This window comes from Brachybacterium timonense (assembly GCF_900258505.1).
GTDB classification, from domain to species: Bacteria; Actinomycetota; Actinomycetes; order Actinomycetales; family Dermabacteraceae; genus Brachybacterium; species Brachybacterium timonense.
In genome coordinates, this window is sequence record NZ_LT984895.1 from 1,430,904 (window position 1) to 1,488,574 (window position 57,671).

The following is a 57,671-nucleotide window of genomic DNA, read 5'->3' on the forward strand; positions in this document are numbered from 1 at the left end:
CCGACCGCTTCGCCCGCCGATGGAAGGGCGTGCCGCGTGGAGGGCGCTTGGAGCTGGTGCCCGTGCCGCTCTCCCGCCAACGCGCCGCGCTCGACGACGGTGAGGTCGACATGTGCTTTGTACGGCTCCCTGTGGACGAGAGCGGGCTGCACGTCGTTGCTCTGTGGGAGGAGCGCGCGTCGATTGTCGTCGGCTCGGAGAACATTCTCAGCCTGCACGAGGAACTGACCGAGGACCTCCTCGCCGACGAGACCGAGATCCGCTCCACGGAGCCCGACGATGCTGCTCAGCGCGTGGCGGTGGTTGCGACCGGCGTGGGATACACGCGGATGCCGCTGTCCGTTGCACGCACCTACCACCGCCGCGATGCGGTCGTGCGCCCGGCCCCGGATCGGGAGCCGACGCGGATCGCCCTGGTCTGGCCACGGGAACATGACGACGCGCTGCGGCAGACATTCATGGGTGTGGTACGTGGTCGCACCCCGCGCTCGTCACGCTGATCCCGGCACTACCTCGACACCCTGCGCTGCCTCGACACCCGGCACTACCTCGACACCCTGCGCTACCTCGACATCCCGGCCCTGCCTCCACGCCTCAGATCTGATCCGCTGCGCTGTTTCCGCTCACCGGCCAGGGCTCGCACCAGCACCCCGGCTCTGCGCCAACGGCCGGCCGATGCGCAATGATGGAGCCGACGCCGACAACCCCTGGAGGATCCATGACTGAGCAGCCCCGTATGAATGTGGAGAGCTTCAACCTCGACCACCGTGCCGTGCGTGCACCGTATGTGCGGATCGCCGACCGCAAGCCGCTTCCCGGCGGTGACGTGCTGACGAAGTTCGACGTGCGCTTCACCCAGCCGAACCACGAGCACCTCGACACCGAGGCTATCCACTCGCTCGAGCACATGGTCGCCGAACACATGCGTAATCACACCGACGCGCTCATCGATTTCTCCCCGATGGGATGCCGTACCGGCTTCTACGCGCTCATGCTGGGCGACATGCAGGTCGCGGACTTCCTGCCCGTCCTCGAAGTGACACTTGCCGACGTGGTGAACGCGTCAGAGGTGCCCGCAGCCAACGAGATCCAGTGCGGCTGGGGTGCCCACCACTCGCGCGAGGGTGCACAGACCGCTGCGAAGGCGTTCCTGGATCGTCGAGAGGAATGGGAACAGGTCGAGGCCTGAGCGGCCTGGACTGGTGCCTGGGCCTCCCGCAGCCCTAAAACGCCGTTCCGGCTTTCCTCGCTCTCGCCCTGCAGCATCGTTCCGCCTTCCCTCGCCCTCGCCCTCGACCTGCAGCGTCGCCCGGACCTCCCTCGTCCTAGCCCTGCAGCGCCGCGCGCAGTGCGTCGAGCAGACGCGTCGTGCGGGCGTTGGTTGCGATGTCGTCGATCGTGACCACGCGCCCGTGCCCGTCGGCCAACGGAATCCGCCAGTTCTCATACTCTTCGTCGGTGCCTGGCTGGTTCTGAATCCGGTGCTCGCCCACGCAATCCACGAGGGAGACACCCAACAGCAGTGACGGCGTGCGCGCAAGGTGCAGATGCAGCGCGATGATCATGTCCTCGATCGAGGCGTGATCGGCGAGCAGCCCTTCGGCGCGTAGCAGATCGAGCACCTCCTCGCGGCCGGCCTCATCTGTGGCGAGCTCCTCCTCGAGCGGACGCTCCAGCAGACCCAGGCGGTGGCGCAGCGCCACGTGTTCCCCGGCGAGATAGCCCGCAGTGGGCGGCAGGTCATGCGTGTTCACGGACGCCAGGCACAGGTGGCGGTACGCCTCGGCTGCCAGTGGGTGACCGGCGTCGTCGTACTCGAACCACAGGATCGAGGTGCCCATCACGCCGCGGTCGCTCAGGTAGTCACGCACCCACGGCTCGAAGGTGCCCAGATCCTCACCGATCACCAGCGTGCCGGAGCGCTCAGCTTCCAGGGCGAGGATGCCGATCATCGCATCGTGGTCATAGAACACATAGGTGCCGTCGGCTGCCTCATTGCCTTCGGGGATCCACCACAGGCGGAACAGGCCCAGCACGTGATCGATCCGCAGGGCACCGGCGTGCCGCATGAGCGAACGCAGCATGTCCCGCCAGGGGCGATAAGACGCGTCGCGCAGCCGAGACGGATGCCACGGCGGCTGATGCCAGTTCTGGCCCTGCTGGTTGTACTGGTCCGCTGGGGCGCCGACGGTCACACCCTCGGCGAGCACCTCGCGCAGGCTCCAGGCGTCAGAGCCGATCTGCTCCACGCCCACAGCGAGGTCATGCATGATCCCGATGCGCATACCGGCCTCACGTGCAGCGTTCTGCGCGGCGGCCATCTGCTCGTCCAGCAGCCACTGCACCCAGATGTGGAACTCGATGCGGTCGGCGAGCTCGGTGCGGGCTTGGGTCACGAGCGCGTCATCCAGGTCGGCCAGAGCCTCGTCCTCCGTGCCGCGCATTCTCTCGGCGATTGCTGACCATAGAGCGAAGTCTTCGAGCCCCTGTCCCTCGCGCTGTCGGAAGGCGTCCAGCAGAGCGCGGCGTCCCGCGGTGAGCGGCACGGCGTGCAGCTCCTCGAGCGCGGCGAGCTTCGCCGTGAGCACGTCGTCACGCTCGATGCGGTCGGCTCGATCGTTCCAGGTGCGCACCCCGGAGGCGAGGAGCTCGATGCGTTGACGAGCGATGTCGGTCAGCTCCCGGTATTCGGGAACATCGTCGATGCGCAGATACAGAGGCGCCGTGAAGCGACGCGTCACCGGCAGATATGGCGATGGCTCCACAGGCGGTGTCGGGTAGGAGGCGTGCAGCGGGTTCACCAGCAGGAAGTCGGCGCCATGACGCTGTGCGCTGATGGCGGCGAGATCACGCATATCGCCCAGGTCGCCGACGCCCCACGAGCGCTCCGAGCGCACCGAGTAGAGCTGCGCCTGCAGGCCGTAGGCGCGGTGCGAGCCCAGGCGCTCATGCACAGTGAGACGGGCGGGTGTCACCACGAGGTCCGCTTCGACGGGTCCGTGGGAGGTCTCGGCGATCAGGCGATGCCAGCCGAGCGGCAGGCCAGCCGGCAGATGAAAGCGAGCGCGGCCGCGCAGCGTGCCGTCGAGATCGAATGGGGGAGTGAAGTCTTCGGTCTGGTCCAGATGACGCTCGCCCCCAGCCTCGAAGGCGATGCGGACCGTCACAGCGGTGCCGTGGTCGACGTGCACCGGCAGGGAGGAGTCCCGGTCGCAGCGCATGACGGTGATCGGAGGCAGGGTCTGCTCCCAGGGGGCGCGGTCGTGGCGCGCGCGAGCAGCGGCAATGTCGTCGTCGGTCTCGATCCGGTGGCCCAGGGCCTGTAGGGCGGCGATCAGCGTGGAGTCCGCGACGGCGCGGAGGGTTCCGTCCCACCCCCAATACTCGATGCCGATGCCGAGATCGCGGGCGAGAGACCGCAGAGCAGTGGAGTCCAGAGCCATGCCGTCATCGTAGCGATACATCGCCCGCCCGGCGCAGGGACCAGATGGTGCAGCCCATGGCCCAGTTGCCGGAGTCTGGCATTGCCCGCCCGGCGCAGGGACCAGATGGTGCTGGAGCATGCGCAATGACCGGAATGAAGCCGTCGGAACTGCTGGAACTGCTGTAACCAGATTGCAGTGACCGGGGCGCAGTCTCGAGCCAGCGCAGCGGCACCCGTCACGGTCACATGTCCAGGGATCCGAGCGGGCGCACCGTCAGATCCAGGTCGGCAGCCAGATCCGCCACTGCCACTGCCCCGTCGGAATCACCTGGCCGGACCAGATCGGCCAGAAGTAGGCGGAGATGAGCACGATGAGCGTCAGTATTGACGCGGCGAATAGGCCTCCCGCCAGTCGCCGTTCCCGATCCGCGCCGGGAGGGCCGATCGCTAGGCCTAGCACGTAGGCGAGGCACAGCACCAGGAACGGCTCGAAGGCGACGGCGTAGAACGTGAAGATCGTGCGATCCGAGTACAGCAGCACCCAGGGCAGATAGCCTCCTGCGAGCCCCATCAGTGCAGGCCAGGCCCGGCTATCGCGTCTCAGTAGCACCAGAGCGATCGTGACCATCACGGCGAGGGTGCCAAGCCACCAGATCAACGGGTTTCCGACGGCGAGGATTTGCGCTGAGCATTTCTCCACCAGGCAGCCGTTCTCGCCGTACGGGTGATTGCGGTAATAGAAGCTCGTGGGGCGCAACATCAGCGGCCAGGACAGCGGGCTGGCCATATACGGGTGTTCCGAGTCGAGGCCGACGTGGAACGTGTACGCCTCCACGTGGTAGTGCCACAGCGAACGCAGAGCATCCAGGGCGCCGATCCCGGTGCTGTGGCCGTTCTCCTCCGCCCAGTGGCGCAGGTACCCCTTCGCGGAGACGAACCAGCCCGTCCAGGACGCCACGTACACCACAAGCGCCGAGCCGACCATGGCGAAGAATGCGGGGATCGCATCACGCACCAGGCCGCGCCGTGCCCAGTGGCGCTCACGCACGGCGCGTCGGGCCCACCAGTCCCACAGGACTGTCATGATTCCGAAGGCTGCCAGGAAGTACAGTCCCGACCACTTCACCGAGCACGCCATTCCCAGCAGCACGCCAGCGGCTAGTCGCCAGGGCCGCCATCCCGCCTGCAGCGGGCCGATTCTCGATGCGGCAGCGGCATGGCCGTTGGCGCCGCCATCGTCTGGGGGAGAGCTGAGCGCTTCGGTGGCCGCCACGGCAAGGCGTGCCCGGAACCGGTCGCGATCCAGCACGAGCGCGGCGAAGGCGGCGAGCACGAAGAACGCCAGTGGCAGGTCGAGCAGGCTTGTGCGTGAGTGCACGATGTGCAGGCCGTCGACCGCCAGCAGCAGCCCGGCGATGAGGCCGACGGTGGTTGAACGCATCAACCGACGCCCGGCGAACACGATCAGTGGCACGGTCAGTGAGCCGAGGATCGCGTTGGTGAGGCGCCACGTCCACGCGGAATCGGGGCCCAGCAGCAGCATGGGGAGGCCGATCAGCCACTTGCCCAGACTGGGGTGGACCACGTAGGCGCCGCGGTCCTCGTAGATGTGTACGTCACCGGATTCGAAGGCCGGGTCGATGTCTTTGGGCCAGGACATTTCGACACCGTGGTGGACGATCGTCCAACCGTCTTTGACGTAGTAGGTTTCGTCGAAGATCAGCTCATGGATGGAGCCCAGCTGCCATAGCCGCAGTGTGAGCGCGAGGGCGAACAGCACAAGGGCGCCGATCCACGCCCGGCGGTGGTCCGTGAGGTCGAATATGCCCAGGCGACGCCGGATCTCGGGGTCAGCCCCGACGGGGGTGGAGGGCCTGGTGTGCACCCGGACATGCTAGGACATCGGGTGTGCGGCTGTGCCTAGATGGTGCGGTGTGTGGCGTTGGGGTCGGTGGGGCCTTCGTTCTCGGGTGTGCGGGCGGGGATCTCGGGGGTGTGCTTGTCGTTAGTGGGGGTGGTGGGTTTGTGGGGGTTGGTCAGGCGGCTGGTGAGGCTTGCGGAGTAGAGGGCGACGGGGTCGCTGGTGATGGTGATGGTGCCGTCGATGTCTTGCCAGGGCCCGCCGTCAACGGAGAACTGGCCAGCGAACGTGGTGGTCAGCGTGATGTCGTACCAGCCCTCGTACCGGTAGGTGGAGGTGACCTCCTCGGACGGGAACGGCTTACCCGGTTTGGTGGTGGTGATGGTGTTCCCATCCCCGAGGTCCCAGTGGTATTCGATGGGGATCGCCCGGATCTGCACCGGCGTACCCAGCAGTGTCGTTGCGAGGGTTTGCTCGGCCGGGTTGGTGTGTAGGACGTTGACCATGTTTACCGGCAGCCAGCCTCCCGGAGGACCTGCAGTGGCCTCCAGCGGCTTGACGGGGAGGGTGGCGAAGTCTTCGCGGGTGACGGTGATGACCACCGGTGGCGCCCCCGGGATGGCTGCGGTACCGGGGCTGCCGAGGGTGATGCAGCGGTGGCCGAGGTCTGTTCTGGTGCCGTCTGCGAGGGTGATCCGGGTGCCGCGTTGGGTGATCTTGTTCGGGTCGGCTGTGCCGCGTTGCGAGGGCTGGTTGATCAGCAGGCCGTCCTCGCCCTGCCCGTGCAGGGGCGGGACGTACGCGGCTTCGCAGGAGTTCTTCGGGACCGTGCATGACCACTGGCCGGCGCCCGGTGCCCCGCACTCGTACCGGACCCCGCCCTCGGGCCGCTGCCAGATCGTCCGCACCGTCGGAGCTGATCTCCGGGTACTGCTTGATCCGCTCGACGGTTTCGAGTCAGCAGGTTTGGGCGGAGACTCTTGGTGTTCGGTTTCAGAGTCGCCTACTTCCACGTTTCTGCCATCTATTCCTCCGGAGGCGCCTCCGGCCCCATGCGATGCGGGAAGACAAAAGAAAAGGGCGAAAATGCTGGTAACCAGTGCAGTGACGATGATGTGTGTAGCCCGGATCCTAGCCGTATTGAGCGAATGCATCAGGCCCCCACTTCATTGCTAGGTCAGCTACGGCCCAATGGTGGCCAGTCCAGTTCAATCCGCCGCGTGAAACATACTCCACTGATGGTACGGGAGCTGATGTCGAAGAGTCCTTGGCGGGCTCAGTGTGTTCGCCAAGTATGAATAGATACGACACTTCCGCGTCATAGTTGTCCGAGTTTTCGTGAGATACTTGATGCTCATCCAGTGTTGCTTCGGACCAGAAGGTTTCGTGAGCTTTGAGGTCCTCGACCTGTTCGAGAAGGGTTGCGCATGACTCGCAGTTTTCGCTGTAAAGAGTCGACAGGAGATCGGTGTCCCCGCTCTGGTGCGCCCACATGAGGACGGCGATGTAGTACTTGAAGGCTTGTTCGGCGCCTTCGGGGGTGTTTTGGTCCATGCCGGGATAGTCAGCGGGATCGGGTGCGGGGATGCTGGCGGCCAGGTCATCGCTACCACTGTCGCCGCCGGCGTTGCTTGCTGCTGTGTTGTCGGTCCCGCCGTTGTCGCTGGCGCCGCCGTTGTCGCTGCTGGTGCTGAGATCGGGGACCGTGCCGTCCAGGCCGTTGTCGGGCGGCTCGTCTCCGCCGCAGGCAGACAGGGCGAGCATGAGTGCGGCGGATGCGGCGAGCACGCGTGCGCCGCGGCGCTGCCTCCCTGAGCGGGCAGGTGTTGCGCCAGGCACCAGGCCAGTCGAGGCGTTGGGCATGGCGCCAGGCGGCGCACCGGCAGGGCCAGCCAGCATCGCCTCAGGCGAGAGAGCAGCGTGATCGCTGTGCTTGGCGTGACGGGGCGTGGCGGGGACAGTGCGGCGCTGCATGCGGGGACCTCGACTCATCCGGGCTCGGGGACACCAGCACGGTAGGCAGACCCCACCAGCCCACGCCACGGGACCGCCGTGGATGTGGATAACCCACCCACCAGGAGGAATCGTGACGCTCGATCCTGCCCGCTGCGCTGAACAGCGGCCGCCGCGCCGCGAGCGCAACCCGCAAGCCCGCTGTCCAGGTCAAGGCGTGTAGCGCCTAGCATGACAGCATGCCTGCTCACCCCGTGGCCGACGATCCGGGCGCCGTCCCCGCTGCCGCTGTTCCTGCTGATTCCATCGGCGATGGTCTCCCCGTGTCGGCCCCTGCTGTATCTGCCGCCAGCCCCCACGCTGCTAGCCGCCCTGTGCTTGAAGCGGGCGTGCTGACCCTCGCCGCCACCCCGATCGGCAATCCTCTGGACGCATCGGTCCGTCTGCGGCTCGCACTCGCGCAAGCCGAGCTCATCGCCGCCGAGGACACGCGTCGCCTGGCCCGCCTTGCCTCCGACCTGCAGGTAAAGATGACCGGGACCGTGCTCTCGTACCACGAGCACAACGAGGCTGAGCGGACGGGTCGGTTGCTGGAGGCGCTTGCAGCGGGAGATCGGGTTCTCCAGGTCACGGACGCTGGCATGCCGGTGGTCTCTGACCCCGGGTTCCGCGCGGTGCAAGCGGCCGTCGACGCCGGGTTCCCTGTCACCGTGCTGCCGGGGCCGTCGGCTGTTCTCACTGCTCTGGCTGCCTCGGGGTTGCCTAGCGACCGCTTCGCCTTCGAAGGCTTCCCGCCGCGGCGGGACGGCCGACGGGCCGCCGCATTCGCACCGCTTGTTCAGGAAGAACGCACCCTGGTGTTCTTCGAGTCGCCCCGCCGCACTGCCGCGACCCTTGAGGCAATGGTCGAAGCATTCGGCCCTGAACGCCGGGCAGCCGTCTGCCGAGAGCTGACGAAGACCCACGAGGAGAGCATTCGCGGCACGCTCGAAGAGCTCGCCCGGTGGGCGCAGGGCACCGAGGTGCTTGGTGAGATCGTGATCGTCATCGCCGGGGCTCAGCCCGTTGCCGCCGACCCGGCAGATCTGGTGCCTGAGGTGCTTGAGCGTGCACAGGCGGGGGAACGTCTCAAAGATGCAGCGAAGGTGGTCGCTGCGGCAGCTCGTGGCGTGACGTCACGCGAGCTGTACCAGCTGGCTCTGCGCTGCCGTGAAGAACGGCAGAGCTGAGTCGGCCGCCCGGCTGTCGACGGGACCGCGCGGCCGCAGTGCGTGCGCGCCCCGCGAGTGCGTGCGCCCCGTGCGCTGTCGCGAGACGCAAACCCATCCGTGGGGCAGGAGTGAACTCTCCGAGACACGAACGAGCCCCCGACCGTAGTGGCCAGGGGCTCGAACTGGAGGGGGAGGGACTGCTCAGACGCGATCAGTCGTCAATCTGCAGCAGACCACGCTGGTACGCCTTCGCGAGGCGACGCGGCACCTGAGCGGTGCGGCCACGCACCGAGACCTGCACGAGGTCAGTGCCAGTAGCCTTCCACTGGGCGCGGCGGGACCGGGTGCGAGCCCGGGACATCTTGAACTTGGGCACTGCCATGGGACGCTCCTTGACGGTCCGGAGAATGGTTCAGGATGGCGCGCTGTTATGCGACGGCCCCGGCGACCGCGGTCGCCGGGGCGCGCAAAAGCACGCGCAACGACCGACTATTGTGCCACAGCTTGCCCGCAAGCGCCCCCGTGGGCGGCGTGAGGTGCACCACCGGCGGTTGTTCATCTGGCGGTGCCGCGCCCGTCATCGGCTCCCCACTCCTACCATGGGGCCCATGCCCGATCCCGCCCGCCCTGTTCGTTCCCGTGAGGACATCGATCCGCAACGGTCCTCCCGTGACCGTTCTTGGCCGCCTGCACCCGAGGCGCTGCCGTATCCGGTGATCGACAACCATTGCCATCTCGACTTCGCCGACGGCGACGCCGAACTGACCGTTCACGACCACGCCCGTCGGGCGGCTCAGGTTGGTGTCGAGGGGCAGATCACGATCGGCTCCGATATTGACGCGGTGCACTGGACCGCGACTCTGCTCGCCTCGGAGGACTGCCCCTCCTCGCTGCGCGGCGGCGTCGCGATCCACCCCAACGAAGCCCCACTGCATCGGCGCGGTCATGACCATGAGGGGCGGGAGATGATCTCCCTGGATGATGCGCTCGCGGTCGTTGATCGCCTGGTGCGCGGTTCCGGCATGGTGACGGTGGGGGAGACGGGACTGGACTGGTTCCGCACCTCACGCAAGGACGAGGCGGCCCGTGCCGCCCAGATCGACGCCTTCCGTGCTCATATCGCGCTCGCCAAGGAGACTGGGCTGCCGATGCAGATCCACGACCGCGACGCGCACCGGGACGTTCTTGAGGTGCTCGACGCCGATGGCGCCCCGGAGCGCACTGTTCTGCACTGCTTCTCCGGTGATGCTGAGTTCGCCCGTGCCTGCGTGGAGCGGGGCTTCTACCTGTCTTTCGCCGGCACCGTGACCTTCAAGAACGCGCAGAACCTGCGCGACGCACTGGCCGAGGTCGGCATCGAGCGGGTGATGGTGGAGACCGACGCCCCGTTCCTCACCCCTGTGCCCTACCGCGGACGCCCGAACTCCTCCTACCTCGTTCCGCTGACCATGGCGCAGATCGCCGAGTCAGCCGGCGTGGACTTGGAGCAGGCATGCCGGCGCGTGGCTGCGACCACCCGCGAGGTCTACGACTGGCCCACCGCATGAGCGAACTGCTGTCCGCCCGGAACGTGCGTCAACTCGCCGCCGCCGCCCGGATCCATCCCTCCAAGCAGCGCGGCCAGAACTTCGTGGTCGACCCCAATACTGTGCGGGCGATCGTTGACCGTGCAGGTGTGACGCGCGGCGACGCAGTGCTCGAAATCGGTCCCGGTCTCGGATCCCTCACGCTCGGGCTGCTCGAGGCCGGCGCCGACGTCGCCGCGATCGAGATCGACAGCGGGCTTGCCCGGCTACTGCCGCAGACCCTCACCGCCCGCGGTATCGACCCTGAACGTTTCCGGCTCGTGCACGCCGACGCACTCGCTGTGCACGAACTGCCGGTTCTGCCGCGAACCGGGCCGCCGCGAACACTGGTGGCGAACCTGCCATACAACGTGGCCACCCCGATCCTGCTCACGCACCTGGAGCGTTTCGAGCAGATCGACCGTGCTGTCGTGATGGTGCAGTCCGAGGTGGTGGATCGGCTCTGCGCCGGCCCCGCATCCAAGGTGTATGGAGCACCGAGCGTGAAAGCTGCCTGGTATGGCCGCGCCGAGCATGCCGGGCGGATCTCCCGGCAGGTGTTCTGGCCCGTGCCGAATGTCGACTCCGCTCTTGTCGCACTCACGCGGCGTGAGACGCCACTGGGCAGCGCGGACGAGCGTGAACGGACCTTCGCGCTCATCGACGCCGCCTTCGCGCAGCGCCGCAAGACACTGCGCGCTGCCCTCGCGAGCATGTTCGGATCTGGTGCCCAGGCTGAGGTAGTGCTCGAGGCTGCCGGAATCGACCCCACGCGTCGCGGTGAAACCCTCACCGTGGACGACTTCCTGGCGATCACCCGCGCCACCAGCGCCACGGATCGTGTGGGTGACGAGGCCGGCACCGCTGCACGCAAGGGCGCAGCCTCGATGGGGGAGAGGCGACAGGATGATGCAGGCCGCCCTGAAAACGGAGCGGGCGCATGACCGGCCCGCAGCGCATCGTCGCGACCGCGCCTGGGAAGATCAATCTCTCGCTGCGCGTCGGCGCCGCTGATGAGCGTGGCTATCACGCCCTCGCCACTGTGTTCCAGGCAGTTGATCTGCTGGAGACCGTCACGGCCGAAGCTGCTGAGCAGATGTCGTTGCGCATCGACTCACGTGTTGGCGGGCATGTCCCCGCTGACGGCTCCAACCTCGCGTTACGCGCCGCTGAACTGTTGCGCCGCGCCTACGGGACAGATAAGGCCGCCGCGCTTCACATCGACAAGCGCGTTCCCGTCGCCGGTGGCATGGGCGGTGGGTCAGCCGACGCCGCAGCGACTCTCGTTGCTCTGAACCAGCTGTGGGGACTCGGCGCCACAACGGAGGAGCTGTGCCAGCTGGGCGCCGAACTCGGCGCTGACGTCCCCTTCGCGGTGCTCGGCGGTACCGCACTCGGGGAAGGCACCGGAACTGAGCTCACGCCTGTGCCATGCCGGGGTGCATGGCATTGGGTGCTCGCCGTACCGGGCGGATTCCTCTCCACCCCGGACGTGTACCGCCGCTTCGATGCCCTCGCGCAGGGTGTTCCGACGCGACCCCAACCGGATCACGACCAACTGGCAGCGCTTGCCGCTGGTGATGTGGACGCCGCCGCTGCAACCATCGCCAATGATCTGCAAGCCGCCGCCTGTGATCTGCGGCCCGATCTCGCCGACGCATTGGCTGCCTGCATCGAAGCAGGTGCTCTCGCTGCCGTCGTCTCCGGCTCCGGGCCGACCCTCATGCTGCTGGCCCGAGACGCGGATCATGCGGAGCGGCTCGCGCAGGAGCTCCCGCAGCGAGGCGTGGTGCAGCGTGCGTATGCAACTGTTGGGCACGTGCCGGGGGCGCGGATCGTGGGATCGTGAGCCGCTGTTTCAGTCCAGCTCGATCGACAGCTCCAACCACCGTTCCTCGAGCGCATCGGCCTCGGCTTCCGTTGCACGGACTTTCTCCATCCGGGCCGACAATTCCATGTAGTCAGCGGGATCGACGTCGGCCATCGCCGTTCGGGCGCTATCGGCGTGGGCACGCAGCTTGGAGATTTTTCGCTCAAGCGCACCCATCTCCTTTTCGGCTGCACGACGCTCTGCACCCGTGAAGCCTTTCTGCCCCGCAGCTGAGCTCGATGCATCCTGGGATGCGCTCTCAACGCTTCCGGTGTAGTCAGCGCGCGAACGCAGCTCGAGATACTGCTCGACACCTCCCGGCAGGTGACGCACCTGTCCGTCGAGCACCGCGTACTGCAGGTCCGTCACCCGCTCGAGCAGATAGCGGTCATGGGAGACCACCAATAGCGGCCCCGGCCAGGTATCCAGCAGGTCCTCCATCGCGGCGAGCATGTCGGTGTCCATGTCGTTCGTCGGCTCATCCAGCACCAACACGTTCGGCTCATCAAGCAGCGTCAGCAGCAGGTCCAGGCGACGCTGCTGCCCACCGGACAGCTCCCCGATACGGGCCTTCAGATGCGCTGCGCTGAACCCCAGGCGCTCGAGCAGCTGACCGGGGGAGACGTCGTCCTTCCCCGCCCGGTAGCTGCTGCGGTATCGGCCCACCACGTCACAGACCCGTTCGTCCAGATGCTCCCCCAGCCCCTCGAGACGCTGGGACACCTGCCGCACTGTCACTGTCTTCCCGCGCTTCACCCGCCCCGCGAGCGGTGCGAGGTCACCTGTCACCAGGGCGAGCAGCGTGGACTTCCCAGCGCCGTTCGGCCCCAGAATGCCGATCCGGTCGGCCGGACCGACGTGCAGCGTCACGTCGGAGAGCACCGGCTGTCCGTCGTATCCAGCATCGACATCCAGCAGATCGATCACGTCACGGCCGAGCCGAGAGGTGGCCAGCTGGGTGAGCTCCACGGTGTCGCGTACCGGTGGCTCACCGGCGATCAGCGCATTCGCGGCATCGATGCGGAACTTCGGTTTCGAGGTGCGCGCCGGGGCGCCGCGCCTCAGCCACGCGAGCTCCTTACGCATGAGGTTCTGCCGTCGCGCCTCGATCGCTGCAGCCTGCCGATCACGTTCCACACGCTGCAGAACATAGGCGGCGTATCCGCCCTCGAAAGGATCGACGACTCCGTCGTGCACCTCCCACATGCGGGTGCAGACAGCATCGAGGAACCAGCGGTCATGGGTGACCACCACCAAGCCGCCGGTGCCCGCAGACCAGCGGGTGCGCAGATGGTCCGCGAGCCACGCGATGCCCTCGACATCGAGGTGGTTCGTCGGCTCATCCAGCAGCAGCACGTCCCAGTCGCCCACCAGCAGTGCGGCCAGATGCACACGCCGCACCTGGCCGCCAGAGAGCTGAGCGAGGTCGGCCTCCAGATCGATCCCGCCGAGCAGACCGCGCAGCACGTCGCGGATCCGCGGATTCGAGGCCCACTCATGCTCGGGACGGTCACCCACCACGCGCGTGCGCACACTCACCCCGGCAGAGGCATCATCGAGCTGATCGAGCACTCCTACGCGCACGCCGCCGCGCACCGTCACACGACCCTCGTCCGGCTCGCGCGTGCCCGCAAGCAGACTGAGCAGGGTGGACTTGCCGTCCCCGTTGCGGCCCACGACGCCGACGCGATCGCCGTCCTCGATCCCCACGGTGATGGAGTCCAGTAGGACGCGATCGGGCAGGGCGACGTGCATGCTGTGCCCGCCAAGCAGATGTGCCATGGAATGCCTCGGTGAGTCGGTGAGTCGGTGAGTCAGTGGGGCAGAGAGCAGGTCTAGCGGTGGACAGTGAACGCTCCAGACCGTTCGCTCGAACCTGCTCCGGATCGACGGCGGTGATGAACACGGAGCGAGCGCCGTGCGTCCTTCTCGCCCTCAGCCCGTCGGCGGGTGCTCAAAGGCGAGCAGAAGCAGACGGAGCTGCTGCGCGAGCGTCTGTTGCTCGGCCTCGTCCAACGGCGCCAGCAGCGTCGCCTCAGCTGCGACGAGGGCAGTGATCGCGTCATCCACCCGAGTGATGCCGTCGGCCTCGAGATGCACCCGCACACCACGCCCGTCATCCGGATTGCGCTCGCGGCGCACCAGACCGCGTGAGACGAGCTTGTCCACCCGCGCTGTGACAGTGCCGCTGGTGACCATCGTTTGCGCACCAAGGGCACCGGGGGAGAGAGCGCCATCGGGGCTGCGGCGCAGCGCGGCGAGCATGTCGAACTCCCAGCCTTCGATGCCCGCCTGGACGAAGGCCCGACGTCGCGCGGCATCCAGATACCGCGCAAGACGTGTGAGCCGAGAGAGCACAGCCATCGGCTGGGTGTCGAGCTCCGGGAGAGCCTGGGCCCACCCGCTGATGATCCGGTCGACCTCGTCCTGCTCAGGCTCCGGGCCGGTGCTCTCCTGCGGCGACATGCCCGAGAGTCTACGGGGCGGCCCCGAAACCACCGTGCTCCGTCCAGCAGCATCTCTCGCGCTGGCCGTCGGTGACAGAAGAATGCGCAGGACTGGAGGCCGCGTCTCTCAGCGTTCCGTGAGCTCCGGGGCGCGCTCGAGACCGGCGAGGCCACGCCAGGCCAGATTCACCATCCGCGCGGCGAGCTGCTCCTTGGGCGGTGAACGGTGCTCGAGCCACCACTGACCGGTGAACGCCACCATGCCCACGAGCATCTGTGCATACAGCGCAGCGTCATGCACCCGGTATTTCCGCGTCCGGAAATGCAGGGCAAGAATCGACTCCGCCGTCGTAGCCACATCGCCGAGCAGGGAGGAGAAGGTGCCGGATCCGCGCTCGACGGGGGAGTCGCGCACCAGGATCCGGAACCCGTCCTCGTTCTCCTCGATATATGTCAGGAAGGCGAGCGCTGCCCGCTCGACCAGAACACGCGGATGCGCCGAGGCGTCCTCCAGCGCGGTCTCCAGCTCACTGAGGAGAGTCTGTGTCTCGCGGTCCACCACCACCGCATACAGCCCCTCCTTCCCGCCGAAATGCTCGTACACGATTGGCTTGGACACCTTGGCGCGAGCAGCGATCTCCTCGACGCTTGTGGCGTCATACCCCTTCTCCGCGAACAGACGACGGCCCACGGCGAGCAGCTGCTCGCGTCGCTCGCGACCCGTCATACGCACAGCACGCGGGCGCGCGGAATGCTTCTCGGCCATGCCCGCAGTCTCCCACGGCGACAGGTTGCTCCGCGCGGACGGTACGATGACCAGGCGCCCGGGATGGTGACCCGCCCGTGGTCCGCCATGGTGTAATCGGCAACACCTCAGATTTTGGTTCTGAAGTTTCAGGTTCGAGTCCTGATGGCGGAACGACGACTGCCGCGTGGCGGCCGTTAGACGTTCGATCCCAACCCGAGGAGACCACCGTGGTCTGTCCCGCCCCTGCCGCTGTCATCGTGCTCGCCGCAGGAGCGGGCACACGGATGAAATCTCGCACCCCCAAGGTTCTGCACCCGATCGCCGGACGCAGCCTCCTGATGCACGCCGTCACCGCTGCGCGCGGTGCCGAGCCGAAGGAGCTCGTCGTCGTGGTGCGGCACGAACGCGACCAGGTGGCGGAGCACCTCGAGGCATCGGATGCCGCCGTGCTCGTGGCCGACCAGGACGAGGTGCCTGGCACCGGCCGCGCCGTGCAGTGCGGGCTGGAGAAGGTGACGGCGAGCGAAGGCACCGTGCTCGTCACCTACGGCGACGTCCCACTGCTGGACGCGCCCACACTGCGTGAGCTGACCGAAGTCCACGAGGACAGCGGCGCCGCCGTCACAGTGCTCACCGCGCATGTCGACGACCCCACCGGCTATGGCCGCATCCTGCGCAGCGACGACGGCAGCGAGGTGCTCGGCATCGTCGAGCACAAGGACGCTGACGAGACCCAACGCGCCATCCACGAGATCAACTCCGGCATCTACGCCTTCGACCTTGCCGTGCTGCGTCGCGCTCTCGACGAGGTCACCACTGACAATGCCCAGGGCGAAATGTATCTGACCGACGTGCTCGCTATCGCCCGCGCCCACGGTGGCGCGGTGCGTGCGCTGGTCACTGGTGATGCCATGCTGGTCGAGGGCGCGAATAACCGCGTGCAACTCGCCCAGCTCGGCAAGGAGCTCAACCGTCGCATCCTCGAGCGGCACATGCGAGCGGGCGTGACAATCATCGACCCCGACACCACCTGGATCGACGCCGACGTGCAGATCGGACAGGACACCACCATTCGCCCCGGCGTGCAGCTGCACGGTGCGACCGTGATCGGGCAGGACGCGCAGGTCGGTCCCGATTCCACGCTGATCGACACCCGTGTGGACGACGGCGCCCAGGTAGTGCGCACCGAGTCGCACGGTGCAGTGATCGGTGCCGGTGCGACCGTCGGCCCCTTCACCTACCTGCGGCCCGGCACGGTGCTGGGGGAGAGCGGGAAGATCGGCGGCTTCTGCGAGACGAAGAACGCCGTGATCGGGCCGAAGGCGAAGGTGCCCCACCTGAGCTATGTGGGCGACGCTGAGATCGGGGAGGGCACCAACATCGGGGCGGCCACGATCTTCGCCAACTATGACGGCGTCAACAAACACCGCACGACTGTCGGCAAGCATGTACGAGTCGGCTCAGACAACGTGCTGGTAGCCCCTGTGGCGATCGGAGACGGAGCCGCGACCGGCGCCGGCACCACAGTGCGCAAGGATATTCCGCCGGGCGCTCTGGCCGTCAATGCGGTCAGCCAGCGGAACGTGGAAGGATGGACTATGCGTCGACGTGCGGGCACCGCCGCCGAACAGGCCGCTCGGGCAGCGCTCGACGCGGCCGGACAGACCCCCGGATCGGGCCAGGACGACAAGGAGCGGGAACAGCGATGAGCGGGATCGTCACCACCGGAGAGAAACGACTGGTCCTCGCGACGGGGCGTGCGCACCCCGTGCTCGCGCAGGAAGTGTCCGAGGAGCTCGGGGTCGAGGTCCTCCCGATGGATGCGTGGGACTTCGCCAACGGTGAGATCTACGTGCGCTATGGCGAATCCGTGCGCGGCACCGACGCGTTCGTGCTGCAGTCCCATCCGGCTCCCATCAACACGTGGCTGATGGAGCACCTGATCATGATCGATGCCCTCAAGCGGGCGTCGGCCAAGCGCATCACCGCGATCGCACCGTCGTTCCCCTACGCCCGCCAGGATAAGAAGCATCGTGGCCGCGAGCCGATCTCCGCTCGTCTGGTGGCGGACCTGTACGAGACCGCGGGCGTGGACCGGATGATCTCCGTTGATCTGCACGCTCCGCAGGTCCAGGGGTATTTCGCGAAGCCCGTCGACCATCTGATGGCGCTGCCGATCCTCGCGGACTACGTCCAGGGCAAGTACGGCGACGAGGATCTGGCGGTTGTCTCCCCGGATGCTGGACGCATCCGCGTGGCTGAACAGTGGGCCAAGCGCCTGGGCGGGGTGGGACTGGCGTTCATCCACAAATCGCGTGACCCCAAGCGCCCCAACCAAGCTGTGGCCAAGCGCGTCATCGGCGACGTTGCGGGCAAGACCTGCATCCTGGTCGACGACATGGTGGACACCGCCGGCACGATTGTGCAGGCCGTCGAGGCACTGGTGAAGCACGACGCCTCCTCTGTGGTGGTCGCCACGACGCATCCGATCTTCTCCGACCCGGCCACGGATCGCCTGCGCAGCTGTGGCGCCCGCGAAGTGGTGTGCACCAACACGTTGCCGATCCCGCCGGAGAAGCAGTTCGAGCAGCTCACCCAGCTGTCGATCGCGCCGCTCATCGCCCGTGCGATCCGCGCGGTCTTCGACGACGGGTCGGTGACGAGCTTGTTCGACGGCGAAGTCTGATTCGCATCGGTGCGATCGGGCGGTCGACTGGCTCGATACAGCCGGTCAGTCCCTGAGAGCTGACGCACGCCGTCGTGAGCGGCATGCCGTGCATCACTCCTTGGTGCCGTCCCGGCTCCTGAATCCGCATGTCGTGGTAACCTCCTGCGGTCACTTCGGCGAGGGAGCGGCTTGCCCGACTCCGTGATCGACGCGGTGCGCAGCGAAGGGCCCTGCCCACGCCTGCTCCCGATCGAGCCTCGCCGCCGAGAGCCATCACGAGGAGCACACCATGGCTGAGAAGCTGAACGTCGAGCTGCGCGAAAACTTCGGCAAGGGCGCTGCCCGCCGCATCCGCGCCGAGCACAAGGTCCCCGCCGTCCTGTACGGCCACGGCACCGACCCGGTCCACCTGGTCCTGCCCGGCCACGAGACCGCGCTCGCCGCCCGCAACCCCAACGCTCTGCTTGAGCTCGTGCTGCCCGACGGCACCAGCCACATGGGCCTGATGAAGGACATCCAGCGCCACCCGCTCAAGCGCACGCTGACCCACCTGGACCTGATCATCGTCCGTCGCGGCGAGAAGGTGGAGGTCGATATCCCCGTCACCATCACCGGCGAGCCCGTGTCCCCGGCCATCGCGGTGGTGGAGGAGCAGACCCTCACCATCTCGGTGGATGCCCTCAAGGTGCCTGAGAGCATCGAGATCACCGTCGAGGAGAAGGAAGACGGCTACCAGGTCTTCGCCGGTGACGTCATCCTTCCCGAGGGCGCAGAGCTTGTCTCCGACGCTGAGCTGCTCGTCGTCGGCGTGCAGATCCCGAAGGTCGAGGAAGAGCCGGAGGATGAGGAGACCGAGGGCGCTGAGGACGACGCGCCTGAAGGCGCCGAGGGCGAGAGCTCCGAGGAGTCCTCCGAGCAGGAGTGACCCGAGGGGCGTCCAACGCCCACCGCCCGCGGGAGCGTGTCCCGTCTACCACGTCACCGGGGCGTCGCGTTTGTCGCGGCGCCCCGGTACCGTCATCCGGGGCGACTGCGGATGTGTGCAGCGCGCCGTGAGCATCGAGGAGCACCACAGCATGCGCAGCAGCAACATCGACGGGCCCTGCCTGGTGGTTGGACTGGGCAACCCCGGCCCGAAGTACGCCAGCACCCGGCACAACATCGGGCAGATGGTGCTCGATCACATCGCCCGCGAATCTGGCGGTACCTTCTCCGCTGCCCGCCGCGCTCAAGCCGTGCTTCTCGAGGGCCGGATCGGGCTGCCGGGGGCAGATCACCGTGTGATCCTGGCGAAGCCGACGACCTATATGAACACCTCGGGTGGTCCCGTGAAGGCGCTCGCCGACTACTACTCCATCCCGCCGGAGCGCGTCATCGCGGTGCACGACGAGATCGACATCCCCTTCGACACGATCCGCCTCAAGCGTGGCGGCGGAGAGGGCGGGCACAACGGCCTGCGCTCGATCACCTCCGCCCTCGGCACCAAGGACTACCTCCGGGTCCGCGTCGGCGTGGGCCGCCCCGTCGGACAGCGCGACACCGCTGACCATGTGCTCGCCCCCTTCACATCCACCGAGCAGAAGACCCTGGACCTGCTCGTTGCCGACGGCGCCGATGCTGTCGAACAGCTCGTGCTTGAGGGCCTCGAGGCCGCCCAGCTCCGCTTCCACTCGCGGAGCGCGCGATGAACGCCGACGTTTCAACGGCGCCGCTGACCGCCCTCCTGGACCACGTCAGTGCCTTCGAGGACCTCGCTCGCATGCGCCAGGCGGCAGCGGACGCGGTTGCTGAAGGCGGCGAGTCGAGCCTTGTCGCCGCTCCCGGTCTGCACCCTTTCATCGTTGCGGACCTTGCACGCACGGCGAGCGTCGACGAGCCACTTGTCGTCATCACCCCCACGACCCGCGCGGCGCAGGACCTGCGCGCGGCGCTCGCTGCCCTGCGCGGCATCGAGGACGTGGCAGAGCTGCCCGCCTGGGAGACCCTGCCCCATGAGCGTCTGTCGCCGCGCGCCGACACCGTCGCGCACCGTCTGACCACTCTGCGGCGGCTCGCGCATCCCGAAGACGGCTCCCCGGTACGCGTGCTGCTCATGCCTGTGCGCTCCCTCCTGCAGCCGGTCGCGCAGGGCCTGGGGGATCTACGGCCTGTTCATGCCCAGGTCGGGGAGGAGCACCCGCTCGAGCAGCTTGAGCAGGAGCTCGTTGATGCCGCCTATGTGCGGGTGGACATGGTTGAAAAACGCGGCGAGTTCGCGGTTCGCGGCGGCATTCTCGATGTCTTCCCGCCCACGGAGCCCCATCCGGTCCGCGTGGATCTCTTCGGCGACGAGATCGACGAGATCCGCTGGTTCTCGGTGGCGGACCAACGTTCCCTGGATCCGGTCCCGCATGGGCTGCGTGCACCTGCCTGCCGTGAAATCCTGCTCAGCCCTGCGGTGCGGGAGCGCGCTGCCGCCCGAGCGGAGGAACTGCCCGGCGTACGCGACATGCTCGAGCGCATCGCCGCCGGCATCGCCGTGGAAGGCATGGAATCCCTGAGCCCTGTGCTAGTGGACCGCATGGAACAGGTCTCTGATGCCCTGCCTGCCGCAGCGCGCTTCCTGGTGATCGACCCGGAGAAGACGCGCGCCCGCGCCGCCGAGCTCGTTGCCACCACGGACGAGTTCCTCGCCGCTGCCTGGTCGAGCGCAGCGGCCGGTGGTGGTCTGCCGATCGACGTTGGCGCCGCGAGCTTCATCCCTCTGCCCGATGCGCGCGACCATGCCCGCGCCGGCGGTCGTGCCTGGATCACCCTGGGCTCCTTCGGGCTGGACGACGTCGCCGACGTCACCGGCCGGGTGCGAGCCCACCCGGGATACTCCGGACGACCCGGTGACGCAGCGAAGGACCTCGAGGCGCACCGCCGTGACGGCTGGCGCATTGTCGCCACCATGGTCGGGGCCGGTGGCGCCCGCCACGTCGCGCAGTCGCTGCGTGAGGAGGGACTTCCTGCCGTCCACGCAGCTCGCCTCGCCGAGCCGGTCGAGCCAGGCGAAGCCGTTGTCACAATGGGCCCATTCACGGAGGGCTTCATCGCCCCCGATGAGCGCTTCATACTGGCGAGTGAACGCGACCTCACTGGAAAATCCGGGGCACGGCGCGGCGAAGCCCGACGTATGCCGTCGCGACGCCGCAACGTGGTCGACCCCCTGCAGCTGCGGCCGGGGGACCACGTGGTCCACGCCCATCATGGTGTCGGACGCTTCGTCGAGATGACCAGCCGCACCGTCGGCGCTGGCGCCAAGCGCACCACCCGCGAGTACCTGGTCATCGAATACGCACCCTCCAAGAAGGGCCAACCCGGCGACCGTCTGTACGTGCCGAGCGACCAGCTGGACCAAGTCACCAAATATGTCGGTGGCGAGGAACCCAGCGTCAACCGGATGGGCGGCTCCGACTGGGCACGCACCAAGTCCCGCGCCCGCCGGGCCATCCGCGAGATCGCCGACGAGCTCGTGCGCCTGTATTCCGCGCGACAGGCCGCCTCCGGGCATGCTTTCGGCCCCGATACGCCGTGGCAGCGCGAGCTCGAGGACGCCTTCGAATTCGTCGAGACCCCCGACCAGCTCTCCACTATCGATGACGTCAAGAAGGACATGGAGAAGCCGGTCCCGATGGATCGTCTGGTGCTGGGCGACGTCGGCTACGGCAAGACGGAGATCGCCGTGCGCGCCGCCTTCAAGGCCGTGCAGGACGGCAAACAGGTCGCTGTGCTCACCCCCACGACACTGCTCGCGAAACAGCACTTGGAGACCTTTTCGGAGCGCTACGCCGGATTCCCCGTCACGGTGCGGCCGCTCAGCCGATTCCAGACGCCGCAGGAGTCAGAGGCCACCATCGACGGAATCGCCGACGGCAGCGTGGATGTGGTGATCGGAACGCATCGGTTGCTCACCGGCCAGGTGCGCTTCAAGGACCTGGGCCTGCTCATCGTCGACGAGGAACAGCGTTTCGGTGTCGAGCACAAGGAGACCCTGAAGGCCTTGCGCACCAACGTGGATGTGCTCTCGATGAGCGCCACGCCGATCCCGCGCACCCTCGAAATGGCCGTGACGGGGATTCGTGAGATGTCGATCCTCGCGACTCCGCCGGAGGAGCGACACCCTGTGCTGACCTACGTGGGAGCCACCGACGACAAACAGGTCACCGCCGCGATCCGCCGCGAGCTGCTGCGTGAGGGACAGGTGTTCTACATCCACAACCGGGTTGAGGACATCGACCGCGTGGCACAGCATCTGCGTGAACTCGTCCCGGACGCACGAGTGCAGGTGGCCCACGGCAAGATGAACGAGCATCAGCTCGAGCGGGTGATCGTCGACTTCTGGGAGAAAGAGTTCGACGTCCTGGTGTGCACCACCATCGTGGAGACCGGCCTCGACATCGCCAACGCCAACACCCTCATCGTGGATAGTGCCGATAGATTCGGCCTCAGTCAGCTGCACCAGCTGCGTGGTCGCGTGGGCCGCTCCAGCGAACGTGCCTACGCCTACTTCCTCTACGACGGCTCCAAGCCGCTCACCGAGACAGCGCACGACCGCCTCACCACACTCGCCGCCAACACCGATCTGGGGGCGGGTATGCAGGTGGCGATGAAGGACCTCGAGATCCGTGGCGCCGGCAACCTGCTCGGCGATGAACAGTCCGGCCACATCGCCGGAGTGGGCTTCGACCTGTATGTGCGCATGGTGGGCGAGGCCGTGGCCGCCTTCCGCGGTGAGGCAGGAGCCCCCGAGAAGGACGTCCGCGTCGAACTGCCGCTGGATGCCCACGTGCCCCATGAATACATCTCCTCGGAGCGGCTGCGCTTGGAGGCGTACTCCAAGATCTCCGCGGTGCGCGAGGAGAGCGAGCTGGAGCAGATGCGCGCCGAGCTCGAGGACCGCTACGGCCCGCTGCCGGCACCCGTGGAGGTGCTGCTGGATGTGGCCCGCTTCCGTCTTCAGCTACGCGCAGTCGGACTGGACGAGGTGCAAACCCAAGGCAAGATGATCCGCTTCGCGCACCTGGAGGTGCCGGACTCCGCGGTCATGCGCATGAAGCGCCTGTACCCGGGCACAATCCTCAAGCCCGCCACCCGCCAGGTGCTCGTACCCCGTCCCATGACCTCGCGAATCGGGGGCAGCGAGCTGCGCGACCACGACCTGCTGGAGTGGGCCCGCGCGGTGCTGACCACGCTTGTCCCGAGCACCGGTGAGCAGACGTCGCCGCCATGCGGCACGGGAGAATGAGTATGAACAGGCCGACGAGCGTGCATGAACCGAAGAGCGTGAATGAGCGGGTCGGCATGACCGGACCGAACAACCCAAGCGGCAGCGGTGACGAACATCCCCGCGGCTGGGAGTTGCTGCGCGCTGTTGAGGTGATGGAGGCACTCGCCGCCCCAGACGGCGATGCCTGGACGCACACCCAGACCCACTCGACGCTTGCCCGGTACCTGCTCGAGGAGACTCACGAAGTTCTCGACGTCATTGACGACCCCGCCGGACATGGTCCACAGGCGCTCGCCGACGAGTTGGGAGACCTTCTCTTCCAGATCCTGTTCCACGCCCAGCTCGGCACACGCGAGAACCCCGCGTGGGACATTGACGACGTTGCCCGTGCATTCATCGCGAAGATGGAACGGCGCAATCCGCACGTCTTCGCCGACGACGCCGACCAGGCACTACGCGACCGGGATGATGTGGACGAGATCATCGCCCAGTGGCATGCCGTCAAGGCTGCCGAGCGGGCCAGCGAACAGGATGAGGCCCGCACCGTCGGCCTGCCGGGGTCGGACTGGTTCGCGCACATTCCCGCCCGGCTGCCCGCCCTGCAGACTGCATTGAAAGCTGTGCACCGCGCCCGCTCCGATGGGCGCCTCCAGCAGCTGCGTGATGCGGCTCACCGGGCGGCGAACGAGGACGATGCCGAGGACTGGGCGGCCGACCAGGCGCTCGGGCTGCTTGAGCTGGTGATCGCCGCGGAGAGCCGCGACCGTGACCCCGAGACGGCTCTGCGCACACTGCTGTGCCGGACTGAGCGCATCCTGGCCCAGGGGAACAGCCTGGCTGGAAGTGACCGGGCCCACTCGGAGTGACCAGGCCCAGTCAGCAGGCCAGCGTCATCCCGACCTGTCATGAGGCGTCACCCCAGGCGGGACCGCAGACCTGAGAGGAGCGGATGTGACCGCCTACACTTGACGGCGGGCGGTCAGCGTCGACCGGTCATGTCTGATCCTCACCCGAAGGAAGGAAGAACTCATGGCAGCTTTCATCGATGCCGTCCACGCACGCGAGATCCTCGACTCCCGCGGTAACCCGACTGTTGAGGTGGAGGTCCTCCTCGACGACGAGACCCTCGCCCGCGCAGAGGTTCCCTCTGGTGCGTCCACCGGTGCTTTCGAGGCTGTTGAGAAGCGCGATGGTGACAAGAGCCGCTACCTGGGCAAGGGCGTGACGCAGGCCGTCGAAGCCGTCATCGAGAAGCTTGCCCCCGAGGTCGTCGACATGGACGTGCAGGAGCAGCGCGCGATCGACGCTGTCATGCGCTCCGTTGACGGCACCGACAACAAGGGCTCCCTGGGCGCGAACGCCATCCTGGGCGTCTCCCTCGCCGTGGCGAAGGCTGCTGCTGAGTCCGCTGGCGTGCCGCTGTACCAGTACCTCGGCGGGCCCAACGCCCACGTGCTGCCCGTGCCGATGATGAACATCCTTAACGGTGGCTCCCACGCGGACTCCAACGTCGACATCCAGGAGTTCATGATCGCTCCCATCGGCGCGGAGACTTTCAAGGAGGCCCTGCGTATGGGGGCTGAGGTCTACCACGCGCTGAAGTCCGTGTTGAAGGAACGGGGCCTGGCCACCGGCCTGGGCGATGAGGGTGGCTTCGCTCCGAACCTCGACTCCAACCGTGCTGCTCTCGACCTGATCGTCGAGGCCATCGGCAAGGCGGGCTACACCGCTGGCACCGATGTGGCGCTCGCCCTGGATGTTGCCGCCACCGAGTTCTACCAGGAGGACGGCACCTACCTCTTCGAGGGCGAGGCCAAGTCCACTGAGCAGATGATCGAGTACTACGCCTCCCTCGTGGAGTCCTACCCGCTCGTGTCCATCGAGGACCCGCTGAATGAGGAGGACTGGGACGGCTGGGGCGCCATGACTGAGCGCCTGGGCGACAAGGTCCAGCTTGTGGGCGATGACCTGTTCGTCACCAACCCTGTGCGTCTGGGCAAGGGCATCGAGCAGAAGTCCGCGAATGCGCTGCTGGTGAAGGTCAACCAGATCGGCTCGCTCACCGAGACCTTCGACGCCGTCGAGCTCGCGCACCGCAACGGCTTCCGTTGCATGATGTCTCACCGCTCCGGCGAGACCGAGGACACCACCATTGCGGACCTCGCCGTGGCCACCAACTGCGGTCAGATCAAGTCGGGCGCCCCCGCCCGCGGTGAGCGCGTGAACAAGTACAACCAGCTCCTGCGGATCGAGGAGGAGCTTGGCGAGGCGGCGACCTACGCCGGCGCCGACGCTTTCCCGCGTTTCCAGGCCTGAGGCTGTAGCCTGCAGGCATGACCTCACGACGACCGGGCGCCCCGCGAGCAGCGAGGCGCCCGGTGTCGTCCGGGGCCTCTCGTGCCGGCGCCCCGGGTGCGCCTCGCGTATCACGCTCCGGCCCGGCATCGGCTGCTCGTCCACGCCGCACGGCGCCGCGCAGCCAGCCACGTGAGCCCGAGCCCATCACGCTCACAGGCCGCAGCCTCATCCTCATCGCCCTGATCGTCGTGGCCCTTGCCGCGCTGGTGCCGACGCTGAACACCTATGTCGCCCAGCGTCAGGAGCTGTCTGCGCTCGAGACCCAGGTGTCCCAGCAGCAGAAGCAGGTGGACGACCTTGAAAAGGAGGTCGCGCGCTGGGAGGATCCGGCCTTCGTCGCAGCCCAGGCGCGCGAGCGGCTCCTGTTCGCTATGCCCGGTGAGACCCAGTACCGTCTGGCCGATACCTCAGGCAAGGACGTCCCGCGCACGGAGGCGGAAGTCGCCGCCAGCCAGCGCGCGCAAGGCGACTGGTTCTCGACCCTGTGGTCGAGCGTCGAAGCTGCGAATCGCCTCACGCCCGATGATCTTCCCGACCCCGACGACAGCACCACCGAGGATGCCGACGGATGACGACTGACCGCACTCTGCCGCCGCTGCCGTTCGAGACCCCGGCCACGCAGGCAGACCTCGACGTCATGCGTGCACAGCTCGGCAGAGACATGCGCGGCGTGATCTCTGTTGCGCGCCGGTGCGGCTGCGGGCGTCCTGCCGTGGTGCGCACCGCGCCACGGCTCGAAGACGGCACCCCCTTCCCGACCTCCCTCTACCTGACCCTGCCATGGCTCGTGCTGGAGATCTCCCGGGTCGAAGCCACGGGGGTCATGGCGGAGCTCACGGAGCGGCTCGGTCGTGACGATGCCCTCGCCGCTGCCCACGCCGCAGCCCATGAGCGATACATTGCCCGCCGCGAGGAGCTCGGCACGGCCGACGAGATCGCCGGCGTGAGCGCTGGTGGAATGCCCACCCGGGTCAAATGCCTGCATGCCCTGGCCGGGCAGGCTCTCGCCGAGGGACCCGGCATCAATCCCATCGCTGACGACGTTCTGACAGGCATCGACGGTGCAGGCGGTGTCACGCTCGTCTGCCGCTGCGATCCCGCCTCGGAGGAGGACCGGTGAGCGCGCGTCCCGTCGCCGCTATCGATTGCGGCACCAATTCGATCCGTCTGTTGATTGCGCGCCTCGACGATGACGGCCGGATGGTCGACCTTGAACGCCACATGGAGATCGTGCGCCTGGGATACGGGGTGGACCGCACGGGCCGATTCGACCCGGCGGCGATCGACCGGGCTCTGGATGCCTGCCGCCGCTATGCGCGTCTTATTGAGCACCACGGCGCCGAAGAGATGCGGTTTGCTGCGACCTCCGCCACACGCGATGCCGCCAACCGCGATGAGTTCACCGGTGCGGTGCGCGACATCCTCGGCGTTACCCCGGAAGTGATCGCGGGGGAGGAGGAGGCAGAGCTGTCCTTCCGCGGCGCTGTCGAGACTCTTCCGGACCTGCCGGGGTCCGAGCGGCTCGTCGTCGACATCGGTGGCGGCTCAACGGAACTGGTGCGCGGAGCCGACGGCCCCCGTGGCCGCATCAGCCTCGACATGGGATCCGTGCGGATCACCGAACGTCATCTCCACGCAGATCCGCCGACGCCGGCGCAGATCGATGCGGCTATCCGCGACATCGACGCTCTGCTTGATCAGGCCTCGCCCATTCTCACCGCCCCTGGACTCGATGCGCTCGTGGGTGTGGCCGGCACCGTCACGACCCTCACCGCGCTGCAGCTCGGTATCGAGACCTACAGCCCTGACGTGACGCATGGCGCATGTCTGCCGATCCCGGAGACGCTGCAGTACTGCGATCGCCTGGTGCGCATGCCGCGTTCCGAACGCTCGGCTCTGCGCGCCATCCACCCGGGGCGCGTCGACGTGATCGGCGCCGGGGCCCTGATCTGGGCGCGAATTCTGCAGCGCGTCGCGGAGTCGTCACAGCTGGATGCGACTGTCACCAGTGAGCATGACATTCTCGACGGGATCGCCCTGAGCATCCTGGACGCGTAGCGCGACGTTCGCGGAAATGATCGCCCTGTCTGAGACACCACCGCAGAAGGTGTCGACGGAACGAAGAGGTGGCATTGTCACGCTCGGCCCCCTCGTCTTTGTTGCAGGCGCGAAAGGTCCTACTCTGTGGATATGACTACAACTCACGGAGGCAAGCCTCACGTTCTCGTTCTTGGCGGTGGTGCCGTTGGCCTGACCATGGTCGATGCTCTGCGCAAGGACCTCGGCGGCGATGTCGCGATCACGGTTGTCGACCCCCGCCCCTACATGACCTACCAGCCGTTCTTGCCCGAGGTGGGCGCCGGCAGCATCGACCCGCGCAATGTTCTGGCTCCGCTGCGCAAGGCGTTGCCCGGCGCGAAGATCGTCACCGGCCGCGCGACGAAGATCGACAGCGCCGCGAACACGGTCGTGGTCGACATCGAGGACAGCGACAGCCTCGAGATCCAGTACGACTACCTGGTCGTTGGCCTCGGCTCCGTGCCGCGCCTGCTGCCGATTCCCGGCCTCGCCGAGACCGCCATCGGCTTCAAGCAGGTCGAGGAGGCTGCTGCCCTGCGCGACAAGATCCTCGCGAATCTCGCGGAGGCTGCGTCCACGAAGGACCCCGCGCTGCGTAAGCGCCTGCTCACCTTCACCTTCGTCGGCGGCGGTTTCGCCGGGTCGGAGGCGCTGGCTGAGGCGGAGGACATGGTGCGCGATGCCCTGCGGTACTACCCCGACCTGCACTTCTCCGATATCCGCTTCGTTCTGGTGGATGCCGCACCGTTCATCCTCCCGGAGGTCTCCGAAGAGCAGCGCGCATACGCGATCGATCAGCTGCGCGAGCGCGGTGTGGAGATCAAGCTCGAGACCTTCCTGAACTCCTGCGAAGGCGGTCACATCGTCACCAGCGACGGCGATGAATTCGAGTCCGACATTGTGGTGTGGAACGCGGGTGTGAAGCCGAACCCGCTGCTTCTCGACGACGGGGCGAGCGATCTGCCGGTCATCCGGGAGCGCGGCCCGCTCATGGGCAAGCTCAACTGCCTCGCCGATCTCCGAGTGACCGGCGACGACGGCCCTCTCGCGAACGTCTTCGCTGCTGGCGACTGCGCCGCGGTGCCGGACCTGGCATCCGGTGAGGGTAAGTTCTGCCCGCCGAACGCTCAGCACGCGGTGCGGCAGGGCAAGCGGATCGCCGACAATATCGTCCGTTCGATCCAGGGGCGCCCGCTCGTGGACTACTACCACAAGAACCTCGGCACCATGGCGACCCTGGGCATGTACAAGGGCGTCGGCTACCTCAACATCGGTGACAAGCGGATTGACCTGCGTGGCATCCCCGCGTGGGCCGCTGCACGTGCGTACCACCTGTACGCCATGCCGACCATCGGCCGGAAGGCCGCTGTTGTCGCCGACTGGGTGGGCGGCATCATCTCGCGCCGTGACATCATCGGCATCCCGCAGTCGAGCACACCGCGCGCTGCGTTCGAGCTCGCTGCCGGGAAGTCTCCCTCTGCGAAGTGATCCTGAACCCGGCACGTCCGGGTGATCGTCTGCACCCCGGTCGGTTTCGGCCGGGGCGCAGCTGGTTGTGGCGCTCGGCAGGGCAGCACGCCGTTGCGCACTGCAGAGTTCGGCGCCGCCAGCCCGCGGCGCAGGCGGGCACTGTAGCCGGTTAGCGGATATCGGCTGGTCTGTCCGGTCGTCCCCGTCGACCGCACGGCGTGGGACGTAGACTACGGGCGATCATGCGCAGAGCCTGCGGTGATCGGTGATCATTCGTGGGGCAGATGGCCGCGGAAGAAGGACAGCGGGCTCGACTGGGCTCGGAAGCAGTGAGGTGCAGTGGTGGACGTCGTCATCCTGGAGAACGCAGAGGCCGTGGCGCGCGTCGCGGCCGACCACATCGAGCAGGTGCTCGGCGCCTCGGCTCACCCCGTGCTCGGACTCGCCACGGGATCGTCGCCGCTAGGACTGTATGGCGAACTTGCTCGGCGGCATCGCGATTTCGGCCTGTCCTTCGCGGGTGCCGACGTGTTCATGCTCGATGAGTACGTCGGGCTCGGAGCGGACCACGAGCAGTCCTACCACCACTTCATCCACGAGAACCTGGTCTCCCAGGTCGACCTTGATCCTGCACGCGTGCATCTTCCTGATGGCCTGGCCACGGACCTTGCCGCGGAGTGTGCGTCGTTCGACGCGAGTATCCGTGATGCGGGCGGCGTGGACTGCCAGCTGCTCGGCATCGGTTCCAATGGCCACATCGCCTTCAACGAACCCGGCAGCTCATTGGCCTCCCGCACACGGCCGGTATGGCTGACGCCGAGCACCATCCGCGACAACGCTCGCTTTTTCAGCAGCCGCTCCGAGGTGCCGGTCCGCGCCCTCAGCCAGGGATTGGGCACGATCATGGAGGCTCGACGCGTCCTGCTCATCGCCACCGGTGCGAAGAAAGCCGACGCTGTGGCGCAGATGGTGGAAGGGCCGGTCAGCGCCCGCTGCCCTGCCAGCGTGCTGCAACTGCACCCGCACACTGTGGCCGTGGTTGACGAGGACGCGGCAGCCAAACTCGAGCTGAGCGACTTCTACCGCTACAGCCGCCGCATGCAGCTGCAGGACGGAGCTCCCGCCTGGAGCTGACCATACGGACTCGTCTGTGACAGGGGCCATATGACGAAACGGTCTCGCCGCATGCCGGGCTGATCAGTGGTGGAGTCTCGCGGATACGATCCGATTCATGCAGGCTGATCACACCCCCTCATCGCCCGCGGCTGCTGTCGACGGGTCCTCCTCCTCACACGTCGACGAGGCGCCGCGTCGTTCCGCGCTGGATCGCTGGTTCTCGATCTCCGAACGCGGATCGACAGTGGGGCGCGAGGTGCGTGGCGGCCTCGTCACCTTCTTCGCCATGTGCTACATCGTGGTGCTGAATCCACTGATCATCGGCACTGTCCCGGATTCCACCGGTCAGTACCTCGGCGGCGGGGATGCCCCGAACCTCCCGGCTGTCGCCGCTGGTACAGCCCTGATCGCCGGGGTGCTGTCCATTCTGATGGGCGCCTGGGCGAAGTTCCCCCTCGCCCTGGCAGCGGGCCTCGGGTTGAATGCCTACCTCGCCTACTCCGTCGTCTCCTTGCCGGGAATGACCTGGGGCGGTGCTATGGGGCTTGTGGTGATCGAGGGGCTGCTCGTTCTCGTTCTCGTGTTCACCGGATTCCGCAAGGCCGTGTTCGACGCAGTGCCACCGTTCATGAAGACGGCGATCGCTGTGGGAATCGGCCTGTTCATCGCGTTCATCGGCCTGTACAACGCCCGCTTCGTGACCAGTGCCTCGGGCACGCCTGTTCAGCTCGGCAACAGCGGATCGCTGATCGGCTGGCCCACGTTCGTGTTCGTCACCGGTCTGCTGCTCATGTTCGTCCTGTGGGTGCGGAAGGTGCCGGGAGCGATCTTCCTGTCGATCGTCACTGCCACAGTGCTCGCGATCGTGATCGAGCAGCTGACCTCGCTGGGCGCCTACGCTCCGGCCGACGAGGCGGGCGCAGGCAACCCGCATGGCTGGAGCATGAACGTCCCCGCGATCACCTCCTCGCCGCTGCAGATGCCAGACTTCTCCACCCTGTTCACCGTGGACCCGCTCGGCGGTCTGAAAGCGGTCGGAATCGTCGGGGCGCTCGTGATCGTGTTCTCCCTGATGCTCGCGGACTTCTTCGACACCATGGGAACCATGGTCGGCGTTGCCTCCGAAGCCGATCTGCTCGATGAGAACGGTGACATCCCCGGCTCACAGCGCATCCTCGTGGTCGATTCGCTCGGCGCTGTTGCCGGCGGCCTGGGTGGCGTCAGTTCGAACACCGCGTTCGTGGAGTCGACTTCAGGCGTCGCGGAGGGCGCCCGCACCGGACTTGCCTCTGTGGTCACCGGTATCGCGTTCCTGCTGGCAACACTGTTCGCACCGCTCGTAGCCCTGGTGCCCTACGAAGCCGCGACGCCGGCCCTGGTCATGGTGGGCTTCCTGATGATGACTCAGATCACCGGCATCGACTTCACCGATGTCTCCAAGGCGATCCCGGCGTTCCTCACCATCATCCTCATGCCGTTCGCCTACTCGATCACGGTCGGTATGGGCGCAGGTTTCGTCATGTACGTGCTGATCCTGGTGGTGCAGGGTAAGGGGCGCCGCGTCCACTGGCTCATGTACCTAGTGGCCGCCCTGTTCATCGCGTACTTCCTGCGTGGAGCGCTGGAGAACCTTCTCATCTGACGGCAGGCCGACGGATGCCGGGCACCGACGGGTCAGGCCGCTGCGCTGTCCAGGACATGGTCCAGCACGGACACCAGTGCCTCGACGTCTGAGGGCGGCACCGACGGGAACGTCGCGATGCGCAGCTGGTTCCGACCGAGCTTCCGGTAGGGCTCGATGTCGAGGATGCCCTCACGACGCAGGCGGGCAGCGAGAGCAGCAGCGTCCACATGCGGGGCGAGATCCAGCGTCGTGACCACCTGAGAACGGGCGGCGGGGTCGGTAACGAAGCAGGTCACGTCCTCACGTCGGTCGGCCCAGGCATGCAGCAGACCGCTTGAAGTACGTGTGCGCTCATCTGCCCAGGCAAGACCGCCCTGGTCGAGGATCCACTCGACCTGTTCGGCGAGCAGGATGAGCGTGGCGATCGCTGGCGTGTTCAGCGTCTGGTTCTTCTGCGAGTTCTCGATGGCCGCAGTGAGCGAGAGGAAGCTCGGTACCCATCTGTCGTTGCGTGCCTCGAGCTCAGCTGCACGCTCGATGGTGGCAGGGGAGAGGGCCGCTACCCACAGCCCGCCGTCTGAGCCCAGACATTTCTGCGGTGCGAAGTAGTAGGTGTCGGTCTGGTCGATGTCGACCGCGATCCCACCGGCAGCGGAGGTAGCGTCCACGAGAACGAGGGCACCGGACTGCGTGGCGTGCGTCGGCCTGCTCACGGGCAGCATGACGCCTGTGGAGGTCTCATTGTGAGGCCAGGCGACGACGTCAGCAGAGGCGAGGCTGCCATCAGCGTCATCCCACGTCGGCACGGAACCGGGAGCCGACTCGCGCACAATCGGTTCCGCCAGATGAGGGGCAGATCGTGTCTCCACTGCGAATTTGGCGGAGAACTCGCCGAGCACGAGATGTGCTGAGCGCTCGTGTACGAGGCACAGGGCGGCGATGTCCCAGAACGCGGTCGAGCCACCATTGCCGAGCACGATCTCGTATCCCCCGGGCAGATCGAACAGCTGCGCCAGGCCCTCGCGGACCCGTCGCACCACGCCTTTGACCGCGCTCTGCCGATGCGAGGTGCCCAGCACCGTGCGTCCGCTCGCCATCAGTGCATCGAGCTGTTCGGAGCGGATCCGCGCAGGACCCGATCCGAATCGGCCGTCAGAGGGCAGCAGGTTGCTCGGGATCGGGACGGCATCGAAGTGGGATGTGCCAAGAGCTGTGCGGGCGGACATGATGCTCCTTCCGGAACCATGAGGACGGGATATCGCCTGAACCGACATCGTGCCAGCGCTGCGGCGCGCACGCTTGCCTGGTCCACCACGCGGCACGTATCTGGCAGGATCAAGGCATGAGCCGTGCCGACCTGGACAAGCAGCCGTTCGACGTCGCCGGGATGTTCGACAGCATTGCCCGCCGCTACGACCTCATGAACGATGTCGCCGCACTCGGTCAGGTCAAGCGGTGGCGGCACCTGATGGTTGATGCGGTCAACCCCGGTCACGGCGCACACGTGCTGGATCTTGCGGGAGGCACCGGTACATCGGCCACGGCGCTTGCGCGTGCCGGGGCGCGTGTGGTCGCGGCGGACTTCTCCTTCGGCATGATGAGCGAAGGTCGTCGGCGCGGCGCCCCGGTCCCTTTCGTGGGCGCCGACGCGCACCGGCTCCCTTTTGCTGACGACACCTTCGACGCAGCTGTGATCTCTTTCGGACTCCGTAATGTGCAGGATCCGGTGCGTGCCCTCACAGAGATGCGTCGTGTCGTCCGCCCTGGCGGACGTGTTGTGGTCTGCGAATTCTCCACGCCGACGTCGACCCTGTTCCGGGCGATCTACGAGCGTTACCTGTTGCGGGCGCTTCCGGCGGTGGCGAAGCAACTTGCCTCCAGCGCGGATGCGTATGACTACCTTGCCGAGTCCATCATCGCGTGGCCGGACCAGCGGGGTCTGGCCGCGTGGTTGCGGCATATCGGCCTGGAGCAGGTCGAGCACCGGAATCTGACGGGCGGGATCGTGGCTCTGCACAGGGGGCGTGTGCCCGGTGGTACTGCCTGATCGCTGACCAGAGGGATGCGTTAGGGCCGACGGAGCAGCGAAGGACAAGCCCAGAGCAGACCGTTGCTCACTGTCCGCGGACCGATTGAGCGAGTGTGGCGGAGGACACCCACGAATAGGGCGTTACCGGCTTGACCGCCATGATTGCGCCGCGTAATGTTCTTCCTCGTGCCCCACAGCGGGGCGGTTCCGCCAAGGCGACGAGCCAAACGGGACCGACCACAGTGGAGCGCCTTCCCAACGGGAAAGCGACGCGGATCACACCGACTGAGCTTGACTGAAGCGGAAGAAATCCCCTAAGTTATGGGGGTTGCCTCGAAGCGAGATGCACAAAGCATCGAGGTCGAGTGCACATGTTGCTTGATATCTCAATAGCGTGTCTGTTTGTTGATGCCAATTTTTGTTTGGCATTGATGGATGACTGACATTTATTGTCTAGTTGTTTGTTTTTGCTAGGATTTTTTCATGTTTTTCATGGAGAGTTTGATCCTGGCTCAGGACGAACGCTGGCGGCGTGCTTAACACATGCAAGTCGAACGATGACGCCCGTGCTTGCACGGGTTGATTAGTGGCGAACGGGTGAGTAACACGTGAGTAACCTGCCCTCCACTTCGGGATAACCTCGGGAAATCGGGGCTAATACCGGATATGACTGCGCATCGCATGGTGTGTGGTGGAAAGATTTATCGGTGGTGGATGGACTCGCGGCCTATCAGTTTGTTGGTGAGGTAATGGCTCACCAAGGCGATGACGGGTAGCCGGCCTGAGAGGGCGACCGGCCACACTGGGACTGAGACACGGCCCAGACTCCTACGGGAGGCAGCAGTGGGGAATATTGCACAATGGGCGAAAGCCTGATGCAGCGACGCCGCGTGAGGGATGACGGCCTTCGGGTTGTAAACCTCTTTCAGTAGGGAAGAAGCGAGAGTGACGGTACCTGCAGAAGAAGCGCCGGCTAACTACGTGCCAGCAGCCGCGGTAATACGTAGGGCGCAAGCGTTGTCCGGAATTATTGGGCGTAAAGAGCTTGTAGGTGGCTTGTCGCGTCTGCCGTGAAAACCCGAGGCTCAACCTCGGGCGTGCGGTGGGTACGGGCAGGCTAGAGTGTGGTAGGGGAGACTGGAACTCCTGGTGTAGCGGTGAAATGCGCAGATATCAGGAAGAACACCGATGGCGAAGGCAGGTCTCTGGGCCATTACTGACACTGAGAAGCGAAAGCATGGGGAGCGAACAGGATTAGATACCCTGGTAGTCCATGCCGTAAACGTTGGGCACTAGATGTGGGGAACATTCCACGTTTTCCGCGTCGTAGCTAACGCATTAAGTGCCCCGCCTGGGGAGTACGGCCGCAAGGCTAAAACTCAAAGGAATTGACGGGGGCCCGCACAAGCGGCGGAGCATGCGGATTAATTCGATGCAACGCGAAGAACCTTACCAAGGCTTGACATGCACTGGACTGCTGCAGAGATGTGGCTTTCTTTGGACTGGTGCACAGGTGGTGCATGGTTGTCGTCAGCTCGTGTCGTGAGATGTTGGGTTAAGTCCCGCAACGAGCGCAACCCTCGTTCCATGTTGCCAGCACTTCGGGTGGGGACTCATGGGAGACTGCCGGGGTCAACTCGGAGGAAGGTGGGGACGACGTCAAATCATCATGCCCCTTATGTCTTGGGCTTCACGCATGCTACAATGGCCGGTACAATGGGTTGCGAAACTGTGAGGTGGAGCGAATCCCAAAAAGCCGGTCTCAGTTCGGATTGGGGTCTGCAACTCGACCCCATGAAGTCGGAGTCGCTAGTAATCGCAGATCAGCAACGCTGCGGTGAATACGTTCCCGGGCCTTGTACACACCGCCCGTCAAGTCACGAAAGTCGGTAACACCCGAAGCCAGTGGCCCATCCTCGTGAGGGAGCTGTCGAAGGTGGGATCGGTGATTGGGACTAAGTCGTAACAAGGTAGCCGTACCGGAAGGTGCGGCTGGATCACCTCCTTTCTAAGGAGCATCACCAAGTAATGGTGGCCATCTGCCTGCCCGCGTGTGGTGGGGGTGGTTGCTCATGGGTGGAACATCAATGAATGGGCGCTTGGCTGGCTTCTGCTGGTTTCTCTTAGTACTGGGCTGTGTGCTCGTGGAACGGGGGACTGGGGTGGTTGGTTTCAGGTGGAGGCACGCTATTGGGTTGTGAGGCTGCATGTGCCCCCTGCTTTGTGTGTGGGGTGTGTGGCTGGTCCTCCCTGATTGTCTGCTGCTGTGTGTGGTGGATGGTTGGTGTGGGGCTGTTTCTTGAGAACTGCATAGTGGACGCGAGCATCTTGTAAGCAATTACAGAGCAATATTTTTGTGTCTTTGTTGTGTTGCCTAAGTCTTCAAGGGCGCACGGTGAATGCCTGGGCACGAGGAGCCGACGAAGGACGTGGGAGTCTGCGATAAGCCTCGGGGAGGTGACAACCGACCTGTGATCCGAGGATGTCCGAATGGGGAAACCCACCGGGAGTCATGTCCCGGTACCCGCCACTGAATGTATAGGTGGTGTGGAGGGAACGTGGGGAAGTGAAACATCTTAGTACCCGCAGGAAGAGAAAACAATAGTGATTCCGTGAGTAGTGGCGAGCGAAAGCGGAGGTGGCTAAACCTGGTCTGTGTGATACCCGGCAGGGGTTGCAGGTTGGGGGTTGTGGGATGCATTGGTGGGGTCTGCCGGCCCTGCAGCGTGGACGTGTGATGGTAGTCGAAGCCTTGGTGAGTGGGGCGGCGTAGAGGGTGTGACCCCCGTAGACGAAACTGTTGTGCGGCGTGTGTGTTGTCCCGAGTAGCACCGGGCCCGTGAAATCCGGTGTGAATCTGCCAGGACCACCTGGTAAGCCTGAATACTACCTCGTGACCGATAGCGGACAAGTACCGTGAGGGAAAGGTGAAAAGTACCCCGGGAGGGGAGTGAAATAGTACCTGAAACCGTGTGCTTACAATCCGTCGGAGCCTTTTGGGGTGACGGCGTGCCTTTTGAAGAATGAGCCTGCGAGTTAGTGGTCGGTGGCGAGGTTAACCCGTGTGGGGTAGCCGTAGCGAAAGCGAGTCTGAACGGGGCGTTCAGTCGCCGGCTCTAGACCCGAAGCGAAGTGATCTATCCATGGGCAGTGTGAAGCGCGGGTAAGACCGCGTGGAGGCGCGAACCCACTTCAGTTGAAAATGGAGGGGATGACCTGTGGATAGGGGTGAAAGGCCAATCAAACTTCGTGATAGCTGGTTCTCCCCGAAATGCATTTAGGTGCAGCGTTGCGTGTTTCGTGCTGGAGGTAGAGCACTGGATAGGCGATGGGCCCCACCGGGTTACTGACCTTAGCCAAACTCCGAATGCCGGTACGTGAGAGCGCAGCAGTGAGACGGTGGGGGATAAGCTTCATCGTCGAGAGGGAAACAGCCCAGAACATCAGCTAAGGCCCCTAAGCGTGTGCTAAGTGGAAAAGGATGTGGAGTTGCTGAGACAACCAGGAGGTTGGCTTAGAAGCAGCCACCCTTGAAAGAGTGCGTAATAGCTCACTGGTCAAGTGATTCTGCGCCGACAATGTAGCGGGGCTCAAGTACACCGCCGAAGCTGTGTCACTCGGTTTTCCGGGTGGGTAGGGGAGCGTCGTACGGACTGCGAAGCCGCGGGGTGACCCAGTGGTGGAGGCCGTACGAGTGAGAATGCAGGCATGAGTAGCGAAAGACGGGTGAGAAACCCGTCCGCCGATTGATCAAGGGTTCCAGGGCCAGGTTAATCCGCCCTGGGTTAGTCGGGACCTAAGGCGAGGCCGACAGGCGTAGTCGATGGACATCGGGTTGATATTCCCGAACCGATCGTAGGAGGACCCATACCGAGGCATCTGATGCTAACCACCCGAGTTTGCTCCATGCCCTTCGGGGTGTGGTTGTGGATGAGGCTGGGAACCAAGGGTGTAGTAGGTCAGCGCATGGGATGACGCAGTGAGGTAGCTTCCGCGGACTTAATGGAATAGTCCGTCTAAGCGTGCAGCCTGAGCCCGGGTAATGCTGGGCCGTGTGGGTGAGACGTGATGGGGATCCCGTATGGGCGTAGGTGAGTGATCCTGTACTGCCGAGAAAAGTTCCGGCGTGACGAATACGGTCGCCCGTACCCTAAACCGACTCAGGTGATCTGGTAGAGAATACCGAGGCGTTCGAGAGAATCGTGGTTAAGGAACTCGGCAAAATGCCCCCGTAACTTCGGGAGAAGGGGGGCCCGATCCGTGAGAGCGGGGAGGGCCGCAGAGACCAGGGAGAAGCGACTGTTTACTAAAAACACAGGTCCGTGCGAAGTCGTAAGACGCTGTATACGGACTGACGCCTGCCCGGTGCTGGAAGGTTAAGAGGACTGGTTAGCTCTTTGGAGCGAAGCTGAGAATTTAAGCCCCAGTAAACGGCGGTGGTAACTATAACCATCCTAAGGTAGCGAAATTCCTTGTCGGGTAAGTTCCGACCTGCACGAATGGCGTAACGACTTCTCCACTGTCTCAACCGCGAACTCGGCGAAATTGCATTACGAGTAAAGATGCTCGTTACGCGCAGCAGGACGGAAAGACCCCGGGACCTTTACTACAGTTTGGTATTGGTGTTCGGAACGGCTTGTGTAGGATAGGTGGGAGACTGGGAAGCATGGACGCTAGTTTGTGTGGAGTCGTTGTTGAAATACCACTCTGGTCGTTCTGGATTCCTAACTTCGGTCCGTGATCCGGATCAGGGACAGTGCCTGATGGGTAGTTTAACTGGGGCGGTTGCCTCCTAAAGAGTAACGGAGGCGCTCAAAGGTTCCCTCAGCCTGGTTGGCAATCAGGTGTTGAGTGTAAGTGCACAAGGGAGCTTGACTGCGAGACAGACATGTCGGGCAGGTGCGAAAGCAGGAACTAGTGATCCGGCACCTCATTGTGGAATGGGTGTCGCTCAACGGATAAAAGGTACCCCGGGGATAACAGGCTGATCTTGCCCAAGAGCTCATATCGACGGCATGGTTTGGCACCTCGATGTCGGCTCGTCGCATCCTGGGGCTGGAGTCGGTCCCAAGGGTTAGGCTGTTCGCCTATTAAAGCGGTACGCGAGCTGGGTTTAGAACGTCGTGAGACAGTTCGGTCCCTATCCGCTGCGCGCGTTGGATATTTGAGAAGTTCTGTCCCTAGTACGAGAGGACCGGGATGGACTGACCTCTGGTGTGCCAGTTGTTCTGCCAAGGGCATGGCTGGTTGGCTACGTCGGGAAGGGATAACCGCTGAAAGCATCTAAGCGGGAAGCCTGCTTCAAGATGAGATATCCGTGCACTTTTTGTGTGGGAGGCCCCCAGGAGATGACTGGGTTGATAGGCCAGATGTGGAAGCGCAGTAATGTGTGGAGCTGACTGGTACTAATGGCCGATGGCTTATTCAACACTTCTGTTTGCTTGTGTGTTCGCGTTCACTGTGTGGTTCTCGGGAGGCAGTCTCCTGGCTCCGTGGTTTGGGGTTGGTGGGCTGGTTGGTCTCGTGGTGTTACGGCGGTCATAGCGTCGGGGGAAAGCCCGGTTTTCATTCCGAACCCGGTAGCTAAGCTCGACTGCGCCGGTGGTACTGCACTCGGGGGGGGGTGGGGGAGGAGGTCGCCGCCGGGCATTCTTGTGGTGGGGGGGGTGTTCCTTGAGCCTCNGTCGGGGAAACGCCCGGTTTCCATTCCGAACCCGGTAGCTAAGCTCGACTGCGCCGATGGTACTGCACTCGGGAGGGTGTGGGAGAGTAGGTCGCCGCCGGACATTCTTGTGGTGGGGTGTGTGTTCCTTGAGCCTCGTGGTTGGCTCGGAGCACACACCCCACTTTTTTGTGCGCGTTTGGTGTTCGCAGGGCCCGTGTTCCCTTCAGGCAATACGTCTAGCGCTACCAGGGTGTTCGCTGGTGAGGCGGAGCGAGTGAGGGCAATCGGCGACAGCAGTCTCGCTCCGTGCATCGCCGAACGCCCGCGATGTTCTTGCGATGTTGTCATCGCCGGTACGCGGTGAAAGCGCTCACGATGGAGCGTTGATACGCAGAGGCCGGAGAGTTGCTCCACTATCGTGGGCATACATCCCCATAGAGAACGTTGGACGGACCCGTGTCGGATCACAACAGCCCACGCGACAAGCAGTCGTCGCCTGAAGATCACCCTGATGGTTCCGCGCACACCTACGATGGCGCACGAGACCGCACGAACCACGGAGCAAGTCGCCCCGCTGGTTCCGCGCGCGAGTCGGAGGGCCGCGCGAAGCGGAACGCCAGCGGCGCTCATGCTAGCGACGGGCGGGTCGGTTTCTCTGACCGTCCTCAACGGGGACATGGTGGGCTGAGCCGTCGGGGCGAAAGGCGTCCCGGGGGGAAGCCGTCGAGTCGTCGTTCTGTCCGTGACGATCGTGGCGATGTCGCGGGCGGCAGGCGAGGGTCACGTGAGGCTCCTGCACGACGATGGCGTGACGCTGGGGACAAGCGCGCCGGTGAGGGCCGCGGACATCAGCGTCGCGAGAATGGATCCAGCCGCGGTGGCGCGACCGACACAACGTGGTCTCCGAGTCGTCGGCCCCCAGGACGGGCTGAACGCGATGACCGCCGCCCACGGGGTTCCCGAGGGGGCGCAGGTACGCGGAACGGGCGAGAGCAGCAGTACTCACCACGCCCGGACTCGCGGTCAGAGGACCGTTCACGGTTGCACGGTGGAGACCAACGCGAAAGGTTCCGTGAACGTCGACGCGACGACAGCGCAGATACACCCGGTCGATCGCGTCGTCCTCGCGGCACAGGCCGGCCCGGGCAGGCAGTCCGTGCAGAACGCCCGCACGAGCCGCACCTGCCAGACTCCATCACCGGGCAGGAACTCGATCGCGACACCGCAGACGAGCTGCGTACGCTGTCGCGCGAAACGAGTACCCGCGTTGCACGTCACCTCGTGGCCTCGCTGCTGCTGAGTGACGAAGCCCCGGATCAAGCGCTCGAGCACGCCGCATACGCCGCCAGGATCGGCGGTCGCGTCGGTGCGGTCCGCGAGATCCACGGACTTGCGGCGTACCGCACTGGCGATTACCGCACCGCCGCGCGTGAACTGCGCACCGCGCAACGGATCACCGGCCGGCTCGACACTCTGCCGGTATTGGCAGACGCTGAACGTGGTTTAGGGCGCCCAGAACGGGCCCTCGATATTGCGGCCTCACCCGATGCCGACCAGCTGGACCCCGAGCTCACGATCGAACTGATGATCGTTGTTGCTGGTGCCTACGCGGACACAGGCGATGTGGAGACCGCCCTGCGCACTCTCGAAACCCCCGCACTGCGGCAACGCATCAATGGTCGCTGGCAGGTGCGGCTCTGGGTCGCCTACGCGGATCTGCTCGCCGCAGCCGGCCGAGATGAGGAGGCCGCGCGCTGGATCGCTCTCGCAGCCGACGTTGACACCGACCAGGTGACTGACGCTGCCGAACGATTGGGACGGCCCGCGCGTGATACGTCCTCCGTCTGGGACCAGCTCGAGGAAATCGAGGTGGTCGACGTGTACAGCGACGAGGACCCCGGGGAGCACGAGGACGAGAAGCCTCGTGCGGACGGGGATGTACCTGTGGACGAAAAGACTCGCGCGGACGCGGATGTCTCTGTGGCCGAGATGGCCCGTTCGGACGAGGACGTCTCTGTGGTGGATGCGCCCGCTGTCGCGGACGGGGCCGTCAGCGAGACCGAGCACCCTGAGACGGGCGGGGCTGTTGCCGCGGATGAGCAAGCGCGCACGAACGCTGACGGCGCCGCGAATGAGGAGACGACGGCATGATCAGGCGACCTGACCCATCACTCCTCCAGCTGCACGATTGCCTGCTGTTCGACCTCGACGGCACACTGATGAACGGTAGCGATCCCATCGCGCATGCCGCCGACGGCGTGCGCCGCGCTCGAGAGGCCGGCGTCACGCTCGTCTTCGCCACCAACAACGCCTCGCGCACGCCACAGCAGGCCGCCGACCACCTCGCCACCGTGGGCGTGACCGCTCATGCCGACGAGATGATCACCTCACCGCAGGTGGCATCGTCGCTCCTGGCAAGGACGCTTGAGCCCGGGCAGAAAGTCCTCGTGATCGGTGGTGACAGCCTGGCGGCAGAGGTCCGCGCCGCCGGCTTCGACCCCGTGCGGGAGGACAGCGCAGACGTCGCCGCTGTCGTCCAGGGCTGGGCCCCTGACGTCGGCTGGGCGCAGCTGGCTGAAGGAGCGTTCGCCATCGGTCACGGTGCTCTGTACGTTGCCACCAATACCGATGCGACACTGCCGACGGAGCGCGGCTTCGCCCCGGGAAACGGCTCGTTGGTCGCCGCGTTGCGGCATGCCACCGGTGTTGATCCGCTGGTCGCTGGCAAACCCGAGCCGGGCATGTTCGAGGTCGCTGTCGATCGCGTCGGTGCCCGTCGTCCGCTTGTTATCGGCGACCGACTTGACACCGATATCGCCGGCGCCAACCGAGCAGGCATGCCCTCGCTCCTTGTGCTGACGGGCGTGAGCACCATCGAGAATGCGCTGCGCGCCACACCCCTGGAACGTCCCACCGCGGTTCTCCCGGACCTGTCGGCCCTGCACCACGGCTTCCCCCTGCCGGTGGTCAGCGGCACCGGGGCGCGCTGCGGGCGATCGGGCGCCGAGATGCAGGGCGAGGACATCCGCCTGCACGGATCGCTCGATGACATGCTCACGGTGCGCGCCGTCCTCGCACTGCTCGCCGATCAGCGCCCGGACGAGGCGTTCACCGGGCGAGTGCTCGACGCCGACGGCTCCGAGGTGATTCCCGCGCCGTGAGCGAGCCCACCGTTCGCCTCGACGTCGCGCTGCAGCGGGACGGGCATGCCCGTTCCCGCACGCATGCGCGCCGGATCATCGAGGAAGGGCGTGCGCGGATCGACGGGAAGCTCGCTGAGAAGCCATCGGTGCAGGTCACTGCAGATGCACGACTCGAGGTCGAGCAGGTTCCCGACGGAGGAGAATACGCCTCACGCGCCGCCCACAAACTCCTGGGAGCGCTCGATGATCTGGGGATCGACCCGGCGGGAATGCGCTGTCTCGACGCCGGCGCCTCCCACGGTGGCTTCACCGACGTGCTCCTGCGCCGCGGCGCCGACCGCGTGGTCGCCGTCGATATCGGTCACGGCCAACTGCTGCCGCGACTTGCAGCGGACCCCCGCGTGATCGTGATCGATGGCACCAGCGTGCGCGATCTGACGCCAGAGCTCATCGGAGGGGCAGCCCAGTTAGTCGTCGCTGACCTCTCCTTCATCTCCCTGCGCACCGTCATCGAGCCCCTTGCTCGAGCCACCGTGATCGGTGGCGAGCTGCTGCTCATGGTCAAGCCGCAGTTCGAGGTCGGGCGGGCCGCGCTGCCGCGCAGTGGCGTGGTGTCCGATGCCGCGCAGCGCGCCAGCGCCGTCGCACGGGTGGCGGCCGCCGCCATCGAGGTGGGGCTCGTGCCCTGCGCCGTCGGCCCCAGCGCGCTGCACGGACAGGACGGCAACCGCGAGAGTTTCCTTCACCTGCGACGTGCCCGCGAAGATAGTCAGGTGCCAACAGACTGCTGTGACATGATCGAAGACGCTGTGCGCGCAGATCGGGTGATGCATATCCGCGCACCGGAGATCACCGGAACGGAAGGGAAACGATGAGGCGGTTCCTGCTGTTCGCGCACACGGGGAGACGCGCCGCACTGTCGGCCCTTCGCACTGTCCTGCAGGAGCTCACCGGGCGTGGGGTCACTCCGGTGCTGGTTGGCGAACAGATCGACGAGATTTGCGCGCAGCCGGCGGATCAGCTCCCCGAGGGGCTCACCGATCTGCTGCGCGATGAGCACGTTCACCGTGTGAACGCCGTGCACGCCGACGAAGGCACGGAACTTGCGATCGTGCTGGGCGGGGACGGCACGATCCTGCGTGCCCTCGAACTGGTGCGGGACGCGGATGTTCCCGTGCACGGCGTGAACCTTGGGCACGTCGGTTTCCTCGCCGAGAGCGAAGCGGAGGATCTTGCCACCACGGTTGCTCGCCTCTTGGACGGCGACTATGCCATCGAGCAGCGGTCCGCACTGGAAATCACCGTGCGTGACCGCACCGATGCCGTGCTCACCACCGGCTGGGCCCTGAACGAGGCTTCCCTGGAGAAATCCGATCGCCGCAAGATGGTCTACGCCGCCGTGGAGATCGACGGGCGGCCGGTGTCCTCCTTCGGCTGCGACGGGGTGCTGCTGTCGACCTCGACCGGGTCGACCGCTTACGCGTTCAGTGCCGGCGGCCCCGTGATCTGGCCCGAAGTCGACGCGATGATGCTGGTGCCTCTGGCAGCCCACGCCCTGTTCGCCCGCCCGCTCGTGCTCGGTCGCTCCTCGGAGATCGCTGTTGAGCTCACAGACGACGACCGCGACCAGCATGCCGTGCTCACGCTCGATGGCCGCCGCGGTATCGACCTCACAGCGGGCATGCGCGTGGAGGCGCGCCTGTCACAGCGCTCCGTTCGGCTTGTGCGACTGACCGCGACACCGTTCGCCGACCGGCTCGTCGAGAAGTTCGAGCTCCCGGTCGAAGGATGGCGCGGCCGGGGACAGCGGCAGCGCTGAGGCATCCATGCTGTCCACACTGCGCATTCGCCACATCGGCGTGATCGACGATGCGGTGCTCGAGTTCGGCCCGGGGTTCACCGCGCTCACCGGCGAGACCGGGGCAGGCAAAACCATGATCGTCACCGGCCTCACGATGCTGCTCGGCGCGCGGCTCGACCGAGGCCGCACGGGTGAAGCAGCCACAGTGGCGGGCACCCTGCGGCTCGACGGGCACGATGCGCTGCGTGCGGCGCTTGAGGAGCTCGGTGCCGACGAGGACGACGGCGACCTGCTCGTGGTGCGCCGCGTCACCCGCGACGGACGCTCCCGCGCCCACATCGGCGGTGTTCCCGTGCCGATCGGAACGCTCGCCGCTCATGTCGGCTCTGCCGTCACCGTCCACGGGCAAGCCGACCAGCTGCGGCTGCGCGAGAGCGATGCACAGCGCACTGCCCTCGATGCCTATGCCGCCGACGAGATCAGCCCAGCTCTGGCGCGCCACCGTGACGTGTTCGCCCGACGTGCAGCGCTCGCCGCCAGAGCACGTGAGCTCGAGGATCTGCTGGCACAGCGTGACCGACGTGGCGCACTGCTGCGAGACGCCCTGGAGCGGCTCGAGACGGTCGACCCGCAGCCCGGGGAAGACGACGCCGTACGCGAGGACATCGAGCAGCTCTCCCATGCCGCCGAGGTCCGTGAGGATCTGGCGCGCGCCGCCCTCGCGCTCGTCGGTGACGACGACACCCCGAGCGTCTCCAGTCTGCTGGCGCTTGCAGCGGACGCCGTGAGCAAGGCGCAGCGCGTCGACAGCGCCCTCCAGGAGGCCAGCGAACGCCTGACGACACTCGGTGACGAGATCTCCGACATCGCTGCGGCACTGTCCCGCCGCGCCGAAGACATCGACACCGGGCCCGGCGCACTCGATGAGGCGCACGCCCGACTGCACGAGCTCACGGCGCTGGTGCGCGACCTGGGGCCGACGCTGCCGGGCCCCGATGGCCCCGCGACGACCGTGACCGAGCTGCTCGAGACCTCCCGCAGCGCTGCACGCGACCTCGACCGCTTCGACGGCGCTGAGCAGGAGCACACTGCTGTGCTCGCCGAGCTGGAGACAGTCGAACAGGAGCTGGAGGACGCGGCCAGCGCCCTCACCGACACTCGCGTCGGCGCGGCCGATCGTCTTGCCGCTGCGGTGCGCGACGAGCTGGTGCAGCTGGAGATGCCCGGAGCGGACATCCGCGTCGAGATCAGTCCTGGCCCGCACCGAGAGCACGGCCGCGACAGCGTCGCGATCCTCCTCGCCCCGCACCCGGGCGCCCAGCACCGTCCGGTCGCCGACGCTGCCAGCGGCGGCGAGCTCTCCCGCGTCATGCTGGCCCTCGAGGTGGCGCTCGCCTCTTCGCGCAGGGACCGCACCGCCGCCCCCGTCTTCGTTTTCGACGAGATCGACGCGGGCATCGGCGGACGCGCTGCCCTCGCTGTTGGCCAGCGCCTGGCCGCGCTCGCCCGTCACGCTCAGGTCATCGTCGTGACTCATCTGCCGCAGGTCGCCGCGCACGCCGGCACGCACCTGCGGATCGTGAAGACCACCGACGGCACAGCGACCAGCTCCGACGTCGAACTGCTGGACAGCCAAGGACGCGTCCGCGAGCTCGCCCGGATGCTCGCTGGCGATGATGCCTCTGCGCGAGCTCTCGCTCACGCAGACGAACTGCTCAACCAGGCTCAGGCTCTGCCCGCCGGCGATGCCGAGGAGGACCGATGAGCGCCCCCGTCGTCACCGGCACCGCGCGTCTGGGCCGGCGCACCAAGGACCTCACCGCCCGCATCACGCCCGGAGACATCGCGGTGATTGACCATGAGGACATCGATCGTGTCGCCGCCGAAGCCCTCGCCGAGCGCCGTCCGATCGCGGTGCTGAACGCCGCTGCTTCCACGTCCGGCCGGTACCCCAACGCGGGGCCGCGCATTCTGGTGGAGAACGGGATCCTCCTGGTCGATGAGCTGGGCGAAGACCTCTTCTCCCGGCTGCGCGACGGTGCCAGCATCACGGTGCGCGATAACGCTGTGGAGATGGACGGCATCACCATTGCGTCGGGAACGCGCATGGACGAGGCGGCCGTGAAGGAAGCGGCCGACGCGGCACGCGAAGGGCTGTCGGAGCAGCTCGAACTGTTTGCGCAGAACACGCTCGAGTACATGCTGCGCGAACGCGACCTGCTGCTGGATGGCATCGGTGCACCGGATGTGCGCACCCGCATCGATGGACGCCCGGTGCTGATCGTCGTGCGCGGATACCACTACAAGGAGGACCTGCTCACCCTGCGGCCCTTCCTGCGCGAGAACCAGCCCGTGATCATCGGGGTCGACGGCGGCGCCGACGCCGTTCTCGACGCTGGGTTCCGGCCCGACATGATCATCGGGGATATGGATTCGGTCTCCGATCGTGCACTGCGCTGCGGCGCTGAACTCGTCGTTCATGCCTACCGTGACGGGCGTGCACCCGGCATGGACCGCCTGGACCACCTCGGACTGGCGGAACGCGCAGTCGCGTTCCCTGCCTCCGGCACCAGTGAGGACATCGCCATGCTCCTGGCCGATGAGAAGGGAGCCTCCGTGATCGTCGCCGTGGGCACGCACGGCACCCTCGAAGAATTCCTCGACAAGGGCCGAGCGGGCATGAGCTCGACGTTCCTCACCCGCCTGCGCATCGGTTCGAAGCTCGTGGACGCCAAAGGCGTCTCACGGCTGTACCGCCAGCGGATCTCCACCACACAGCTTGTGCTTCTCGCGGTCGCTGGACTCCTTGCGCTTGCCGCCGCACTGTGGTCGACACCGGGCGGACAGGTGCTGGTGGAGATCCTGGGCGCCCGACTCGACGGACTGCTGTCCTGGTTCATATCCCTGTTCGCACCCCGGCCGCTCGGGTGAAGGGAAGGAAGGCCTGACGTGATCGATTTCCGCTATCACCTCGTGTCGCTGATCTCCGTGTTCCTCGCTCTTGCCGTGGGGATCGTGCTGGGGGCAGGGCCGCTGCGCGAGAACCTGGGCGATCAGCTCACTGGACAGGTCGAGCAGTTGCGCACCGAGCAGGACGAACTGCGCACGCAGAACGAGCAGCTCGGCGAGCGCAATGAACAGCTGTCCTCCTTCATCTCCGAAGCTGGACCGCAGATGGTCGCCGGCGCTTTGCAGGGCAAGCGCATCGCCGTGATCACTGACTCCACGTCGACCCGTCCCGCTCTCGAAAAGGTCAGCTCCCTGCTTGATTCGGCTGGCGCCGAGATCAGCACGCGCATCACACTGCAGTCGACGCTGTGGGATCCCTCGCAGGAGACGCAGCGCCAGGAGACTGTCGATGCGATCCGTGAGACTGCACCGGAGGCACTGCAGGATCTGCCCACGACATCGGAGCAGCTGTCAGCCCTCATGATCGATCTGCTCTCTCCTCAGCGGGCGACGATCAGCAAGGGCGATCGCGGCGACCTGTGGAAGCAGCTCGTCGACGGGCAGATTGTGACGGTTGACGGTCAGGATGCACCTCTGCCGGATGCGATCCTGCTTGCCGCCGCAGACCCGGCACAGCTGGTGGTTGCCGGAGAGAACGAGGCGCAGGCGACGAACCGCTCGCAGCTGCTGCTCCAGATCCATTCCGCCCTGGCCTCACAGATGTCCGCTACCGAACTGCCCGTGGTGATCGCCGGCACCACACCCGGCAACGACAGCTCGACGAGCATTCTGCGGACCGTGCGTGGAGACTCGCGATTCAGCGCCGTGTCCACCACCGACCGGCTTCAGGAGAGCGACGGCGCGCTGCTGGCCGTGCTTGCACTGATCGAGCAGACTCGCGACGGCGAGGGCGACTACGGAACCGCCGCCGACGCAGACGCCCGCCTGCCGGAGCTGCCCGAAACGGCTGGTGTGCCGACGAGCGGGAACAGTGAGTCCGCGGAGGCATCCGACGGGGGAGGCGAGCAGTGAACCCCATCGTTTCTGCGTCGTGCGGTGCCCTCGCGACGCTGCGCGATGCCATCGCCGCGCAGTTGCGACGCACGAACTACGCCGGACGCACCGTCACCCTCGCCGAAGGCATCGCCGTCCACGCCGGACTGATCGTGCTCACCGCCCGCCGCGATCGGCCCGTCGCCAGCATTGCCCTCGCCGGCATCGGCCTGTTAGGACTTGCTGATGACCTGCTCGAACCTCGGCGACGCGCCCGTGGCGAGCCGCAGGCCAAGGGCCTTCGTGGCCATCTGGGAGCTCTCGCGCACGGCCGACTCACCACCGGGGCAGCCAAAGCGCTGGGGATCCCTGCACTCGCAGGGCTCGCGGCGATCGAGCGCCTGGGTCCCCGTCGGCCGATGCGCCTCCTGGCTGATACCGCGCTCGTCGCTGGCGCCGCGAACCTGGTGAACCTTCTCGATCTTCGTCCCGGGCGCGCCCTGAAGGCCGTGATCGTTCCCGCCGCATTGCTGCGCAGCGGTGCCGTGCTGCTCCCCGCCGCGCTGGCACTGCCTGTCGATCTCGCTGAACGCGGCATGCTCGGCGACACCGGTGCCAATGCTCTCGGTGCCGCACTCGGAACTGTCGTCTGTGAGCGGATGGGGCCGCTGCCGCGCACGGTGCTGCTCACCGGCGTCGTGCTTCTGACACTCGCTAGCGAGCGCATCAGCTTCACCGCCGTCATCGAGTCGACGCCGACGCTGCGGGCGATCGACCAGCTGGGGCGCCGAAGCGGCGGCGACGGGGAGCGAGTATGAATCGGGACAGCGCACAGAGCACGTCAGCGGCGAGCACACAGCGAACAGGCGCTTCCGACAGGACCCGTTCCGTGCTGCGCGGCGCCAGCATCGTGCTGGTCATCACGATCGCCGCACGCATCGCGGGTTTCGTCCGCTACCTGGTGTTCGGCGCCAGCGTTGGCGCGGGCGATGTGGGCACCGCCTATGCGAGTGCGAACCTCCTGCCCACGGTGCTGTTCGAGGTGGTCGCCGGCGGCGCTCTCGCAGCTGTTGTCGTACCACTGGTGGCGGGACTGGTGCCGGAGGGCGAGAACGGCACGCAGCCGTCGGCAACACCCGGTGCCGACGAACCTCTGGTACAGCTCCCCGAGGACAGTGGCCTCGAGCTGGCAGCGCAGCCCGACGTGCGGGAGTCAGGAACCGCTGACGCTGTCATGTCCGCGCTTGTGTGCTGGGTGCTGCTGGCCACGGTGCCGCTGGCCATCGCGATCGCCGTCTTCGCGCACCCTCTCGCGCAGCTGCTGCTCGGAACCGATTCAGCCGGGCTTGCCGTGGTCACGCTCGGCACCGACCTGTTGCGGATCTTCGCGGTGCAGCTGCCGCTGTACGGGCTCGCGATCCTCTTCGGCGCCTACCTTCAGGCGAGGCGCCGTTTCGCCTGGCCGGCGCTGATGCCGCTGGTGTCCTCACTCGTGGTGATGGCCGCGTACCGCGTGTACGCCGCCCAGGTGCCGGTCGTAGCTACGGCCGCGACGATCCCGCGGTCGGCCGTGCTCTGGCTGGGTTGGGGAACCACCGCCGGCGTCGCGGCGATGGCGGTGCCTGTTCTCATCTCGTCACTGCGCCTGGGTCTGCGGCTTCGCCCTGCACTGCGGATGCCCGACGGTTACGGCGTGCGGGCGCGTTCGCTCGCCGGCGCTGGTCTGGGAGCAGTTGTTGCGCAGCAGGGCGTGATGGCGCTCATTCTGCTGTTGTCCATGCGCGCCGGCGGCACCGGCACGCTGCCAGTCTTCCAGTACGCGCAGGCGCTGTATCTGCTGCCCTATGCGGTGCTCGTCGTTCCACTTCTCACCAGCGTGTTCCCGCATCTGTCAGAGCTGCGCCTGGTAGGCGACTCGGTCGCGTTCGCCCGGATGGCGGCGGCGAGCCTGCGCATGGTGATCGTCGTAGCAGTGATCGGATCATCTGCGCTCTTCGCCGCTGGCCCAGCGCTGGAGCAGTTCTTCCGGGGCGTCGACCGAGCCGGAGCAACCGGTGTCGGCTCAGCCACCGCCGCGCTTGCACTGGGTTTGGCCGGGTACGCCGTGATGATGCAGGCCAGCCGGATCCTGTCGGCCGCATTGCAGGCGAAGGATGCGCTCGTGGTGGGTTCTGTCGGATGGCTCATCGCCGCGGTCCTCGTGCTCGTGATGGGGCTGCCGGCACCGGATCGCACCGCAGCTGAAGCAGCCACGGCCTTCGGTCTGGCGATCGCATGCGGGATGGGCCTGGGGGCGCTGGTGGGGCTGGGCCGGGTGAGCACCCTGCTGGCCGCCTCGGATGAGCCTCGTGCGATCCGGCGCACCGCCCTGTTCGGTCCACTGGGACTGTTCGGTGGTGGTATCCCAGGTCTGCTGCTCGTGCGGTGGTGGACGACGACCGGCACATCGGAAGCGGGCGCCGTGCTCGCCGGGGTTGCTGGCGGTGTCTGCGCCGGTCTGATCGCGCTGCTCATCATGGCGCTCGCGGACCCGTCCCAGGTGCGGCATCTGGTGCAGCGGCTGCGTCGGCGCTCGTCAACGCCGAAGCCGTCGTCTCAGACGTCAGCGTCCGAGACCTCGCCGTCCTCATCATCCTCGTCGCCCTCGTCGTCATCGCCAGCGGCGTCGACGTCGACGGAGCAGACGCCGTGAGCGTCCTGCTGGTCCGGCCCACTGCTGACGGCGGTCTTGCCGCCCATGTCGATCATGAGGCACGACTTCTCGCCGCGGCCGGCGTCGCGGTGCATGAAGCCCCTGTCAGGATCGGGTCCATGCCGCATCCGCTGCGGGATCCGCGCGCTATCGCCGCCCTGCGCCGCGAGGCGGACCGTACCCGCCCCACGGCAGTGCACGCGCATGGTCTACGTGCCGGAGCGCTCACCGCGCTCGCCCTGCCACGGTCTGGGCCCCGCGTCGTGGTCACCCTGCACAACCTCCCCGTCGGCGGCAGGGCGGTGACGGCCATGGGGCGGCTGCTGCTGCGTGTCCTTGCAGCGCGCGCTGATGTCGTGCTCGCAGTCTCCCCGGATCTCGTCGGCCGTGCTCGCGCGGCAGGAGCCCGCCAGGTGCGCCACGCGGTGATCCCCGCACCGGACTCGCCGGCCATGGAGCATGCTGACGCTTCCCAGGCCCCGCGGTCGCGGCCCCTGCAGGCGGGGGAGAGACTCGAGATCCTCGTGATCGCCCGCCTGGCGCCGCAGAAAGGCTTGGACACGCTGCTGGACGCGGTAGCGATCCTGACGGGACGCGGCCTCCCGGTACGGGTGAGGATCGCGGGGGAGGGCCCGCTGCGATCGCATCTTGAACTGCGCATCGCCGACGAAGCCGCCCCGGTGGAGCTTTTAGGGCGACGCACCGATGTGCCGGCGCTGCTGGCCGATTCCCACCTCGTGGTCTCCGCGGCGGTCTGGGAAGGCCAGCCTGTCGCCCTGCAGGAGGCGCTGGGTGCCGCGATGCCGATCATCGCCACCGACGCAGGTGGCACCCGATGGGTGACCGGTGACGCGGCCGTGCTCGTGCCGGTGGGGGAGAGCACCCAGCTCGCCGACGCGATCGAGCAGATGGACGATCCGGCAACGCTGGCTGCGGCCTCCGCAGCCTCCGCCCGTCGAGCCCGGGAGCTGCCCGGTGACCACGACATGACCGCTCAACTGCTGGACGTGCTCGGCGTGGATGCTCGCTGATGCTAGGTTGGCAGTCCGTGGCAGATACCAGGATCACCAGCCGTACTGACAACCGCGAGACGCAGGGAGCGCAGCCCCGAGCCACGGCGGCGACGCCGGGAACCAGCACAGGCCCCATTCCGCGCGCCGACCGTCCCGCGCTCGCCAAACCGTTTCGCAATCACGGCATCACCAAGCAGATCTTCGTCACCGGCGGCGTGGTCTCCAGCTTGGGCAAGGGCCTGACCGCAGCCTCCCTAGGCATGCTGCTGCGCAACCGTGGACTCCGGGTGCGCATGCAGAAGCTGGACCCGTATCTGAACGTCGACCCGGGCACGATGAACCCCTTCCAGCACGGCGAGGTATTCGTCACCGACGACGGCGCCGAGACCGACCTCGACATCGGCCACTACGAGCGTTTCTTGGATGTTGCCCTCACCCGTGAAGCGAACGTCACCACCGGCCAGATCTACTCGGGTGTGATCGCCCGGGAGCGGCGCGGCGAGTACCTGGGGGACACCGTGCAGGTGATCCCGTACATCACCGATGCGATCAAGGAAGCGATGCGGGCGCAAGCCGGTGACGACGTGGACGTGATCATCACCGAGATCGGTGGGACGGTCGGCGACATCGAATCTCAGCCGTTCCTGGAAGCCGCCCGCCAGGTACGCCAGGACATCGGCCGCGACAACGTGTTCTTCGTGCACGTCTCCCTCGTTCCGTTCATCGGCCCCAGCCAGGAGCTGAAGACGAAGCCGACACAGCACTCCGTGGCGGCCCTGCGCTCGATCGGTATCCAGCCGGATGCGATCGTGCTGCGCGCAGACCGGGCCCTCCCCGAGGGCATCAAACAGAAAATCTCCTCGACCTGCGACGTGGACCGCGACGCTGTGGTGACCTGTCCCGATGCCCCGTCGATCTATGACATCCCGCGTGTGCTGCACGATGAGGGACTCGACGTGTACGCCATCCGGCGGCTGGATCTGCTCTCCCACGATGTGGACTGGTCCCAGTGGGGTGAGCTGCTGCGCCGCGTGCACCATCCGGAGCACGAGGTCACAGTCGGCGTCGTGGGCAAATACATCGACCTGCCCGATGCCTACCTGTCCGTGACCGAGGCGCTGCGGGCAGGCGGCTTCCACCACAACACACGCGTGCGGATCCACTGGATCGAGTCGGACACGTGCACCACCCCCGAGGGGGCCCGTGATCAGCTCGCTGGCGTGGACGCGATCGTTGTACCCGGCGGGTTCGGCGTGCGTGGCGTCGACGGCAAGGTGGGGGCACTGCGGCACGCCCGTCAGACTGGTCTGCCCACGCTCGGGCTGTGCCTGGGTATGCAGTGCATGGTGATCGAGTACGCCCGCAGTGTGCTCGGCTGGGAGGACGCCCACTCCACCGAGTTCGACCCCAGCACCGAGCATGCGGTGATCGCGACGCTCGCCGAACAAGAACACATCGTCGCCGGACAGGGAGACCTGGGTGGCACCATGCGACTGGGCGCGTGGGAGCACGTGCTCGTCGACGGCTCCCTTGCCGCGCGGACGTATGGCACCACGCGGGTGACCGAGCGGCACCGGCACCGTTACGAGGTCTCCGCCGAGCACCGCGGAGAGCTTGAGGAGGCAGGTCTGCGTGCCAGTGGCGCATCCGAGGACGGTTCCCTTGTCGAGGTCGTGGAGCTCGACCAGAACGTGCATCCGTACTACATCGGCACCCAGGCCCATCCAGAGCTCACCAGCCGGCCAACCCATGCACATCCTTTGTTCGCCGCTCTCATCGGTGCAGCGCTCACCGCGCAGCGATCGGCTCGCAGCGCGCAGACGTATCCGACGGCAAACGCACAACGGAATGCGGACCCGGTGGCAGCGCAGGAGGCCGAGCATGCCTCGCGAAGCACGTCAGGAGAACAGCCATGAGCACACCATCCGAGGAGCTAGCCGACCAGCCTGATCCGCGGCCCCTTGCCGCTAGCCGGATCACGCACCACGGCATGGTGTGGGACATCGCCCGCGACACGATCGACTTCGCCCCCGGCGTGCAGTTCGACCGCGAGTACGTTCGTCACACCGGAGCAGTCGCCGTGCTGGCCATCGACGACCAGGACCGTGCCCTGCTGATCCGCCAGTACCGACATCCGGCCCGGTCCGCGCTGTGGGAGATCCCCGCCGGCCTGCTCGATATCGACGGTGAGGATCCCGCCGACGCGGCAGCCAGGGAGCTGCGCGAGGAGACCGGGTACACCGCAGAGCATCTAGAACCGCTGCTGCAGCTGCGTCCCTCCCCGGGCGGCTCCGATGAGCTGATCCGCATCTACCGGGCCCGTGACGTGACCCGTGCTCCGGATGAGGAGTTCGAGCCGAGGGATGAGGAGGCTGAGCTCCTGGTGCGCTGGGTGCCGGTCAGCGATGTCGCGGGCGCGGTGCTCTCCGGTCGCCTGACCAGCGGCACGCTCGTCACAGCGATCCTGGCTCACCTCGCGAGCCGGTCTCGCTGAGGTCGCACGCGGCCAGCACCTGGGCGGACAGCTCCGCCTGCCAGGGCCGCGCCCCGAGCGTGAGAAGCTCCTGCTCGATCTGTTCGCGCGGCCCGGCCTGTTCGTGCTCCCACACCCAGGTGCGCAGCAACGACGGCTGCAGAAGATTCTCCGATGGCAGCTGCAGCTCCTCGGCGCGCTGCGCCATCGCCTCGCGCGCCACCCGGTAGCGGTCCCACACCTGCGGCCACTTCTTCGACCACAGTTTGTGGGGCGGTGGATACTGCGCCTGCGCGCGTTCTGGTAGATGAGCGGCCGGAAGGTCAAGACCGGTCCGGGCCGCCTTCCACCACTGGTCCTTATGGTGCAGTGCTGCGGGGAGCGCAGCCATCATCGCGTCACGGCCCCGCGGTGCCGCCTTGGCTGCAGCGACCAGCTCGCGGTCGCGCAGCACACGATGCGGCGACAGATCGCGGTCACGAGCGATCTCGTCACGGCGCTCCCACAGCGATCGCGCGGCGGCGAGCTGGCGGGTGGAGCGCAGCGAACCCAGGGAGTGCAGACCGCGCCACGACGACGAGCGCACCGGGGTGGGGACGCGGGTGCGCTCATACTCGAACTCCTCCGCGGCCCACTGCGTTTTGCCGGCCCGTTCGAGTCGTGCGGCGAGCACGTCACGCACCTGCACGAGGACCTCCACGTCCAAAGCCGCGTAGGTGAGCCAGGACTCCGGCAGAGGCCGACGCGACCAATCGGCGGCGGCGTGGTCCTTCGCCAACACCAAGCCCAGCGTGTCCTCGACCACGGCGCCCAGGCCCACGCGTTCCATGCCCAGCAGGCGCGCAGCAAGCTCGGTGTCGAACAGTGCGTGGGGCTGGAGTCCGAGCTCACGCAGGCACGGCAGGTCCTGGTCGGCCGCGTGCAGCACCCATTCGCGGTCAGACAGCACGCTCGCCAGCCGCCCCGGCAGTGTGAACGCGAGGGGGTCGAGCAGGAGAGTGCCCGCCGCCTCGGTACGCAGCTGAACCAGGTAAGCGCGAGAGGAGTAGCGGAAGCTTGAGGCACGTTCGGCGTCGACCGCGACCGGTTCATGCGGGGCGTGCTCCGCTGCCTCGCACCACTGCAGCAGGGTCTGCACCCTGTCGGTCACATCCGGGACCCCGTCCCGAGGAGTGGAGAGCGGGCGCGGTGGGTGATCGGAGGCTGGATCTGCGCTCACGGGGCGTCCTGCACGCTGATCGGAGCGCGGGCGCGATGCGTGGGCGAGATCGGGGCGATGCCTTCGGTCACAGGCGGCAGCCCACCGGCAGCCGCGAGCATGGCTGTCCACGCCTGGAAATGGGGGGTGAGTTCGAGGTCTGTGGGCGTCCACGAGACGCGCATCTCGACATCCACGGTCGAGGGACGCGCCGCGAGGGCCCCATAGGACTGAGAGACCACGCGCGTTGCGGTGCAACCGAGCTCCCGCGTGGCAGCGTCATGGAGCTCGAGGGACTCTGTGACCCACGACCAGGCGACATCCCCGAGCATCGATTCGATCGCGAACTCTGGCTCGAGCTGCGCCTGCACGAGAGCAACCATCCGTGAGGTCCCGTCCCAGGCTTCCTGCCCTGCTGGGTCATGCAGCACGACAAGACGACCGCTGGCCAGTTCCTCGTCGTGGACCAGGATCTCCGCCGTTGCCGCCCAGGTTGCCGGTGCCATCCGCGTCGGTGCAGGAATCTCACGCCACTGCACCTCGTGACGCAGCGGGGCAGCGGTCATCGCGGCGATCGCGGCGTGGAACTCCGCATTCCCGGAGCGGAATCTGTGGACAGACACGGTTGCCAGGCTACTGGCGCACTCCGGGCCTGCGGCTCAGGCGCGCCGGGAGCAGCGCCTGGGTGCTCTGCTGCACAGACGCGGTGGCGCTCGCGGCGGGTCACTCGCGGTGACGCAGAGAGATCGAGTTGATGCAGTACCGCTGGTCTGTCGGGGTGGGGAAGCCTTCACCCTCGAATACGTGGCCCAGATGCGATCCACAGGCAGCGCACCGCACCTCGATCCGGCGCATGCCCAGGGACGTGTCCTCCAACAGCTCCACCGCGTCCGAATCCGTCGGCGCCCAGAAGGCTGGCCAGCCACACCGCGCATCGAACTGCTCGGCAGCCGTGAACAACTCCGCGCCACAGGCTCGGCACTCATAGGTGCCCGCCTCGCGCACCTCCTCGTACTCACCCGTGAACGGTCGCTCCGTTCCGCCGTCGCGCAGCACCGCGTACTCCTGCGGACTCAGCCGCTCACGCCACTGCTCAGCGCTGAACGCCACGCGGTACGTGCCCTGGCCGATGGGACGCTCACTGCTCATGCTGTGCCGATCCTTCCACTGCCGGGGTACAGATGCAGGACGGCGACGCTCAGATGATCCTCGACGCGGTGCGCCCAGTCCTGCGCGAAGGTCTCCTCGAGCAGCTGCGGATCCGAGTAGACGACCACCGCGCCGAGCGAGCAGCCCTGCTGCAGGCGTTCGCGGATCGACGGGATCGGATCATCCTCCACCACCGAACCATCCACGATGCAGCCGACGGATTCGAAAGCGCGCGTGACGGACGCGAGCACGGCCTGCGCCTCGTTCGCGGCACGGCGCCGTGTGCGTTCACCCTGCGCTCGTTCGGCAATGGCATCCCAAGCGGCCCGCAGATCCAACAGACCGAGAGAATCGATGACCTCTGCGATCACCGAACGCTCAGTGTCCGCAGGAACCACCACATCCACCCGTGGCCCGGAAGCAGGAGCCGCCGGGCCGACACGAGGATCCTGCTTCGTGTCACCAGGACCAGCCGCGAGCGACTCGTCGGCATCGGCCTCGGCGTCCGGGCTGAGCCCCAGATACTCCAAGGCACGCATGGCGTCGGCGTTCTCGAGCGGCACCTCCGACAGGACGATGAAACTGCTGTGCATGCCCTCGATGCTACTCACATTCGAGGCGCTCTCACCTGTGCACGAACCACAGTGCTCCGTACGGGCTCACGGTGATCTCCGGCACCTCCAGGTCCCACACCGTCGATGTCAGAAGCTCAGCGGGTTGAGCCCCGACGATGCCGCGCAGCACACCGGGATCGATGCTCACCGGCTCCGGAGCAAAGGAGTACAGCTGCGCCATCGAGCCGCGTGGATGGTCGCGGCGCAGCAGAAGCAATCGGTGATCGTGGCCGCCCACGATGACTGACTCGACGCTGGCATGCAGCTGCGGGGTGCGCGCCCGGACCGCCGCCAGATGCCGGATGCC

Annotated in this window: 46 protein-coding genes, 1 tRNA gene and 4 rRNA genes (2 of these 51 cut by a window edge); 37 read left to right on the forward strand and 14 right to left on the reverse strand. The window is 66.5% G+C overall.

Features of this window, described 5'->3' with window-relative positions:
- Nucleotides 1-500: the 3' portion of a LysR substrate-binding domain-containing protein gene (locus tag C8271_RS06305; RefSeq protein ID WP_106506591.1), read on the forward strand. Its footprint begins 43 nt before the window's first position; the window shows 500 of its 543 coding nt (coding positions 44-543); the start codon falls outside the window, past its left edge; the stop codon is at nt 498-500.
- 218 nt (nt 501-718) lie between these two features.
- Nucleotides 719-1,189: an S-ribosylhomocysteine lyase gene (locus C8271_RS06310; RefSeq protein ID WP_106506592.1), complete on the forward strand. Its 471-nt coding sequence runs from the start codon at nt 719-721 to the stop codon at nt 1,187-1,189.
- Between the two features lie 136 nt (nt 1,190-1,325).
- Here the strand turns inward: C8271_RS06310 and malQ are convergent, their stop codons facing one another.
- The 4 genes from malQ to C8271_RS06330 all read right to left on the reverse strand — a co-directional run bounded on the left by malQ (nt 1,326) and on the right by C8271_RS06330 (nt 7,259).
- The gene (gene malQ / locus C8271_RS06315; protein ID WP_106507919.1) at nt 1,326-3,443 is read right to left on the reverse strand and encodes a 4-alpha-glucanotransferase; all 2,118 of its coding nucleotides are present in this window, start codon (nt 3,441-3,443) and stop codon (nt 1,326-1,328) included.
- 255 nt (nt 3,444-3,698) lie between these two features.
- Nucleotides 3,699-5,309, reverse strand: coding sequence for a dolichyl-phosphate-mannose--protein mannosyltransferase (locus tag C8271_RS06320; RefSeq protein ID WP_106506593.1), 1,611 nt, complete (start codon nt 5,307-5,309; stop codon nt 3,699-3,701).
- 35 nt (nt 5,310-5,344) lie between these two features.
- Nucleotides 5,345-6,193 carry a hypothetical protein gene (locus tag C8271_RS14295; RefSeq protein WP_281260361.1) on the reverse strand — a complete coding sequence of 283 codons (849 nt, stop codon included), beginning with the start codon at nt 6,191-6,193 and terminating at the stop codon, nt 5,345-5,347.
- Nucleotides 6,194-6,416: 223 nt separating this feature from the next.
- Nucleotides 6,417-7,259, reverse strand: coding sequence for a DUF6318 family protein (locus C8271_RS06330; protein ID WP_106506594.1), 843 nt, complete (start codon nt 7,257-7,259; stop codon nt 6,417-6,419).
- 353 nt (nt 7,260-7,612) lie between these two features.
- On the opposite strand from C8271_RS06330, the gene rsmI reads away from it, so the two are divergent.
- A complete protein-coding gene (gene rsmI / locus C8271_RS06335) occupies nt 7,613-8,467 on the forward strand; it encodes a 16S rRNA (cytidine(1402)-2'-O)-methyltransferase (protein WP_245921177.1) in 855 nt (284 codons plus the stop codon).
- Between the two features lie 193 nt (nt 8,468-8,660).
- Here the strand turns inward: rsmI and rpmF are convergent, their stop codons facing one another.
- Nucleotides 8,661-8,831 carry a 50S ribosomal protein L32 gene (gene rpmF / locus C8271_RS06340; protein WP_106506596.1) on the reverse strand — a complete coding sequence of 57 codons (171 nt, stop codon included), beginning with the start codon at nt 8,829-8,831 and terminating at the stop codon, nt 8,661-8,663.
- 226 nt (nt 8,832-9,057) lie between these two features.
- Here rpmF and C8271_RS06345 point away from each other — a divergent pair, with 226 nt between their 5' ends.
- Genes C8271_RS06345 through C8271_RS06355 form a run of 3 tightly spaced genes read left to right on the forward strand, consistent with a single transcriptional unit; the run spans nt 9,058 to nt 11,863 of the window.
- Entirely contained in the window at nt 9,058-9,996 is a 939-nt protein-coding gene (locus tag C8271_RS06345) for a TatD family hydrolase (protein WP_106506597.1), read from the forward strand.
- On the forward strand, nt 9,993-10,958 hold the full coding sequence (gene rsmA / locus C8271_RS06350; RefSeq protein ID WP_106506598.1) for a 16S rRNA (adenine(1518)-N(6)/adenine(1519)-N(6))-dimethyltransferase RsmA: 966 nt from the start codon (nt 9,993-9,995) through the stop codon (nt 10,956-10,958). Before C8271_RS06345 ends, rsmA begins: the two co-directional genes overlap by 4 nt.
- The gene (locus C8271_RS06355; protein WP_106506599.1) at nt 10,955-11,863 is read left to right on the forward strand and encodes a 4-(cytidine 5'-diphospho)-2-C-methyl-D-erythritol kinase; all 909 of its coding nucleotides are present in this window, start codon (nt 10,955-10,957) and stop codon (nt 11,861-11,863) included. Before rsmA ends, C8271_RS06355 begins: the two co-directional genes overlap by 4 nt.
- A 9-nt stretch (nt 11,864-11,872) precedes the next feature.
- Here the strand turns inward: C8271_RS06355 and C8271_RS06360 are convergent, their stop codons facing one another.
- From C8271_RS06360 to C8271_RS06370, 3 genes are all read right to left on the reverse strand, one after another.
- Complete coding sequence (locus tag C8271_RS06360; RefSeq protein ID WP_106506600.1) at nt 11,873-13,666, reverse strand: ABC-F family ATP-binding cassette domain-containing protein; 1,794 nt, start codon at nt 13,664-13,666, stop codon at nt 11,873-11,875.
- A 153-nt stretch (nt 13,667-13,819) separates the two neighbouring features.
- On the reverse strand, nt 13,820-14,350 hold the full coding sequence (locus tag C8271_RS06365; protein ID WP_106506601.1) for a MarR family winged helix-turn-helix transcriptional regulator: 531 nt from the start codon (nt 14,348-14,350) through the stop codon (nt 13,820-13,822).
- A gap of 108 nt (nt 14,351-14,458) precedes the next feature.
- Complete coding sequence (locus C8271_RS06370; protein ID WP_106506602.1) at nt 14,459-15,097, reverse strand: TetR/AcrR family transcriptional regulator; 639 nt, start codon at nt 15,095-15,097, stop codon at nt 14,459-14,461.
- Between the two features lie 81 nt (nt 15,098-15,178).
- Between C8271_RS06370 and C8271_RS06375 the strand changes: the two genes are divergently transcribed.
- The 14 genes from C8271_RS06375 to C8271_RS06440 all read left to right on the forward strand — a co-directional run bounded on the left by C8271_RS06375 (nt 15,179) and on the right by C8271_RS06440 (nt 31,663).
- A tRNA-Gln gene (locus tag C8271_RS06375) sits at nt 15,179-15,250 on the forward strand.
- A 56-nt stretch (nt 15,251-15,306) separates the two neighbouring features.
- Nucleotides 15,307-16,788 carry a bifunctional UDP-N-acetylglucosamine diphosphorylase/glucosamine-1-phosphate N-acetyltransferase GlmU gene (gene glmU, locus C8271_RS06380; protein WP_106506603.1) on the forward strand — a complete coding sequence of 494 codons (1,482 nt, stop codon included), beginning with the start codon at nt 15,307-15,309 and terminating at the stop codon, nt 16,786-16,788.
- A complete protein-coding gene (locus C8271_RS06385; RefSeq protein WP_106506604.1) occupies nt 16,785-17,765 on the forward strand; it encodes a ribose-phosphate diphosphokinase in 981 nt (326 codons plus the stop codon). The genes glmU and C8271_RS06385 overlap by 4 nt, the downstream gene beginning before the upstream one ends.
- A 271-nt stretch (nt 17,766-18,036) precedes the next feature.
- The gene (locus tag C8271_RS06390; protein ID WP_106506605.1) at nt 18,037-18,672 is read left to right on the forward strand and encodes a 50S ribosomal protein L25/general stress protein Ctc; all 636 of its coding nucleotides are present in this window, start codon (nt 18,037-18,039) and stop codon (nt 18,670-18,672) included.
- A gap of 151 nt (nt 18,673-18,823) precedes the next feature.
- Entirely contained in the window at nt 18,824-19,435 is a 612-nt protein-coding gene (pth, locus tag C8271_RS06395; RefSeq protein WP_106507921.1) for an aminoacyl-tRNA hydrolase, read from the forward strand.
- Complete coding sequence (gene mfd, locus C8271_RS06400) at nt 19,432-23,016, forward strand: transcription-repair coupling factor (RefSeq protein ID WP_106506606.1); 3,585 nt, start codon at nt 19,432-19,434, stop codon at nt 23,014-23,016. The genes pth and mfd overlap by 4 nt, the downstream gene beginning before the upstream one ends.
- A gap of 56 nt (nt 23,017-23,072) precedes the next feature.
- Nucleotides 23,073-23,864, forward strand: a complete 792-nt coding sequence (locus C8271_RS06405; protein WP_245920977.1) for a MazG nucleotide pyrophosphohydrolase domain-containing protein — start codon at nt 23,073-23,075, stop codon at nt 23,862-23,864.
- Nucleotides 23,865-24,027: 163 nt separating this feature from the next.
- Complete coding sequence (gene eno / locus C8271_RS06410; protein ID WP_106506607.1) at nt 24,028-25,314, forward strand: phosphopyruvate hydratase; 1,287 nt, start codon at nt 24,028-24,030, stop codon at nt 25,312-25,314.
- A gap of 17 nt (nt 25,315-25,331) precedes the next feature.
- Nucleotides 25,332-25,928, forward strand: a complete 597-nt coding sequence (locus C8271_RS06415; RefSeq protein ID WP_106506608.1) for an FtsB family cell division protein — start codon at nt 25,332-25,334, stop codon at nt 25,926-25,928.
- On the forward strand, nt 25,925-26,476 hold the full coding sequence (locus C8271_RS06420; RefSeq protein WP_106506609.1) for a DUF501 domain-containing protein: 552 nt from the start codon (nt 25,925-25,927) through the stop codon (nt 26,474-26,476). Before C8271_RS06415 ends, C8271_RS06420 begins: the two co-directional genes overlap by 4 nt.
- On the forward strand, nt 26,473-27,414 hold the full coding sequence (locus C8271_RS06425; RefSeq protein WP_245920979.1) for a Ppx/GppA phosphatase family protein: 942 nt from the start codon (nt 26,473-26,475) through the stop codon (nt 27,412-27,414). Before C8271_RS06420 ends, C8271_RS06425 begins: the two co-directional genes overlap by 4 nt.
- Before the next feature lie 132 nt (nt 27,415-27,546).
- The gene (locus C8271_RS06430) at nt 27,547-28,923 is read left to right on the forward strand and encodes an NAD(P)/FAD-dependent oxidoreductase (protein WP_106506610.1); all 1,377 of its coding nucleotides are present in this window, start codon (nt 27,547-27,549) and stop codon (nt 28,921-28,923) included.
- Between the two features lie 324 nt (nt 28,924-29,247).
- Nucleotides 29,248-30,039, forward strand: coding sequence for a glucosamine-6-phosphate deaminase (gene nagB / locus C8271_RS06435; protein ID WP_106507924.1), 792 nt, complete (start codon nt 29,248-29,250; stop codon nt 30,037-30,039).
- A gap of 97 nt (nt 30,040-30,136) precedes the next feature.
- Complete coding sequence (locus tag C8271_RS06440; RefSeq protein WP_106506611.1) at nt 30,137-31,663, forward strand: NCS2 family permease; 1,527 nt, start codon at nt 30,137-30,139, stop codon at nt 31,661-31,663.
- 32 nt (nt 31,664-31,695) lie between these two features.
- On the opposite strand, the gene serC is transcribed toward C8271_RS06440, so the two are convergent.
- Nucleotides 31,696-32,871, reverse strand: a complete 1,176-nt coding sequence (gene serC, locus C8271_RS06445; protein ID WP_106506612.1) for a phosphoserine transaminase — start codon at nt 32,869-32,871, stop codon at nt 31,696-31,698.
- Nucleotides 32,872-32,987: 116 nt separating this feature from the next.
- Here serC and C8271_RS06450 point away from each other — a divergent pair, with 116 nt between their 5' ends.
- From C8271_RS06450 to C8271_RS06530, 17 genes are all read left to right on the forward strand, one after another.
- Nucleotides 32,988-33,692, forward strand: a complete 705-nt coding sequence (locus C8271_RS06450) for a demethylmenaquinone methyltransferase (protein ID WP_106506613.1) — start codon at nt 32,988-32,990, stop codon at nt 33,690-33,692.
- Between the two features lie 471 nt (nt 33,693-34,163).
- Nucleotides 34,164-35,682: ribosomal RNA gene (locus C8271_RS06455) — 16S ribosomal RNA — on the forward strand.
- Between the two features lie 364 nt (nt 35,683-36,046).
- A 23S ribosomal RNA gene (locus C8271_RS06460) occupies nt 36,047-39,102 on the forward strand.
- Between the two features lie 102 nt (nt 39,103-39,204).
- Nucleotides 39,205-39,322, forward strand: a 5S ribosomal RNA gene (gene rrf, locus C8271_RS06465).
- 22 nt (nt 39,323-39,344) lie between these two features.
- Nucleotides 39,345-39,460, forward strand: a 5S ribosomal RNA gene (gene rrf / locus C8271_RS06470).
- Together the 16S, 23S and 5S rRNA genes form the textbook arrangement of a ribosomal RNA operon.
- A gap of 1,160 nt (nt 39,461-40,620) precedes the next feature.
- On the forward strand, nt 40,621-41,490 hold the full coding sequence (locus tag C8271_RS06475) for a tetratricopeptide repeat protein (RefSeq protein WP_138774536.1): 870 nt from the start codon (nt 40,621-40,623) through the stop codon (nt 41,488-41,490).
- On the forward strand, nt 41,487-42,500 hold the full coding sequence (locus C8271_RS06480; protein ID WP_106506615.1) for an HAD-IIA family hydrolase: 1,014 nt from the start codon (nt 41,487-41,489) through the stop codon (nt 42,498-42,500). Before C8271_RS06475 ends, C8271_RS06480 begins: the two co-directional genes overlap by 4 nt.
- A complete protein-coding gene (locus C8271_RS06485) occupies nt 42,497-43,357 on the forward strand; it encodes a TlyA family RNA methyltransferase (protein WP_106506616.1) in 861 nt (286 codons plus the stop codon). Before C8271_RS06480 ends, C8271_RS06485 begins: the two co-directional genes overlap by 4 nt.
- On the forward strand, nt 43,354-44,301 hold the full coding sequence (locus tag C8271_RS06490) for an NAD kinase (RefSeq protein ID WP_106506617.1): 948 nt from the start codon (nt 43,354-43,356) through the stop codon (nt 44,299-44,301). Before C8271_RS06485 ends, C8271_RS06490 begins: the two co-directional genes overlap by 4 nt.
- Nucleotides 44,302-44,308: 7 nt before the next feature.
- Nucleotides 44,309-46,048, forward strand: coding sequence for a DNA repair protein RecN (gene recN, locus C8271_RS06495; protein ID WP_106506618.1), 1,740 nt, complete (start codon nt 44,309-44,311; stop codon nt 46,046-46,048).
- Nucleotides 46,045-47,214 carry a putative cytokinetic ring protein SteA gene (gene steA, locus C8271_RS06500; protein ID WP_106506619.1) on the forward strand — a complete coding sequence of 390 codons (1,170 nt, stop codon included), beginning with the start codon at nt 46,045-46,047 and terminating at the stop codon, nt 47,212-47,214. The genes recN and steA overlap by 4 nt, the downstream gene beginning before the upstream one ends.
- An 18-nt stretch (nt 47,215-47,232) precedes the next feature.
- Complete coding sequence (locus tag C8271_RS06505; protein ID WP_106506620.1) at nt 47,233-48,264, forward strand: copper transporter; 1,032 nt, start codon at nt 47,233-47,235, stop codon at nt 48,262-48,264.
- Complete coding sequence (locus C8271_RS06510; RefSeq protein WP_245920981.1) at nt 48,261-49,043, forward strand: hypothetical protein; 783 nt, start codon at nt 48,261-48,263, stop codon at nt 49,041-49,043. The genes C8271_RS06505 and C8271_RS06510 overlap by 4 nt, the downstream gene beginning before the upstream one ends.
- A 71-nt stretch (nt 49,044-49,114) precedes the next feature.
- Entirely contained in the window at nt 49,115-50,917 is a 1,803-nt protein-coding gene (murJ, locus tag C8271_RS06515; RefSeq protein ID WP_245920983.1) for a murein biosynthesis integral membrane protein MurJ, read from the forward strand.
- The gene (locus C8271_RS06520) at nt 50,914-51,948 is read left to right on the forward strand and encodes a glycosyltransferase (protein WP_106506622.1); all 1,035 of its coding nucleotides are present in this window, start codon (nt 50,914-50,916) and stop codon (nt 51,946-51,948) included. Before murJ ends, C8271_RS06520 begins: the two co-directional genes overlap by 4 nt.
- 116 nt (nt 51,949-52,064) lie before the next feature.
- On the forward strand, nt 52,065-53,846 hold the full coding sequence (locus C8271_RS06525; protein WP_281260375.1) for a CTP synthase: 1,782 nt from the start codon (nt 52,065-52,067) through the stop codon (nt 53,844-53,846).
- Complete coding sequence (locus C8271_RS06530) at nt 53,843-54,424, forward strand: NUDIX domain-containing protein (protein ID WP_106506624.1); 582 nt, start codon at nt 53,843-53,845, stop codon at nt 54,422-54,424. The genes C8271_RS06525 and C8271_RS06530 overlap by 4 nt, the downstream gene beginning before the upstream one ends.
- On the opposite strand, the gene C8271_RS06535 is transcribed toward C8271_RS06530, so the two are convergent.
- From C8271_RS06535 to C8271_RS06555, 5 genes are all read right to left on the reverse strand, one after another.
- Complete coding sequence (locus tag C8271_RS06535; RefSeq protein ID WP_106506625.1) at nt 54,384-55,622, reverse strand: HRDC domain-containing protein; 1,239 nt, start codon at nt 55,620-55,622, stop codon at nt 54,384-54,386. The two genes, C8271_RS06530 and C8271_RS06535, sit on opposite strands and share 41 nt — an antisense overlap.
- Nucleotides 55,619-56,224, reverse strand: coding sequence for a DUF3000 domain-containing protein (locus tag C8271_RS06540; RefSeq protein WP_106506626.1), 606 nt, complete (start codon nt 56,222-56,224; stop codon nt 55,619-55,621). Before C8271_RS06540 ends, C8271_RS06535 begins: the two co-directional genes overlap by 4 nt.
- A 100-nt stretch (nt 56,225-56,324) precedes the next feature.
- On the reverse strand, nt 56,325-56,750 hold the full coding sequence (gene msrB / locus C8271_RS06545) for a peptide-methionine (R)-S-oxide reductase MsrB (RefSeq protein ID WP_106506627.1): 426 nt from the start codon (nt 56,748-56,750) through the stop codon (nt 56,325-56,327).
- On the reverse strand, nt 56,747-57,343 hold the full coding sequence (locus C8271_RS06550; RefSeq protein WP_106506628.1) for a hypothetical protein: 597 nt from the start codon (nt 57,341-57,343) through the stop codon (nt 56,747-56,749). The genes msrB and C8271_RS06550 overlap by 4 nt, the downstream gene beginning before the upstream one ends.
- 31 nt (nt 57,344-57,374) lie before the next feature.
- Nucleotides 57,375-57,671 carry the 3' end of an alpha-amylase family protein gene (locus C8271_RS06555; protein WP_106506629.1) on the reverse strand. The gene runs 1,665 nt beyond the window's last position, so only the last 297 of its 1,962 coding nucleotides appear in the window; the start codon falls outside the window, past its right edge — the gene reads right to left on this strand; its stop codon occupies nt 57,375-57,377.

Excerpts from the sequence above, each read along its gene's own strand:
- C8271_RS06310 (WP_106506592.1), top strand. The coding sequence starts at position 719 with ATGACTGAGCAGCCCCGTATGAATGTGGAGAGCTTCAACCTCGACCAC.
- malQ (WP_106507919.1), bottom strand. The coding sequence starts at position 3,443 with ATGGCTCTGGACTCCACTGCTCTGCGGTCTCTCGCCCGCGATCTCGGC.
- C8271_RS06330 (WP_106506594.1), bottom strand. The coding sequence starts at position 7,259 with ATGCAGCGCCGCACTGTCCCCGCCACGCCCCGTCACGCCAAGCACAGC.
- rpmF (WP_106506596.1), bottom strand. The coding sequence starts at position 8,831 with ATGGCAGTGCCCAAGTTCAAGATGTCCCGGGCTCGCACCCGGTCCCGC.
- C8271_RS06345 (WP_106506597.1), top strand. The coding sequence starts at position 9,058 with ATGCCCGATCCCGCCCGCCCTGTTCGTTCCCGTGAGGACATCGATCCG.
- rsmA (WP_106506598.1), top strand. The coding sequence starts at position 9,993 with ATGAGCGAACTGCTGTCCGCCCGGAACGTGCGTCAACTCGCCGCCGCC.
- C8271_RS06355 (WP_106506599.1), top strand. The coding sequence starts at position 10,955 with ATGACCGGCCCGCAGCGCATCGTCGCGACCGCGCCTGGGAAGATCAAT.
- C8271_RS06360 (WP_106506600.1), bottom strand. The coding sequence starts at position 13,666 with ATGGCACATCTGCTTGGCGGGCACAGCATGCACGTCGCCCTGCCCGAT.
- C8271_RS06365 (WP_106506601.1), bottom strand. The coding sequence starts at position 14,350 with ATGTCGCCGCAGGAGAGCACCGGCCCGGAGCCTGAGCAGGACGAGGTC.
- C8271_RS06370 (WP_106506602.1), bottom strand. The coding sequence starts at position 15,097 with ATGGCCGAGAAGCATTCCGCGCGCCCGCGTGCTGTGCGTATGACGGGT.
- C8271_RS06385 (WP_106506604.1), top strand. The coding sequence starts at position 16,785 with ATGAGCGGGATCGTCACCACCGGAGAGAAACGACTGGTCCTCGCGACG.
- C8271_RS06390 (WP_106506605.1), top strand. The coding sequence starts at position 18,037 with ATGGCTGAGAAGCTGAACGTCGAGCTGCGCGAAAACTTCGGCAAGGGC.
- pth (WP_106507921.1), top strand. The coding sequence starts at position 18,824 with ATGCGCAGCAGCAACATCGACGGGCCCTGCCTGGTGGTTGGACTGGGC.
- mfd (WP_106506606.1), top strand. The coding sequence starts at position 19,432 with ATGAACGCCGACGTTTCAACGGCGCCGCTGACCGCCCTCCTGGACCAC.
- C8271_RS06405 (WP_245920977.1), top strand. The coding sequence starts at position 23,073 with ATGACCGGACCGAACAACCCAAGCGGCAGCGGTGACGAACATCCCCGC.
- eno (WP_106506607.1), top strand. The coding sequence starts at position 24,028 with ATGGCAGCTTTCATCGATGCCGTCCACGCACGCGAGATCCTCGACTCC.
- C8271_RS06415 (WP_106506608.1), top strand. The coding sequence starts at position 25,332 with ATGACCTCACGACGACCGGGCGCCCCGCGAGCAGCGAGGCGCCCGGTG.
- C8271_RS06420 (WP_106506609.1), top strand. The coding sequence starts at position 25,925 with ATGACGACTGACCGCACTCTGCCGCCGCTGCCGTTCGAGACCCCGGCC.
- C8271_RS06430 (WP_106506610.1), top strand. The coding sequence starts at position 27,547 with ATGACTACAACTCACGGAGGCAAGCCTCACGTTCTCGTTCTTGGCGGT.
- C8271_RS06440 (WP_106506611.1), top strand. The coding sequence starts at position 30,137 with ATGCAGGCTGATCACACCCCCTCATCGCCCGCGGCTGCTGTCGACGGG.
- serC (WP_106506612.1), bottom strand. The coding sequence starts at position 32,871 with ATGTCCGCCCGCACAGCTCTTGGCACATCCCACTTCGATGCCGTCCCG.
- C8271_RS06450 (WP_106506613.1), top strand. The coding sequence starts at position 32,988 with ATGAGCCGTGCCGACCTGGACAAGCAGCCGTTCGACGTCGCCGGGATG.
- C8271_RS06480 (WP_106506615.1), top strand. The coding sequence starts at position 41,487 with ATGATCAGGCGACCTGACCCATCACTCCTCCAGCTGCACGATTGCCTG.
- C8271_RS06490 (WP_106506617.1), top strand. The coding sequence starts at position 43,354 with ATGAGGCGGTTCCTGCTGTTCGCGCACACGGGGAGACGCGCCGCACTG.
- recN (WP_106506618.1), top strand. The coding sequence starts at position 44,309 with ATGCTGTCCACACTGCGCATTCGCCACATCGGCGTGATCGACGATGCG.
- steA (WP_106506619.1), top strand. The coding sequence starts at position 46,045 with ATGAGCGCCCCCGTCGTCACCGGCACCGCGCGTCTGGGCCGGCGCACC.
- C8271_RS06530 (WP_106506624.1), top strand. The coding sequence starts at position 53,843 with ATGAGCACACCATCCGAGGAGCTAGCCGACCAGCCTGATCCGCGGCCC.
- msrB (WP_106506627.1), bottom strand. The coding sequence starts at position 56,750 with ATGAGCAGTGAGCGTCCCATCGGCCAGGGCACGTACCGCGTGGCGTTC.
- C8271_RS06550 (WP_106506628.1), bottom strand. The coding sequence starts at position 57,343 with ATGCACAGCAGTTTCATCGTCCTGTCGGAGGTGCCGCTCGAGAACGCC.